Raw genomic sequence first — 46,214 nt, forward strand, 5'->3', positions numbered from 1 at the left:
AAACCTTAAAACCGGAGAAACCTACACGGAGAGTTATGATTACCTGATCCTGTCGCCCGGAGCGAAGCCGATTGTGCCGGATATTCCCGGCCTGTCGGAATCTCGCAACGTATTCACATTGCGCAATATCCCGGACACGGACCGAATCAAGCAATTTGTAGATGATGACAACCCGAAGGAAGCCGTTGTTGTTGGCGGCGGGTTTATCGGACTTGAGATGGCGGAGAATCTGGCCGATCGCGGCGTTCACGTTACGGTCATTGAAATGGCGAACCAAGTTATGGCACCACTCGACTATGAGATGGCCGCTATCGTGCACTCGCATCTTCAGCAAAAAGGCGTTCGTTTGATTCTGAAGGACGGTGTTCAAGCTTTTCATGACGGCGGCCAACGAATCGAACTCTCCAGTGGCGACCAAATATCAACTGATATGATTTTGCTATCGATTGGCGTCCGTCCCGAGAATTCGCTCGCGGTAGACGCAGGTCTTCCCGTCAATGATCGCGGGGGAATTCAGGTGAATGAGTATTTGCAGACCGCTGACCCGAACATCTATGCGATCGGCGATGCCATCGAAGTGAAGGATTTCGTTATGCAGAGCCAGGCCTTTATTCCGCTCGCGGGTCCTGCCAACCGGCAGGGACGACTTGTTGCAGATCATATCTATGGGAAAAACAATAGCTACAAAGGCACGCTCGGTTCGTCGATCGCCAAAGTCTTTGATCTGACGGTCGCGGCTACGGGTATCAATGAAAAACGTCTCAAGCAGATACGTGCACCTTATCAAGCTATCCATATTCACCCCTCGTCGCATGCCGGGTATTACCCCGGAGCGTATCCCATTTCCTTGAAGCTGTTATTCCATCCGGAAACAGGTCAAATCTATGGGGCGCAAGCTATTGGAGTAGATGGCGTGGATAAACGAATCGATGTCATGGCTACAGCGATCAAGGGAAATCTCACCGTATGGGACTTGACGGAACTGGAGCTCTCCTACGCGCCCCCTTATTCCTCTGCCAAGGACCCGGTAAACTATGCCGGATATGTTGCCACCAACATCTTGGATGGCTTGGTTGAAACGGTACAATGGCATGAAATCGACGATCTGGTTGAAAACGGCGCAACCTTGATCGACGTCCGCGAGCCTAAGGAACGGGAAGCAGGTTATATCCCAGGTTCCATCAACATTCCGCTCAACGATCTGCGCAGCCGACTGACGGAATTGCCAGAGAATGAGACGCTGTACGTGACTTGCCAGGTTGGGCTGCGCGGATATTTGGCGGCTCGTATTTTGGCCGAGCATGGATTCCGGGTGAAGAACCTGGACGGCGGCTGGAAAACATACGCCGCGGTTTATAAGCCATCATAATCGCTCCTAACTAAATCTGTCTGGAATCGATGGACATGCTGCTTGCAATAAAAAACAACATGCAAAAAGCCCCAAGGAAATCCGGGGCTTTTCTGCATTATATGAAATAAATAATGGCTTAAATCAGCTTGTGCGCATACCATTTCTTGCCGCGGAAGCGCCATAGGAAGACCGCTCCCCTTACGCCCCATTCACAGTTCATGGCCAGCCATACGCCGAGAATGCTCCAACCCAGAACAATCCCCATAATATAACCGAGAATCACCCGGAACAGCCACATGGTCAGCATCGAAGTGATCGAGGTAAAACGCGAGTCGCCTGCCGCACGCAGCGCAGAAGGCAGAATAAAGCTTAACGACCATAGCGGAACCTGTACGATGGTGTTGATCAACAGTACCACGAACAAATCATTCACGATTTCCGGAGGCGGGTTGAACAACCCGACCAGCGGCCGGTACAGCGGCATTAGAATCAAACCCATCAGGGCCAGCGAGAAAGCGCCCAGCCATAGAAAAGATTTGATGAACTTGCGCGCATCCGCTATATTACCGCGACCGATGCATTGACCGACCACAGTCACAATCGTTAAGGACAACGCGCTGGCTGGAATTTGGAAGACGGCCGCAAGTGAAGATCCGATCGCATTCGTTGCAATAGCGTACGTACCCAGGCTAACAATAAACACTTGAGTTAAGAGCTTTCCCCCGTTAAAAAACATCTGTTCGGCTGCAAACGGAAGCCCGATAAACATGATTTTGCGCAGCATGGATATCGGGAAGTGAAACAGATCCCGCAGGCGGATATGCAGCGTGGCATCCACTCTGAACAGATAGTAGAGTGCGCAGGCCGCACCGGCAAAGCGGGCGATGTTAACCGCCAGCGTCATGCCCATAACGCCCATATTCAGCAGGGTGATGAATACGATGTTGAGCAGAACGTAGAGCAGGTTCATAATTAACGACAATGCCAGTGAAGCCCGGGTCTTGCCGATTCCCCGCAGTGCGCCGCAAACGGCCTGCACGATTGCAATTCCGATAAAGGAAGTACTGCTTCCGATCAGATACACTCGCGCACTCTCCAGCACCTCGGGTGACGCTGAGCCAAATAACAGATTCAGCACCGGCTGGTGAAGCCCAATAATCAGCAGCGCGATCGCTAAAGCGATCATCGCCACCGATGTAACGGTGGCCGCAGAAGCGCGGGATACCATCAAGGCATTGCCGCTTCCCTTATACTGCGCGACAACGACGGTGCCCCCGGTTGCCACCGCCACAAACACATTGATCAGGAAGATGTTCAGGGAGTCCACCATGTTCACGGCGCTGACCGCCGATACGCCCGAAGAACTGATCATGGCCGTGTTGACCAGGTTCAACCCGATGATGAATGCCTGGTCGATCAATATCGGGAAAAATAAAGCGAAAATCTGCCGGTAGTCCATCGACTCCCCGGATAAATGCTGTTGAAGCAAGCCGTTCATTTGGGTTCGTAATCGAACCAACATCTGTCATCACATTCTTTTCGTTGTAATATAAAAGAAAAAACTCTTCATGCGAAGAGCTTCAGGCTTACGGTATTTGAGAAATGGCAGCCGTAACCGTTCCGCTTGGGAGAGCTTACTCCCTCGCCAAGGGGACAATACGGATTGATTCATTTGATCCCGGATAAACCCCGTCTTTGATTGGAGGATACCACCAGACCCATGTTCTGTCAACGAATGTACGCCACAGGAAAAGACCGTAAACCGCTGATAAATGGAGCAACATGTGAGCCTGCAGGTTGTAACCCTTTATATAGAAGCAGAAGAGGCTTCACCTTCTGTCAGAGCCTTTAGAAGGTGGCTTCTTTTTGTATAATGTTATGGATGTAATCAACTTGATCGTTCAGAGCACAAACGTGTCGGCATCCTTTTTCACTCACGCCAAATGCGAGAATTTATTTGCTGTTATCGATACTAGCGATAAGCCGTTTCTCCACATCCTGGGCAATGCCCCGCAGGGATTCAAAGGATTCATTCTCCACCATGCCCATAAGCGCCGTGGGCCTCGGGAGTCCGATCTTCGTTCCCTCTTCAAACTCATAAACGGCGATTTTACAAGGCAGGAAATACCCGGCCAAGTCATTCTCGCTCAACACTTTTTTCGCCTCAACCGGATTACATACCTCCAGTATTTCGTACTTCTGATCAAACTCGATGCCCTTCTCATTCAATTTGTCCTGAATGCTGAATCGCCACAGCAAACCGAACTTCTCTTCGGCCAACGCTTGTTCCAAAGCAGCAATGGCATCGTCTACTGACTTATCCGTTTCTACCGTATAGTGAAACATGTTTATCCCTCCAGAATGGTAGTCATTTTATAATACGGGTGCCGATCGCACTCGACTAGCCTTATGGTAGCCAATCCGGTATGGAAATACTTCCGTGACACTAAATAAATTAACCTGAAATAAAATCATGAATCATGGTTCTGCTGGATATACCGAAGGGGTCCACCTAGGAGGATGATTTGGACGCATGGAAGTCTATTCTCGGAGGATTTTCGCTCATTTCAGGGAAATAAACGTTTGACAAAACCAAAATCCTCCTGTATTTTCCACAAAAAAGTGAATCGGATTCTCTTCATCCTGGTCATGCTGAATGACGCGTCTTGCCGCCTCGTATTGCTGCCGGGTGACCTCGAGACGAAGCAGCGCACAGCGCGTGCCAAAAGTACCCTCCCAATTATCTGCTGGAGCAAGCTTCTTGATTATTCCAACTTGTTCCAGCGGTCATAGGCATCCTGATAAATCTTCAGCATTTCATCGAGACCCATCTTGTTAATCATCTTCACATAATCGTCCCACTTCGTGAGCGGCTCCTGACCAACAACAAACTTCGCTTCCATTTGATCGACATAGGTTTTAATGTCCGTCTTAATGATATTCAGCCTTTTTTGCTCATCATTGCTGAAATACACATCGGGGTATGGCTGCACCGCATGAGGGTTCAACTTCTCGTCCACCATTTTGTTATAATCCGGCCCTTTGCCGTTATCACGCATAGCGTCAAATTTTCTTTCCTTGATCAATGGCAGCTGTCCGCCACAGTCCGGGGTTAACTTCGCCCGATATTCCTCACTGTTCATTCCTTCAGGAAAATCGAACTCCCACTTCGTTTTGGCGTCATCCAGCCATTTGATGCTGTTTCCGTAAATCCCGAGCTTGCTGCCTTCGGAGGAGTACAAATAATCGACCCACCGCATCGTTGCCTCAGGATACTTATTCTGACTCGAAATCGCGAATGTACCGCGGCGAATTTTCGATGATTTCATCGCCAGCTTCTCGCTGTTGACCGGACTGGTCAGCGTCCCAAGCATGGGGTGCTTCAAATTGTCTTCCGGTTTATCCACCTTCAGGACGAGATCTGGAGATGAATGTGGGAAAGCACCGATTTGGTTCGAATTGCCTTTGGCCGTCATTTGCTGGGACGTCTGTACAAAGGTTTCCTCATCCATCAGCTTCTCTGTGAACAGTTTGTTTAAGTAAGCGAGATATTCCTTGTACTGATCCTGCACCGGATTAAAGCGGACCTTCCCGTCCTTTACCTCCACTTCACGGCCAAGCAAGCCGAATGCTGGCAGCAGCACACTCTGGAAGCCTCCCAGTTTCTCACTGGATATCGGAATTTCATCATTCTTGCCGTTCTTGTTGGGGTCTTCGTTCTTGAACCGCTTCAGCAGCTCATACAGTTCATCCGTAGTCGTTGGCTCCGTCATAATCCCCAAACTCTCCATCCAATCCCCGTTCAGCCACAGTCTGCTCGGAACAAACGCACGAGGCTCATCGATAATGAGCGGAAGGGAGTAGATATGCCCGTCCACGGTGGTGATCGACTTTTTGATATCCGGATTATCCTTCATGAGCTTATTGAAATTCGGCGCGTACTCCTCGATCAATCCTTCTAGCGGAACCAGATAACCTTGGCCGCCGTATGTAACTTCATCGTCAGGTGTAAGACCAGCATTGAAAAACACATCCGGCAATTGCTGGCTTGCGAACGCCAAATTCTTAGACTCTTGATAGTTAGCTGCTGGAGGCGTATTGAAATTAAAATGGATATTTGTCATTTCTTCCATTTCCTTAAATAATACCATGTCCTCCCAAGGCCCGTGAATGGCCGCTTTCGCTCCCATCATCGTCAACGTGATTTTTTCACCTACAATCGGGTAGCCGCTGGTATTGAAATTTTTCGGTTCTCCCCCACTCTCATTCCCAGCATGATTCACTTTATTGCCCGCGCTGCAGCCGGCTAACAGAATTGCGCTGCTTATAATGATACAGAAACTGCTTTTTAACCATTTTTTCATTTCTTTATTTCCCCTCTCTATGAGCTTATATTGTTCATCATTGTGAAATTCCAGATGTCCCGTTAACCCTTGACGGAGCCAATCAGCACACCTTTCATGAAAAAGCGCTGCATAAACGGATAGATGACGATAATCGGCAAGCTGGATACGATCATGACGGCATACTTGATGATGTCGGCAATCCGGGCCTGTTTGGCCATTGCTTCCATGTCGTCTCCGGTCATCAGCATCGTATCGTTCATCTGATTCTGTACAAGTATTTCACGCAATATTAATTGAAGCGGATACAAGCTGCGGTCCTTCAAGTAAATGATGGCACTAAAGTAACTGTTCCAGTGAGTCACCCCATAATAAAGGGCCATGACCGCGATGATCGGAGCAGAGAGCGGAAGCACGATTTTCAGAAACAGAACGGTATTGGAGCAGCCATCGATTTCGGCGGATTCCTGGAGCTCTTTCGGAATATTGGTTTGAAAAAATGTGCGGCAAATAATCAGGTTATAGACTGCAACTGCATTAGGAATCAGCAGCGCCCACACGGTGTTCAGCATTCCAAGCCAGCTGACGAGCAGGAAGGATGGAATCAGCCCGCCTCCGAAAAACATCGTGAACACGATCAAACCCATCATGATCCCGCGGCCTTTCAAATCTTTGCGGGAGAGCGCATAGGCCCCTGGAACCGTAAACAGCAGGTTGATGGCTGTTCCTGCAACCGTATACAAAATCGTGTTTCTGTAACCGGACCAAATCTCCGGATTTTGAAACACCCGCTGATACCCTTCAAACGTAATACCTCTGGGATAAAGCCACATCGTCCCCTGATTCACATAGACAGGATCACTGATAGAAGCACTGATAACGTATACGAGCGGGTATAAGACGATGATCAGGATGAAGAACAGAAATATGAAATTGATGATTTCGAACACTCTGTCCGATCTAAGTTTCCTTTTCATGGTTGTTATCCACCTTCCTCTACCATAGACTTGTCTCGTTTACTCTCTTGGCGATCCGGTTAACGGTAAGCAGCAGTATGAAATTAATGACCGAGTTAAACAAGCCAATCGCAGCCGAGAAGCTGAACTGGCCTTGCACAAGCCCGCTTCGGTATACGTATGTGGAGATAACGTCTGACGACTCCAAATTCAGTGGATTTTGCAGCAGGAATACTTTTTCAAACCCGACGGACATAAAGCTCCCTACGTTCAGAATGAGCAAGATCACCATCGTAGGCAGGATGCTCGGAAGATTGATATGCCATATGCGCTTCATCCGGGTGGCTCCGTCAATCATCGCCGCTTCATGCTGCTGGGGATCGACTCCAGCCAGCGCCGCCAGGTAAATAATCGTCCCCCAGCCCATACTTTGCCATACACCGGAGAGTACAAACACAGACTTGAACCAGCCCGGCTCGCCCAGAAATTGTACAGGTTCTCCACCCAAAGCCTTGATGGCCAAATTGACTAAACCGGTTCCCGGAGACAGAAAGGCGATAATCATGCCGCTCATGACGACGACGGATATAAAGTGGGGCGCATACGTTACGGTCTGCACCCACTTCTTGAACGCCCCGTTCTTCAGCTCATTAAGCGCTAACGCGATAATAATCGGGATCGGAAACCCAACGATCATTTCATACAAGCTGATGCCAATCGTGTTCCATATCAAATCCCAAAAATAATAAGAATCGAAAAAACGCCTTAAATGCTCAAGACCGACCCAAGGGCTGTTCCATATCCCCGAACTGGGGGCATAATCCCTGAAGGCAATCTGCAGGCCATACAGCGGGAAGTAATGAAATACAATAAAATAGGCCATCGTGGGCAGAACGAATATATACAATTCCCAATTTTTGAAAACCGACCTCCATCTGCTTTTCCTGAGCCCGCCCCCCGCACTTTTGGCAGCAAGCAGTGTCTTGGCTGTCATGAACTTATCCCCTTTCTCAAATTGAACTTGTGAACCACAGTTAATAAATCTCATGCTATCTGTTCGAAAATGTAATCGTAAATCTGTAGATATTGTTCTGTGGTTGTTACTTTTTACATTACCTGCCATGACAAGGCGGATTCGTGTAAATTTGTTATTCTTGCTGTGGCTTGTCGATTCTTTACAATTCTGTATCAGCCCTCCTTATTAAGGATTACCTCTTCCCCACCCCAAGCTAATGGACAAAAAAAGCGCGTTCTCTCGAATCGAAGATTTCGAGTAGAAACACGCGTTTTATCGAAAAATTATACGAAGATTTATAGCTCTGTACTCACGAATACAGTTTCCGGTATTGCCCAAGCGTTATACCTTCTGTATTTTTAAATTTGCGCATAAGATTGGAGACGTCCGAATAGCCAACGCTGGCAACAATATCTTTAATCGCCAGATCGCTGTGCTTTAACAGCCGTTTGACCTCCTCCATGCGAAGATGGGTAACATATTCGGTGAACGTATAACCCGTCTGGTCCTTCATGTAACGGCTGAAATAGGAAATGGACATCTGGAAGTGATCGGCGATTTTCTCCAAATTCAGGTCATATTCCTGGTAGTGCTGCTCAATATATTGGAAAATCTCTGCTCCCATGGCGGTGTTCTTGCTTTCTTTATTTGCCTGCACATAATCGCATATGAGGTCAATGAGTCCGGTCATCCCGGCATCCAGTTGTTTCAAGGTCGTAAATTCCGCCAAATGGCTCCGATACTCTTGAGGAATACTCAGTTTCAGTTCATTCATCGTTCTAAGGAACGTGTTGATCAGATCAAAACTCATACAGCGGAAGTAAAACAAGGATACTTCTTTTCCTTCTAAATCGTGCATGATGTTAACCAGCGCGGTTTTGGCTGCTTCATTGTTTCCCTGCTTCATGCTTTGCACAAGGCGGATTTGCTCTTCGATCGGGTACCACTCACTGCCTTCCTGCCATTCGGACATATCAGCGAAATATACGATCTCCCCTTTGCGAATCCGACCACTTTGCTCCATAGCAGCTGAAGCTTCAATGTAAGACCGATTCGCATGAATCAGCCCGGATACCGGGCTGCCCACGCCGACCGTTGGCCGAAATCCGCAGCAATGCTCGAACAGCCGAGCAATTTCGCCTGCAATTTCCTCTTGGACTTGGCGCAGACAGGATTCGTTGCAGCCCGTGCTAATCAGGATGGCGAGGGACTGATCTGGTATGAGTTCTACTCCATACCCAACCGCATCCGTCATGGATATCTCGGACAGCAGCCGCAGCAGCTCTTCCCGGTTCTGCCTGGATATGTACTCACTCCCGTCCATCGGGATAACAGTCACAAAGCAGCTCTCTTCGGGAAGCGACAAATTTTCCCGAGACAAAAAAGCTATCGTCTCCTCCTCATCCTTGATTAAACCTAATATCAGTCGGACGAAAAACTGCTCACGCACAATCGGACGCTGTTCATCGATTCTCTTCATCAGGTCGCGCGTCGCCTGAACCGAATCGCGGATCAAGTCGAGTTCATTATGGCGGCGATCATCGTTTCCATGCGTCCATACCTGTAAAGTCCGTACATAGTCTGCGATGTTCCGGATCGGACGGTATTGTCTAGTCGAGAGCAGTACGGCGATCAGAATCCCGAAGGCGACAACTGCACCACAAATGAGCAATACAAAGGTCCGCATTTCCAGTACCCTTCCCAAAAACTGGTCGGTTGGCATAACGATAACATAAGACCAACCCGTCCATTTTGATTTAGCCTGCATTAGAGAATAATGTTCGCCCCCTAGCTTGGCATCATGAATGCCATCCTGGGTCTCGGAGACAAGTAACTGTTTAGCATCCTGTTCTGTCAGGTCGTTCTCGTGGCTTCTTGAAGCCAGAATGCTGTCCTTGGAATCCAAGATGTAAACGCTACCATTAAAGTCCCCTAAAATAGGACCAACCAGGTCGGTCAGCATCGATTCACGAATGAAGAAGCTAACCGTGCCGTAAGGCGATTGGCTATTGCGTGGAATCGGGAACATATACATCAGCACGTTTTGCTGTTGGCTGCTGCCCGTGACCGTAGTCTGGATACGACGGATTTCAGGGATCTTAAGTCGGCTCATTTCCTCGTCCAGGCGAATCCCGTCCAGGTCATTAAATCCGTATACACGCTTTGCAAATGTATCGAACGAGTTGATTCCGGACGAAGTATACAGCCGCTCATCCCCATGAAAATAAAGCGCAACTTCATCGACTATTGTATTATTTGCCTTATATTTGCCCAGCTCATCCACCGCTTCAATTTCCTTGTATTTCCCGCTCTTCACTACGAATGGAGTCAATTCGGAGTCAATCGAAATCCTTGAAGCCGTGTTGTCCAGACCGCGTGCCAATAAGTCGAACGTATTCTTAACCTGGTTCAGCTTGTATACATTGGATGCCTCAATTTCACTTTTGAACCGTACGACCGCATTATAATACACGACACTGCTAAGTATGATGAACGGTATGGCAAAAATCAGTACATGCGACAGTAGAAATTGATAGAACAAGCGAGAATTGGTTCGTTTGCGCCTCATTGCTCTCCCCCAATATTTAGTTCTGGCAGCAAATTAGACTGGAATGCAGTTTTTCTTTAAATAATACAACTCCTTCCATTTATTATTCGTACAATATAGGCGTTAATCGTGAGTTAGTCAATACAGAAGTGGCAGCTAACCATGACGTATAAAAGGCTTGTAATCCAAAAATCCCGCTCTCTCCGTTGTTACAAGAGAGAGCGGGATTTGGATCACATATGTGCTTCTATGCGTTAGATTCGTCTGCTTCTTTTTCCGGTATAAGCCAATGTATAGATCATACTTCCAGCTACGATAACCAACGAAAACAGAAGTAGCAAGTTGCTGTACAAGTCTGCCTCAGCATTCCATAACATCGGAAGAAGCGGGAAATCCAGCCATCGTCTGGAAAGCAAGCCTCCTACAATTGCGACTCCGATCCCTTCCGATAAGAAACATGCAAAATTAAGCATTCCCATCCCTGCTCCTGCTTCTTTCTCTTCCAGAGAATCGGAAACGACCGTTGATATCACCGTCTTCACAAAAGAAAGGCCTCCAAATACAAAAATCAACATAGCTGTTACAATCCAAGGTGATTGATCCGCCAGCATAGCCATGGTTAAAAAACCACCGATAATCATCAAGGCTCCTATATAGAACACAAAATGATGACCATTCTTATCGACGAGTAACCCCCCTAACATGCCAAACAGCATGACGCTCATGGCACCAGGGAATATATATAATACCCGCGCCAATCATGCCCGTTGACAGATGATGGACGCTTCTCATCAGATAAGGCACCATGGACAGAAATCCGGCTGCAATGCCCAAAATGACGCAGCCCGTGATCGTTCCGGCGATGAACTTCTTCCTTACGAATAAATAGGGTTCGATAAATGGATTGGGGGCCCGCTTGATACGTGTGGCGAATAATACGAGCGCTGCTAAACAGCCAGCCAGATACATCCAATGTTCATGGGTCGTAAACAAGGTAAATAGCACTACGTCAACGGAGAGCAGAGCCGCCCCAATAACATCAATGTTCCCTTTCTGTTCGGCTTCATCCGGCAGCACTTTTAAAAAGAACGGAATCGTTGCAAGCGTCATAAGAGGAAAAACAAACAACACAGACCAGTGCACATAATGGGCAACGACGCCTCCGATGACAGGCCCGATTCCTTCGCCCGTTGCAACCAGTGATCCTATAAGACCAAAAGCTCTTCCGCGAGATTTTGCATCGAAATAACGCACAATCATGACCATGACCAGCGCAGGAATGGCAGAGGCTCCCGCCCCCTGAATAAATCTTGCCGCAATCACAGCAGGTAAATAGGCATGTGCCGCTAATCCCAGCATAGACCCACTGCCGTACGTTACGATGCCTATGATGAGCATTTTTTTGATCCCGTACAGATCCGATATTTTTCCGTACACAAACGAACCTATGGCAAATGACAGCATAAAGCCTGTATTGACCCAATTGGCTGTCGATGGCGCCACATGAAATTGTCTGGCGATATCCGGCAGTGCCACATTAAACACGGTTTCATTCAATACGCTGTAAAACACCAAAAATCCCAGCCAGGCAAACGTGCCTTTCAAATTTGTAATCCGTAATTTTTGATTTGGTTGAGTAATCTCTTCCACTTGGTAGTTGCCCCCGTAAATTTAGGGGAATACGCAGTTTATAGGGTCAATGATGCGATTTCCCTCAAATTTTGTACCCAAATCCATCTTTTTTGCCGCATGCAATAATCCTCCTTTGAATATTCTGATTTTAATATAACATACGGATGCGGAAGACGAAAAATACAATGATATAGAAGCAGAGGAGGATTCACATGTTGTTTGCACCTATAGAAGGCGCCTAAATACTCCCCTCCTCCCAACCGTTAAGCTTAAACAGTGGCTATGCTCTCCCACATCTTTCCTTGGTCACTACTCCATACCAACTCTATCAATTTGCATATGATATCTAATGATAGATTCAAGGAGGTCTGGTAGCATGACAACCCCTATGGAGTTTGATGCCATTTTCAGTCTGGGTTACAACTGTCAGGTTGCCGCCCAGCTAAGAAGAAACAAGCTGCGTCATGCAGCAGGTCCGTGGGACTGGTTCAACTTCGCTTCAACCCGTGAATTTTGCAAAGTCATTAAACATCAAATCAACGATTTCATGCTCCGGGATAACCTGGACATTTATGGTAAATCCGTGAACTGTTATTATGTACGCGACAAACGATCCTCCTGTTTATCCTTCCATGATTTCAAGAACAATCCGGAAGAGCAGCCGCTATATGACTACCCCGCTTTTCGTGAACGGCTGGATCGAAGAATCGAGCGCTTTAACCGCTGCTTGAATTCTGAACAAAAGACGCTGCTCGTGCGGATCATCCCGCATAAAAAAGATGCTGAGACGATTGATCAGGTTATTCACGAAACTTACTCCAATCCGAACGTAACCCTGTTATTTGTCATGCTTAGCAGCAGTCCAAGTATTGTTACTCTTCCTTCTTTCTCGAATCAGGTGCTCATCAAGCAAATACCGAAAGGGCCCACATGGGAGGGGGATTTGGAGGCTTGGAAGACCATTCTTGGAGGATTCTCACTCATTTCAGGGGAATAAGTGTTTGACAAAACCAAAATTCACCTGTATATTTACAAAAAGTGAATCGGAGCTCTTACGAAGGAAGCACCCGTAAGTCTGGCGTTGAATGCGCCTTTCTAACGGGTGCTTTTTGTCGTGAGTCCGGCCTTCCTGTCATGATGCAACTGCCGCTCATGATGATTATTCGTTATGTTAAGGAGCGATGTTTATGTTTAGAAGATTACTGACCTCATCCCTTGTTATGGCGCTATTTCTCACTTTAATCCCCATACCTTTCGCGAATGCAGCTGCGATCGAGTTCACCGATACGGTCCAAGCCCAATTGAATGCCACGGCGGACCGGGCCGGTGGAACCGTACGTACCAAACTCATCAATCAGTACGATAATTTTAAATCGGAACGAAAGCAAGCGATGGATTGGGATGATCGAATCTCTTCCCTTCGTTATGCCAATGAAGCCAAAGCCTCGGAAACCCGCAAAAGAATCAGCGAAATCGATAAGGACAAAATCCGCAAGCTGGAGGATCAGCTCCAAGCAGCCAAAACTAAGTACCAGCCGCTGTTTAATACCTATACCGCTCTCAATAAGCAAATCGCCGTTGCTAAGAAACTCAAAGACAAAACGCTCTCCAAGATGCTGCAGTCACAGGCCGGTGGCATGAAGATCCTGGTTACCCTGGGACGTGAGGATATCCGAAATAAGCAGGCGGCACTTACGGCAGCCAAGAAAGAGAAAACTTCCAAAGCGGCTAAGGTCCGCTCTATCCTGTCCGAGATTGAATCCTACAAAAGTAAGATCAAGGGCGATAAAAGCGCAATCTCAACTCCCAATAAACTGATGACAACCGAGTGGAAAAATTTCAAAGCAGCAGTAAAGGCGAATGAATCGGCCAGAACCAGCGATACCCTTTCCAGGCTGCTGACGCTCTCCGGTCAGATCCTGACGAAAAAGAAAAGCATTTACAATCACGAACAAAAAATCGAGTCGATCATTGCACGAGCAAATGCGCAATTAAAATGACGCTTTCAATAATCCCACCAAACAAAAACAACTTCTGCCGAGGGCAGAAGTTATGGTTCGATATGCAACAAATCAACTCAAAAGTCAACTCAACTTGAAGCCGTTTGTAACGGGTATTGGAATCCAGCCAACCTGGATTGATCAAGCAATGGATAGTCATATAACATGCCTTCATAAATAACCTCGAATGCCGGATGCTGAAAGAAATCATTCGGAGTTACTGCGGAGGAAGGGCGATTCCATAGATGGATTCTGCTTTGCTTCATCGCTTCCGCTACGAATTGTGAACAGAAGTAGGATCTTTCTCTCATAATATCAAGTCCCATCAGCACGCCAAACATACCGATGAGATTGTACCCGTAAGCATCCTCTTCATCCTTATAATTTTGAATCACGCTTCTTGCCTCCTCAAATTGATCCCTTGTGACCTCGAGTCGGAGCAGAGCACAGCGTGTACCTGGAAAGTGACGGAAGGTTCCTTCGTATACATCTTCCTCAACAAATCCCCCAACCCAGGGATTGTTGGCGCATTTGCGGCCAAAACTGAACACTTCATTCAAGTTCTCGTCCAGCGCCAGCGAAGCATGATTATAAGGCGCGGCAGTAATTCGTTTAATCAGTTTGGTAAACATCGTACCCGTATCGGTCAGTAGAACATATATATTTTGGTTATCGGACATTTGGCTTTCCCCCACATACATTGATTACATATTTCATTGAATCCGGATTTCGTCAAATCCTTCGTTAATTCCATTGTAGTAGAGGCAAGCCGTTTCCATAACCGACTATAGGTGTGAATAGAACCTGGACCTAAGTCGAGTTCTCACCTGACCTGGCGACGTGATATCCATAACTATACCCCATATAAGCGACGATAGGAAGATGGTGTCATGCCTTCATGCTCCATAAATCGCTTGTTAAAGTAACTGACGCTCGGATAGCCCGCTTCCACTGCAATTTGTCCGATGGTTTTTTCTTTATGGTCGAGCAGCCACTGCTTTGCCATCTGAAGACGGCAGCGCGTCACAAAATCCATCGGGGTCATCTCCATGACATTGCGGAATAATTTGCAGAAATAGTAGGTGGTTACGCCAAGTCTGTCCGCCCACTCCTCCAAAATAAACGGCTGTGCCGCTTCCTGCTGCATGATCGGCAGCAGTTCAAGAATCCGGTTGGCCGAGTTGTTCGATTTATTGTCCGATAATGCGGACGCCTGCTCCACGAATACGGCTAACAAGGAATACGTTAGCGTGGACAGCTGCGCTGGCTTGAGCATCCGGTGGGTCTCCGCCTCACATAACAGCGCTTCATGCGCTTCCTCAAAGGCTGACGGTTGCCGAATGCTCCACAGCTGGCTTTTATGAAATCCACGTTCGATGAAATAGTTCTGCAGACCGCTGCCATAAAAGTGGAACCACCGTACATCCCACGGATCGTCCTCGCTGGTGTAATAACGCTGAGCCTGCATAGGAAAATATAGCACGGCTTCACCTGGGCCAAGCGTATGAACTACATTTTCGATTTCAACATACCCTTTACCGGAAGCCACATAATGAATATTGAAATTGTTCAGAGACCCGGCTGCCCGCATAACGGTATGGTCCAGTTCATCCCGGTATATCCCTACTGATTCGGGCAGGCAGAAGAATGGCATTTGCGGAAGGGTTAACAGATGACTTTGTCGTTTCATCATAATACTCCTCAAATGACAATATTGTTGTATTAGACTACAAAATAATATTATATCAATTTTAATTCTTGTCTTTTATAATCGCAATATAATCTTAATAAGTTGTATAGGAGCTGATGAACATGACTCAAAAACTTCGTTGGGGAATCCTTGGCTGCGCCAGCATTGCCAAACGCTCGGTCATACCTGGTTTACAGCAATCCCGTCTCAATGATGTCGTTGCCATTGCGAGCCGCGACCAGGCAAAGGCAGCGCAATCGGCAGAGGAACTGAATATTCCGACTGCATACGGCAGTTACGAGTCCTTGCTCGAGGATTCTTCTATAGATGCTATCTATATTCCGCTCCCTAACCATCTACATAAAGAATGGAGCATCCGGGCGGCGGAAGCCGGTAAACACATTCTATGCGAAAAACCGCTTGCGCTGACGGAAGCAGAAGCAGCTGAAATGGCTGAAGCAGCAGCTAAAGCCGGCGTAGTGCTGGCTGAAGCCTTTATGTATCGCTATCACCCGCGGTATGACTTGATGAAGGAAATGATCGACTCCGGTGCCATCGGGGACATTCGGGGCATACGCAGCGCGTTTACCTTCAACAGCTCCGCCAATCACGGGAATGTCCGTTTCCGCAAGGATTGGGGCGGCGGCTCGATTTATGATGTCGGCTGTTATCCAATCAATGCCGCGCGCATCCTGCTGGATAAAGAGCCGGAAGCTGTTACCGTTCAAGCCTTCTTCTCCCCTGAGCATGACCATGTCGACATGATGGCATCCGGATTAGTCGAATTTGAAGGCAATGTAGCCCTGACATTTGATTGCGGAATGTGGGCGGCTTATCGCAACCCTCTTGAAATTGTGGGTACGGATGGTCTGATTGAAGTCCCTTACGCCTATAGCCTGCCTGAGGACGGAGCGAACTTCTTCTTAACGACCGACGAAGGACGTAAAGAAATCGAGGTTTCTCGTGCAAACGCATACAGCGAACAAGGCGACCACATGGCCGAAGCTATTTTGAACAACAAACCTCTCCGCTACTCCGCAGAGGATGCCATTCACAACATGAAAGTCATTGACGCCTGCCTGCAATCTGCCCATGAACGGAAGCGAATTGTATTGTAAATACACCCAAGGAGGATATGAATATGAAATATATATCAATCAAGGGATTAAACAAACCCGTCTCAGCGCTAATGAAAGGAACGGACTACTTCTATCATGATTCGTATGAGAAAGCAGCCGCGAATATGGATGCATACCTGGCTATTGGCGGCAATTCCGTTGATACCGCCCACATCTACTGTGGAGGTCAAAGCGAAGAAGTCATCGGCAGATACATGCAGGAAAGAGGAAACCGGGATCAGATCGTCATACTGACCAAGGGTGCCCATCATGATCAGAACGGCCCGCGCGTCAATAAAAAAGACATCAAGAGTGACATCACAATGAGCTTCGAAAGACTGCAAACGAATTTCATCGATCTGTACGCACTTCACCGTGACGACCCTGAGGTTCCGGCAGGTGAAGTTATTGAGGCTCTGAACGAATACATTGTCGATGGCAGTGTTGGCGCCATTGGGGTATCCAATTGGACATGGGAACGCATCCGGGATGCCAATGCCTATGCCGAAGCGAATGGATTGGTCGGTTTCTCCTTCAGCAGCCCGAATCTCAGTCTGGCCAAGCCAAACGAGCCGTTCTGGAAAGGCTGCGTGTCTGCCGATGCAGAGACAATTGCGTGGCATGAATCCGAGCAGTTCCCGCTGCTCTCCTGGTCTTCCCAAGCGAGAGGATTCTTCACCGGCCGATTCACGCCTGAAATTCGGGATAATGCGGATCTTGTGCGGGTGTTCTACAGCGATGAGAACTGGGAGCGATTAGAGCGTGCAAAGCAGCTGGCGGCATCTAAACATGTGACAGCCATTCAGATTGCGCTCGCTTACGTGCTGAACCAGCCCTTCCCAACCTGTGCGCTCATCGGTGCGCAATCAGCCGAAGAATTAAAATCCTGTGATGAGGGTTCAACCATTCAGCTGACAAGGGAAGAATTAGACTGGTTAGACCTAACGGTTGATCAGCTGTCTTCAATCTAAATGTTAAAAGCGCCTTGTCCCAGGATATTTTCATCCTGCTCAAGGTGCTTTTTTTATAGACTAATGAACCATCTGAAATCTTATACTAGGACGAAGACATCTCCTTGATGGGCAGAAAACTCCGCGCTGCATCCGCTGCATCGTTACTTCCTACTCCTGCAAACTCCGAAGATATGCTTCATATTCAACCGTAAATTCGAGTGCTTCCTTAAAATTCGTCGACTTGAGCGAAAGGGCAGCGACGAAGGGGTAAACCTTATCATATCCTTTAGTCTCTTACTCGAAAACCTTGTAACATGCCGGCAATCACATCCATCGTTTCCTCGATGCCCTTATCGGTTGCAGGCATTTGAGCGACCCAAAGCGAGCATTCATTTAATGCGCCAGACAAGGCATGGGTCATAGCATCAACGGGGATTCTCTTCATCATTCCCTGCTCCTGCATCAAGGTTAACTGCTCCCGCAGATGACTCATCGAATGCAACTCGTCCATCTCGCGCCAAGATTCCCAGCCTACGACACTTGGACCGTCAATGAGCATAATTCGCTTATTCTGCGGTTCTACCACGGCAGCAATGAAAGCCCGGCAGCCAAACAGGAGCTGCTCCCAGGGATCCTCGGAGGCACCCGCTTCCGTCTCCACGCGCTGTGCAATTTCCGATTGTACTAATTCAAGCACGGCCAGGAACAAACCTAGTTTATTCTTAAAGTGATGATACAGCGCGCCGCGAGTAACATTAGCTTCGTCGGCAATTTCCTCTAGTGCCGCATTGGCATAGCCTTTTTCCGTAAATTGTGTTCTGGCTACCTTCAGCAGCAGCTGTATTGTCTCGTGGGTTTCGCTTTTGCTTCTTCTCATAATTAGCGTTGTTCTCCCTTATGTATCATTCTCTGGAGTCAACCTGGTTTGGTGACCACACTTCTTCATTATACTGCTCCAGAAAGGTCGGGGAAGGCGGAATGATTTTGATCATGTCAATCAGTACTCCATTCGGGTCACTGGTAATAAAATGCCGCTGACCAAATTCCTCGTCCCGCATCTCCTGATGAAGCTGCAGCTTTTCGTGGATGATCAGCCTTTGATACTCGGCATCCACATCCTCCACCTCAAAATTAAGAATCAATCCCTGTACAGGTTTCTGAAAAGCGGACGGTACCGTGGGATGGTCTTTGGACAAAATGGCCATTTCATAAGTGCCTTGTTCCTGGTCTCCCTGCTTCAGGCTTACATACCAATCCGCTTCAAAAACAATCTCAAATCCAAACAACCGTGTGTAAAACTCTGCGCTTTCGGCGATCTCGTCTGTCATGATCACAGGATAAAATCCTTGCAGCTTCATATGGAAAACATCTCCTCTATTTGGGATGAATCCAATTTAACATACATACAGCATGTATGTAAATGTAATTTTAAAAAAATTTCCACAAAAAAAAGAACCTGCAGACCAGACTGCAGGTTCTTCGTTTGCTACCACAACAAACTGACAGCCAAAAGATTGAACAACGCTAGCGGCAATACTACATTAGGATTAGGCCCGTATGGCACAAAGGGAGCATATCCGGGGAAGAAACCTCTGTTGCCTTGTTCTACAAGAATGTAAACATTTTTTGCGTCTACGTTTATGACGATTCCTTCGATGGCTTCATCATCCATCGTATGCACTCTTACCTTGCGATTCACCACATTTTTCATAGCAGCATGGGCGCTTTCTCTATGCTTCTTCATGGAATGTACCAGATGGTGATCGCATTGAAACAGCATTTGCGGTTGCGTTGAATAATTGTTCATGATGCTCCTCCTTCGTTCTCTTCTATTCGCATTGTATGCAAATATCCCGTCAAGGGTGTTCGCCTATCTGAAATCCGTTTAATGAATAGCGGATACGGGTATAGTACAACCAGATGAAGGAGGGTTAAACAACATGGACAAACGAAATATACAGACAAAGCCCGGCAGCTTTTTTATTGAAGATGACAGAAAAACGGTAGCCGAAATCTCCTACTCGCCTCAAGGAAATGGAGTGATTAGTATCGATCATACCTATATCTCACCTGGCCTACGAGGGCAAGGAATCGCCGACGAGCTCATTCGAAAAGTAATAGGATACGCCCGGGAAGAAGATTTGAAAATCATCCCCGCTTGCTCCTATGCCGGGCATTATTTTGACAAAAACGTCGACGATCGTGTACTGCTGCACAAATAAAAAACGATGATAAAAATAACATATGGCATTAATAATCTGATGTACTTGTAAGGTTAAACCGCCAGCCATAAGAATGCTCCTCTTATCGGTTGGCTTTTACGCGCCTTAATTCCAAGTTCAAATTATACTTAGGTATTTTCGATTGCGATAGAGTGATCTTATCCTCTATGATCGAATGGTATAGCTTAAGTTAGGGAGGCAACTATAATCATGAGGCAAACAGCGGAACATTGGGTCTGGGAACAAATGTTTGATAAATTGCCTATTGGGGCGATCCTGATTTCTGCGGTTGACGAGCCTGTGGCGATGGTTAATGATCGTTTTTGCGAACTTACCGAAACCAAACGTTCAGAACTGCTTCAGCTCAAAGCTTCCGAAATCCAAGTTCTATCCAACCTACCGATTCAACAAATATCGCAATCATTGACATATGACGCAACGTCCACGCTCAAAAGAGACTCTTATTTTACCCGCCGTGACGGGTATCAAGTACATATCTCTGTGCGTATTTCCCTGCTTGAGCATCCCTCCCAAGGAGAAGCTCCATGGATATTATGCTGTCTTGAACCTGGGGCCATACAGGAGGAGTCGTCATTGCCGCCGATTATTAAGAATGATGAACTGCTTGCACTCATCTCCAAAAGCGGACAAGATCTTATATCCATCAGCAACGCTGACGGCATAATTGAATACATCTCTCCTTCCGCTACAGAAATACTGGGATACACCCAAGAGGAAATGACGGGCCAACACCGGATCGATTACTACCATCAAGTCGATTCCGAGCAAATGAAAGAACCGGGCAAACTATTTTCAGAGGAAAATAGCTTCGTTCGACGCATTCGCCATAAAGACGGACATTATTTATGGTTCGAAACGTCTTTTCAGCTGATTCGGGGAGCTCAAGGCGAGATTAATAAGGTTCTGGCCATTGGACGAAATATTACCAAGCGCAAAACGGATGAGGATACACTGGCCCATGCGCAGCGGATTGCCAAGATCGGCTCCTGGCGTTGGGACTTGATCACGCATACGCTAACCTACAGCGATGAAATGAGGCGAATTTACGGATATCAGATCAGTGCCACCGAGCCAAACCATAACACGCTGTTGTCATTGGTCGTTCCGGAGGACCGCGAGCGGCTGGAGGCGGCGGTGAGCAGAGCCATTCAAGGGAAGGCGAATGAAATCATCTACCGGATCCAGCTTCATGACAAGCAAATCCGAACCATTCGAGCTCAATGGGAAGTCTCCGTTACGAATGAAGGCAGACCCATGGAGATAGTTGGCATGGCGCAAGATATCACCGAGCAGGTGCTGATTGAACAGCAGTCGCTGGAGAATGAAAATAAGTACAAGCTCATAACCGAAAATTCCCTTGATTTCATATCGAGTAGCACCATAGGCTGTTCAACGTTTCTTTATTGTTCACCTTCCTGTTATTCACTGCTTGGATATCGTCCGGATGAGATGGTTGGCACCAGTATATTCGATTACGTATACGCTGAGGATATCATACCGCTTCAGGACTATTTCAAGAATTGCCTGGACTGCAAATTGCTCACACCGATCACCTTCCGTTATATACATAAGAATGGCAGGCACATCTGGTTTGAAGTCAATTGCAAGTACATTAGCACGCAGAACGGCCAAAAGAACGAAATCATTTCGATTGCCCGCGACATTTCCGAACGAAAGCTGATGGAATTTAAACTTAAAGAAAGCGAGCAGCGATATCGTTCTCTATTTGAATATAATCCGTCGGCGGTATACTCCATGAATTTGGATGGCGACTACTTAACGGCCAATCAAAATTTACAGGACCTGACGGGTTATTCCTTGGACGAGCTGATCGGAATGTATTTCGGACCGATTGTAGCGGAAAATGACATGGCTCGAACGTTGTATCATTTTAATCAGGCGACAGAAGGCATACCGCAGAGCTATGATCTGACGATAATTCATAAGGATGGACATCCTATCGACATCAATACCATCAACATACCGATTTTCGTGGATGACGAAGTGGTCGGCGTCTATGGCATTACCCGGGACATTACCGAGCGCATGCGAACCATGGAAGAGATTAAGAAACTTAGCCGCGAGCTCACTCTTTTGCTGAATACGGTATCCGAAGGCATTATCGGACTGGACATTCACGGACATGTCGCTTTTATCAATCCGGCAGGCGCAGCGATGCTGGATTATGAACCGGCTACCACCATCGGAAGACCTTGCGACCAGATTATCAAAGAAATTCGCCATGACGGCACTTTTTATCGGGGGGATGATTCTCCGCTAGTTCGAGCCGTCAAACAAGGAGTACCGCTGTCCAGAGCCGAAATTGTGCTTTGGCGAGGTGACGGAACCAGCTTTCTCGCAAATTATCAGGTCAACCCAATCTGGGATCAAGGAGAGCGCAAAGGCGCCGTTATGGTGTTTCGCGATATCACCGATGAGAAAGAGATCATCCGGGCGAAGGAGAATGCCGAACGGGCAGATCAAGCGAAAACGGAGTTTCTGACCATGATGAGCCACGAACTCCGCACCCCGATGAACGGCATCATCGGGATGATTGAGCTGTTAAGAACGACCGAGCTTGACGAGGACCAACAGAATTATACCGATATTTTGATGGAGAGCAGTAGCTCGCTGCTGCACATCCTGAACGAGATCCTCGATTTCAGCAAAATCGAGACCGGCAATATGACACTCATTCACGAACCGATCGATTTACGTTCCTTGCTTGAAGTCGTTATTGATTTATTCTCGGCCAAAGCCAAAGAAAAAGGGTTATCGTTATCCTGCAGCATTAACACCTCCACGGTACCCGATGTGATCATCGGCGATGCCCTGCGGCTGCGGCAAGTGCTTGTTAATCTCATCAGCAATGCCATCAAATTCACACATGAGGGCAGCATCATGATGAGTGTCGAGGGACTGCTCAGGACGGGCACCCAGGAAATCACGCTTGCTTTTCAAGTAAGGGATACAGGAATTGGCATCCCTGCTGAACAGCAGCATCAGCTGTTCACCTCCTTCTCGCAGCTTCACCCATCCTTGAATCGCAAATATGGGGGTACGGGACTGGGTCTGGCGATCAGCAAAAAACTGGTCGAGCTGATGGGAGGGGGCATCGGCGTCGAGAGTCGTGAAAATGTCGGTTCCTCCTTCTACTTTACGATCCCGACCCATACGCTGCAGGACGATATCACGGACAAATAAACTTCAGAGTCTCTCCTATATCCTCCACAAACAAAAGGGTAATCTTCAGCAAATGAGCTGTTGACCACCCTTCTCTCCTATATGCAAATGGTACTATTCCTCGTACAGGGACTCCAATTCGTCAATTAATGAGCCAACATAAGCTACCGCTTTGGAGATCGGTTCAGGAGTGGACATATCGACTCCCGCCATAGCCATTAATTCCAGCGGACTCTTGCTGCCTCCGGCTTTGAGGACTTGGAGCCAGCGGTCTACAGCCGGTTGTCCTTCCTCGCGAATCAATTGTGCTGCAGCTGTTGATGCGGTCAATCCTGCGGCATAAGTATATGGATAAAGACCCATATAATAATGCGGTTGCCGCATCCAGGTCAGCTTCGCTCCTTCATCGAGCTCGACCGCGTCACCCCAGAAATCGGATAGCACGGCACCTTTTAGCTCAGATAGCTTATCTGCGGTAATCGGCTCATCAGCCATCGCATGGCGGTATACCCGTCGCTGCATTTCCGCTTCCAGAAGGTGAGTCACGTAGTTATGGTAATACGTGCTCAGAAGCTGAAGAATAACAGAGCGCCGCATCCGCTTATCCTCGGATTGACTGAGCAAGTGATCCGCCAGCAGCAACTCGTTCATCGTTGAAGGCGCTTCGATAAAATACAAGGAAGGACGCGCATTGGTGATACGCTGATTCTTCGCTGCCAGCATCAAATGACCGGCATGCCCGACTTCATGCGCTAACGTGAAGGCATTGCGCATATTGTCCGCCCATGCCATCAGGATATATGAATGTACTCCGTATACGGAGGAACAGAACGCTCCAGTAGATTTACCAATATTATCGGCATAATCCACCCAGCGTTTGGAGAACGTGGATTTAACGATCTCGCCGTATTCAGGACCCAGAATCGACAAAGCACTGGAAATCGTGGAGCAAGCTTCTTCATAAGTGACGCTTGGATTGAAATCCGGATCCATCGGCGCTTTCAAATCGCAGAACAGCATTTGATCCAGCCCAAGCACACGCTTCTTTAGCTTCATAAGTCTCCGCATATGCGGAGCTAACTCCGTCAGAATGGTATCATGGATATTGTTGTACATCTCCATGGTCACTTGCTGCGGCTTCAGCAGCATATCCGTTACGGAATCATACCCGCGAAGCCGGGACATCACCACTTGCTTCTTCACTTCGGTGGCGTAAGCCTCTGCAAATGTATGGCGCGATCCCTGCAGTGACTTCGTGAAGGAAGTATAGGCTTCGCGTCGAAGCTGCGTATCCTCGGACATTTCGTAAGAATTCTCGTACAAACGGAACGAGACCGGTTTGGTTTCGTCATTTACTCGAATATCGTCAAAGGTCATATCCGACAGCTTGCTGCGCAAATAGATGCGGTAAGGGGACCCGAGCACCTCTCCCAGCGATGCTAGCACGCTCTCCGTCTCAGGGCTCAAGCGGTGAGGCTTGGTTTCCAGCAACAATTTCAAGCTTCGGGCATATGGAACAAGCCCTTCTTCCTTCGTTATGTAATGTTCGATGGCGCCATCTTCGAGGTCCAGCAGCTCCGATACAATAAACGTCAGCGAGGATTGGATGCGTGAGAGAACATCGCCCGTTTTGGCCGAATTCGCCAAGTTAGCCGGGTTGGTTCCGTCCTCCGATTGCCGTAATCTGGCATACGCTCCAACTTTGCTGATGCTTTCCATCAAAGCTTCCTGTTCATTCAAGCATTCCAGAAGAACAGATGCACCCTCTCCCAGCCTACCTTTGAATCGTGTTAATTGAGCAGCTTGCGATTCAAGCGCTTTTAACCCCGCTTCGAATTCTTCTTGCGAGACAAACAAATCATCCAGATTCCAGGTTGCCTCGATTGGAACCTCACTTCGTGTCAGCAATTTCCCCATGGATACAACTCCTCTCGTGTCTTTTCCTCTCCTGATTGACGACAGCATCTACTAATGATTAGCAACTGCATCACAATTCCATCATATCACAGTTTTTCAAGGGACCGTATCCGCTTTTCGGCCTTGACTTGGGACCATATTTATGGATATAGTTGTTCTATACTCTTATCTAAAGGAGAGATTTTGATGTCGGTGGTCGTTCTTAACTAACCAAATTTCATATGGATCGAAATGTAAAATTTTGGGCATTCTCTGTATGGGGATATGTTTATTTCTTGATGGATTTTCATTTCATCCGTTGAATTAGTTAAGAACTGCGGATATCAATTGAAGCCCCTTTAGGGTTTATTCAGATATGATATGGTCATCCGTGCTGAGTTCAGCACGGATTTTTTGGGTCTCCCCTCCTTTATGCAAAAGGGTTATTTGGAGCTGTCCCATAACGCCATGCCATCGGAATAACGGTCTATGGGCGGAAAGCGAACCTTAGTAGTTCGCTTTCCGCCTTTTTTGCATTGTATGCCATCCATTTTATAGTCAAAAGGAGATTGTCGCCCATGAAACCATTCGCATTAAACAAATTGGAGTACGAGAAAATACGCACCGAGCTTGAACGCTTTGCCGTATCGTATCTGGGAGTCGAGCATATTCGGAAGATGGCCCCCCTCACCCAGATGAAAGCCATCCGCAATAAACTGAATGAAACGGAAGAAGCCAAAACCCTGCTCCATACCGGAGCTAGCGTCCCTATTCCTTCACTGGAGGGAATTGAAATGATCCTGGATTTGCTCGGCACCGGCTATGTGCTATCTGAGCGTGATTTCGGGAATATGGTCCAATATCTGAGAAGCTGCCGCCAGCTCATTCAATATATGAATGCCAAGGACGACATTGCTCCATTGATCAGTTCCTACGCCTCTTCTATGCATGAACTGCGTCCGCTTCTGTCCGAAATCGAACGCAGCATTCACGGCGGTCGTGTTGTGGACAGCGCCAGCAAAGATCTGGCTAAAATCCGCAAAAAAATCATCGTAACCGAGGAACGGATCAAGCGTAAGCTCGACAGCCTGATGAGTCGTTACAAAGGAATCATGCAAGAGCATGTCATCAGCAAGCGCGGAGGACGTTACGTGCTGCCCATCAAGAAGGAGCACCGTAAATCCGTGAATGGCTCGATTCTGGATGAATCGGCCAGCGGACAGACGGTATTCATCGAGCCTTCCGACATGCATGGACTCCAGATGGAATTAACTCTCCTGCACGCCGATGAAGTTCGGGAAGAAACAAAGGTGTTGAGTGATTTGACTGAACTTGCCGAGCAATATCAATTCGAACTGAGAACCAATGCCGACATTGTTGGAGTCTACGATTACATCATAGCCAGAGGCAAGTACGCCATTTCCATCGGCGGGCGCAATGTGAGCCTGAACCAGGAAGGGTTCATCCATTTAAAATCCGCGGTGCATCCTTTAATCGGCTCCACAATGGTACCGCTGGACTTCACCATCGGAAAGCGGTATAAAACCTTGATCATTACAGGACCTAACACCGGCGGCAAAACTTCAGCGCTCAAGACGGTTGGACTCATTACGATTATGGTTCAATCCGGTCTGCTGGTTCCTGTAGCGGATGGCAGCCATTGCGCCATCTTTGATGAGGTTTCCGTCGATATCGGAGACGGACAGAGCTTGGAGCATGCCCTCAGCACATTCTCTGCACATATACGCAACATCCGCGACATTTTGCAGACGGCTAGCCGGTCCACGCTGGTACTGCTCGATGAGATGGCGTCCGGAACGGACCCTGGTGAAGGCGTTGGATTGTCGATCGCCATTTTGGAAGAGTTGAGTCAACGTCAAGCAACGGTTGTGGTCACCACCCATTTTACCGAAATCAAAAATTTTGCCGAGCGTACAGCCGGCTTTGAGAATGCCCGCATGGAATTTGACGCTGACACACTTGAGCCCCTCTATCGTCTGCGGATTGGTGAAGCCGGTCACAGTTATGCCTTTGTCATTGCCGCGAAGCTGGGTATTCCGGAGTCGATTATAACCAGATCGCGAGAAATCACGGAAGCGGGAGCTGCAAGAGGCGACATGGTCCATAGAGATGATGTTCGCCCAGACCCCGAAGCATGGGCAGAAGAAGCGAGTCCGGCAGAACACGTTACCTTACCGACAGGCGAACAGGATGAGCTAATGAATGTTCAAGATCATGTAGATGAAGATGAAGATTCTCCTTCTTCCCTCTATCAACTTGGCGATCGTGTCTATGTGGCTTATTTGAAACGAAGCGGAACTGTGTATGAAACCATGGACGGCAGAGGAAATATCGGTGTTATGATTCAGAAGGATCGACTGAAGATTAACCATAAACGACTGAAGCCTTATATTGCCGCCAAGGATCTTTACCCGGATGATTATAATCTCGATATCGTTTTGGAGAGTAAAGAGAACCTGAAGAAGCGTAAACTGATGAACCGCAAGCACGTCGAAGGACTACAGATTGAAACGAAGCCGGAGTAACGATGCTCATGGGATGAGTCGCAGGATATCCATAAAGAATCCACAGGATTTGCGAGGAGAGATCACGATGAACATACGTACAGAAAACCAAACACGATGATGAGAAGGTCCAGGACCTTCTCACTCAGGCTTCCCGGACAGGAAGAAGCGCTTCTGGTACAACGGCTGCGGGAAGACAAAACCTTTCAACGGGAATTGTCATGGCGAATTCCGTTTCCAATCCGCATTCGAAGATTTGGGGTAAGTCGAGCTTCAAAGTCCATATCATCCGAATAGGTTTGGTCAAGCCGGGCAATCCTTGGTGGCATTCAGCTTCTGATATGTTGTACAATAAAGTCTAAATGACTATTTGAAGGATGGTTTTCAACATGTATGTAGCTCAGGATTGGCAAGATTACGAGGTCATCGATACCGGAGGCGGGGAGAAGCTGGAACGCTGGGGCTATGTGATTCTCAGACGTCCGGATCCGCAGATCATATGGCCGATTGAACGTGAAGATGGACAATGGCGCAGTGTTCACGGACACTATCACCGCAGTTCGTCCGGCGGCGGGCAATGGGACATGAAAAAGCAGCTTCCGGATCGGTGGACCATCTCATACGACCAATTGAAATTTCATATTCGACCAACCAATTTTAAACATACCGGTTTGTTTCCGGAGCAGGCAGCCAACTGGCGCTGGATGATGGATAAGATCGCTTCAGCCGGACGTCCGGTCAGCGTGCTGAACCTGTTCGCTTATACCGGAGGAGCAACCGTTGCGGCCGCCTCGGCCGGAGCCCAGGTTGTCCATGTGGATGCTGCCAAGGGGATGGTTCAATGGGCCAAGGAAAATGCGGCATTGTCCGGCCTCGCCGACCGTCCTATCCGTTATATCACGGATGACGTATTTAAATTCGTGCAACGAGAGCAGCGTCGGGGAAACAAATACGATGCAATCATTATGGACCCTCCATCTTATGGCCGCGGACCGAGTGGAGAAACGTGGAAGCTTGAACAAAGCTTGTACCCATTTCTTGAAAGCTGTATGAGCATCGTATCGGATAATCCGCTGTTTATGCTGATTAACTCCTATACGACCGGCATCTCCCCTACCGTTCTGAATAACATGCTGACCATGACCATGAAGCCGAAATACGGCGGCATTATCAGTGCGGGTGAAATCGGATTGCCGATAACCCGCTCCGGTATGAACCTGCCATGCGGCATCCTGGGTCGATGGGAGTCCTGATTCGATGAGCAAGCGGGAACCAGCAGCATTTCCGGTAGTGCCGATTCTCTTCGAGGATAATCATGTGTTAGGTGTAACCAAGCCAGTAAACATCCCCTCCCAGGAGGATGCAACCGGCGATCCCGACATGCTGACCATTCTGAAACAGGACATCAAGGAGCGCTACAATAAACCGGGCAATGTATTTTTGGGGTTGGTGCACCGTCTGGACCGTCCGGTTGGCGGAGCGATGGTCTTTGCCAAGACCTCCAAAGCCGCATCCCGATTATCGGAAGCCGTCCGCAGTCGCAGCTTCCGCAAGCAGTATGTAGCGGTCGTTCACGGGATTCCTTCGAAAACTTCAGGTCGGCTCGTAAATATGCTGTATAAAGATGTGAAAACCAACACCGTCCATGTCACCTCTAAAGGTACGGACGGGGCCAAGGAGGCCATTCTGGATTACACCGTGCTCCAAACGGCGGAAGGCTTCAGCCTCGTCCTGATCGAGCTGCACACGGGCAGGCCGCACCAAATCCGTGTACAGCTGAGCCATGCGGGACATCCGCTGTTCGGAGATCAGAAGTATGGAAGCAAGGTGAACAAAGCCGGGCAGCAAATTGCCTTATGGTCCGTATTGGTCGGATTTTCGCACCCCGTTACCAAAGAGGAAATCGCCATCCGTTCCATGCCGCCATCCGTCTATCCTTGGAGTCTCTTCTCGATGGACAAGCTGGAGGCCACATTACGGTCCTATCAATAGAACTCAAAAAAACGAAATCCATCCTTGGATTTCGTTTTTTATATGCCTCTGTTTCATTGTGGGAAATTTTGTAATATTTTATTCCTCTATGAGATGATGTTGGCAAACGTCCGCCGAACTCCGTATTCCATACTTGTAACGTATCACTAGCCTGGAACAATGCCACGGATAACGTCGGGGTAAGCGGCTATGAAGTTTATCGTGGCACAACGCTGGTGACCACGGCGGACGGCTCCACACCGGAAACTCCGGCCTGGGCACCTAATACTTCATACCAGCAGGGAACTTTAGTCACATATGGAGGCAATACCTATGAGTGCCGCCGCCAAGCCCACACATCCCTGCCTGGTTAGGAACCCTCCAACGTCCCGGCTTTGTGGCTGCTTAAGAAATTCCATTACGTCTTGTGAACATTCGAAATCGGAGTGTGACCATGATCTTGATGTTCAATAGTATGAAGATATGTAACAGCCCCCAAGGTAGCTGCCGTATGCAGCAGCCCAGGGGGCTTCTCTACGTTTGCAACGTCAACATGAGCTTCAGAACTTACGCTTCAACCAGAACTTCCTTTGGAGCTGTATTAATCTTTCCTAACAGATAGATAAGCAGCTGTTGATTATGCGAGGATATACGATTCAGAATTTGGGAAAGGTACTCATCCCTAACCTGTAATCCACGCGTATATTCCTCTCGCCCTTTATAGGATATCGTCACCCAGACGATCCGTCTGTCATTTTCGTCCCGTTCCCGTTTGATCAATCCATTCTTCTCCATCCGGTCCAATAGCATCGTCACGGCTGCCGGACTTGTGGCCAGGTAAGGAATGAAATCGGAAGGTTTCATTCGCTTCTGCTCAGCAAGCACCTCCAGCACCATCAATTGCGATTCCGTCAATGTCGGTGCTAATCCGGCTTCCATATGGAGCTTATAATCCTTAGCCAGCTTGGACCACACCTTGGCGAATTCGGCAGTATGCATGTTTATCCCGTCCCTTCAATTATGTCTGTCATGATCAAACATCGGATACCATCCGTGGATACTGCACTGTACTTCGATGAATGGATTTCGTTTGAACCCAAGTCATGATTCCATAATAGTTTATAGGATTAACTTTTCGCGGGGGACCTCCTAATATCCTTCTTTTTTCGTTAAAAAATATAATTTCCAACCAAGCGACAAAACCCGCCAACCCTTATATGACGGCATTTTTCAAGGTTCACCTTACTTCGACATGGACGAGCATATGTCAAATAGTATAAATAACAGCTCTCATGTTATGCAACGCAAAATATAGCAAAAGCACCTCGACAAATATCATCGAAGGTGCTTTTCATCCATCTATCTTACCCAAACTTGAAACTACCTAAACGAAGAATGTTCCTTCATTCTTGTTTAACTTTCTTTGCCTAACTCCGCATGCGGAAGACTTACCACATCGACAATCTGTCCTTGCTTGCCAACATCGGCAAGCAGCTTGCCTATCGATTTACGTTCCGCGATCGGAACTTTCTCCGTCTGAATCAGATAAGCTTGCCCGTCTTCGCTATACGCCATAATCTGCAGCGGTTCGCGGCAATAGAAAGCACCGACAATGGCGCTGCCATTAGGCTTCACCCGCTTGCCTTCCTTAAACTCAAACGTAGCCATTCCTTTTCCGCCGCGGCTTTGCGTCTGGTAATCCAACACCAAGCTGCGCTTACCATAGCCAAGATCCGTGATGGTCAAAATCTCACCCTCATCGTTCTCCACCCATAACGCTGCAACGACTTCATCCCCGTCACGGAGCTGGATCCCCCGGACCCCGCCGGAAACGCGTCCCATGGCGTTGACTTCCTGCTCATTAAACCGGATACTCATCCCTTCTTTCGAGATCAGCACAATATCTTTATTGCTATCACTCACGACGACCTGGATAATGCTGTCTTCCGTTGCAACCTTGGCTGCCGCAACAGCGCCGGCCCGCTTGGTGACATACTCCTTGAGCTCTGTGCGCTTCACCTGACCTTTGCGGCTGACAAACACAAGTGATTTGCCCTCTTCTTCAAAGTTCGACACCGGAATGACCGATACGATGTGATCCTCTTTCGGCACCTGAATCACGTTCACGATGGCCGTACCGGCATCTTTCCATTTGTATTCCGGAATCTGGTGAACCGGCAATAAGAAATACTGTCCACGGCTCGTGAATATGAGCAGATTCTCCAGAGTATTGACTTCAAACAGTCGGGTGATGTAATCCCCTTCCTTAACGCCTGAGCTTTCCAGCTCACCGCCGCTTCGGGTGAAGGATAACATGCTCGTACGCTTGATATAACCTTCATTAGACAGAGTTACGAGCACGTCCTCGGCGTTAACCAGCACTTCCAGATTAACCTTGATCTCTTCCACTTCTTCCTGAATGACAGAACGCCGGTCGATACCGTACTTCTCGCGAATTTCAAGCAGCTCTTTGCGAATGACGGCAATCAGTTTCTTATCGCTGTCCAGTATCGCACGCAAGCCCTCGATTTTCTTCGTCAACTCGTCCAGCTCTTTTTGCAGGGAATGAATTTCAAGGTTCGTAAGGCGGTATAATTGCAAAGTCAATATGGAATCGGCTTGTCGCTCCGTGAAACCAAACATCCATTGCAGATTGTTCTGGGCATCCTGGCGATTCTTGGACGCTTTGATCGCCGCAATGACCTCATCCAGGATATTTAAAGCCTTCACCAGGCCTTCCAATACATGCGCCCGATCCTCTGCTTTCTCCAGCTCGTACTGCGTCCGGTGCGTGACGACTTCACGCTGATGCTCGATATAGGCGGATAACATGTCTTTAAGCCCCAACTGTTGAGGGGTTTTATTCACGATCGCAACCATATTGAAGTTGTACGTAACCTGCAGATCGGTTTTCTTGAACAAATAAGCAAGAATCCCGTTTGCGTCGGCATCCTTCTTCAGCTCAACGACGATGCGAAGTCCTTCCCGTCCGCTCTCATCGCGAACCTCGGCGATGCCCTCAACTTTTTTCTCCAGTCGTATGTTCTCCATAGCGGTAACAAGCCGGGACTTAACAACCTGATAAGGAATTTCCGTGATGACAATCTGCTGCTTGCCGCCGCGAAGCGATTCAATATCCGTCTTCGACCGCAGATAAACGCGGCCTTTGCCTGTCCGATAGGCATCCAAAATGCCTTCGCCGCCCATAATGATTCCACTGGTCGGGAAGTCCGGACCTTTGATAAAGGTCATAATCTCAGCCAGCTCAATCTCCGGCTTCTGCATGACAGCAATACAAGCATCGATCACTTCCCGCAAATTGTGAGGCGGGATTTCAGTAGCGAAGCCTGCGGAAATCCCGCTAGCTCCGTTCACAAGCAGGTTTGGGTACCGTGAAGGCAGCACAACCGGTTCCTTGGCCGTGTTATCAAAATTATCCTTAAACAGCACGGTCCGCTTCTCGATATCCCGAAGCAGCTCCATGGCAATCCGCGATAATCTGGCCTCGGTATAACGCATCGCTGCTGCAGGATCATCGTCCTGGGAACCCCAGTTTCCATGACCGTCTACAAGCACATGCCCCATCTTCCAAGGCTGAGCCATCCGAACCATACCTTCATAAATCGAAGAATCCCCGTGCGGATGGTAATTACCCATGACATCCCCGACCGTTTTCGCCGATTTACGATATGGTTTATCCGGTGTGTTACCCGAATCGTACATGGCATAAAGAATCCGGCGCTGAACGGGCTTCAGACCGTCACGGACGTCCGGGATCGCCCGGTCCTGAATAATATACTTGGAATACCGGCCAAATCGGTCACCTACGACCTCTTCCAGATAAGCCGGTAAAAATTGCTCCGATAAACTCATTCCTTCACCTTCTATTCCTCAAACTCCGCGAAGTTGACATTTTCTACAATCCACCGCTTGCGAGGGTCTACTTTATCCCCCATCAGCGTAGACACTCGACGCTCCGCTTTGGCAGCATCATCGATTTGTACCTGCAGCAATGTCCGTGTTTCCGGGTTCATCGTCGTTTCCCATAATTGCTCCGGGTTCATCTCGCCCAATCCTTTGTATCGCTGGAGCTCATAGTTCTTGAATTCCTTCAGGTAATTAGCCAGCTGCCCTTCTGTCCAAGCATACCGTACGGTCTCCAGCTTTCCGGATTTGCTTGCGATTTTATATAGTGGAGGCTGCGCAAGATAGACGCGGCCTTCATCGATCAGCGGTTTCATGTACCTGTAGAAGAACGTAAGCAGCAGCACCTGGATGTGAGCGCCATCCGTATCCGCATCGGTCATGATGATAATTTTCGAATAATTGCTGTCCCCGGCGGTGAACTCCGTACCGATTCCTGCTCCGATCGCCGCTACAATTGCACGATATTCATCATTCTTCAGGATGTCGGCCAGCTTCGATTTTTCCGGATTCATCGGTTTCCCTTTAAGAGGCAGTATAGCCTGGATTTTCGAATCCCGTCCCTGCTTCGCAGAGCCGCCAGCGGAGTCCCCTTCAACAATAAACAATTCGGTTCTTGTAAAATCCTTGGACTGCGCCGGCGTCAGCTTGCCGCCCAGATTGGAGCTTTCGCTGCGCTTCTTGCCGGTGCGCATCTCGTCTCTTGCTTTGCGGGCCGCTTCACGCGCTTTGGAAGCCTGAATGGCCTTCTTCAACAGCGTTTGTGCGATCTGCGGATTCTCCTCGAGGAAGATTTGCATCTTCTCCGTGACAATGCTGTCAACCGCACTGCGCGCAGAGGCGCTTCCCAGCTGGTCCTTGGTCTGGCCGACAAATTCGACCTCAGCCATCTTAACGCTGATGACGGTCATCATGCCTTCCCGAAGATCATTCCCCTCCAGGTTCTTGTCCTTTTCCTTCAAAAGATTGTTCTTGCGGGCATAATCATTCATGACACGGGTATAAGCTGTCTTAAAACCCGTCTCATGCGTACCGCCCCCGCGCGTCGGGATGGAGTTAACGAATGAAGCCAGCGTTTCGGTATAGCCTGCATTATATTGAAGGGCAATTTCAACTTCGATATCATCCTTCTCCGCATAAAAATGGATCACATCATGCAGCACATCCTTGCCTTCATTCAGGAACTGCACGAACTGGCTTGCGCCGCCTTCATAGAAAAACTCTTCCCCATTACCGCTGCGCTCGTCTTTCAATACAATCCGAAGCCCGGAGTTCAGGAAGGCAATTTCCTGTAAGCGCTCTGCAAGCGTGTCGTAGCTCAGGTGCGTTCCCGTGGTAAACACGCGTGCATCCGGTTTAAACGTAATCTTCGTCCCGGTTTTGTTCGTATTACCAAGCACTTCAAGGCCCGTTACCGGTTCCCCGACATGCTCTTTTCCTTTTTTGTCCTGCCAGTATTCAAACCGTTGGCGGTGAATTTTACCGTCACGGTAAATTTCCACCTCCAGCCACTCCGACAGCGCATTGGTTACGGATGCGCCAACGCCGTGAAGACCGCCGGACTTCTTATATCCGGAACCACCGAATTTACCGCCGGCATGCAAAATCGTAAAGACAACCTGCGGGGTGGGGATGCCTGTTTTGTGCATTCCGGTTGGAATACCGCGTCCGTTATCGTATACCGTCGCGGACCCGTCTTTATGCAATGTAATTTCAATTCTCGAGCAGTACTTGGCCAAATGCTCGTCTACGGCGTTGTCCACAATTTCCCATACCAGATGGTGCAAGCCTGACGAGCTTGTGCTCCCTATGTACATGCCTGGCCGTTTGCGCACCGCAACGAGGCCTTCGAGCACTTGAATGTCGTCAGCATCGTATCCTGAACGGTTGTTACCGCCGCTCTTCGATGACTCTGCAAACATATCGATCTGTTCGACCATTCATGCTCCTCCTTCAATTTCACGTATCTAGTGTATTTCTATTTCTACATTTCAATATTTTAGAAGAACGCTGTTCTCTAAAAAATGCAAACAAATGTTTCATGCTTTGTCCATTTTAATTCAAGATATCCCTTCTCGTAAAGACACTGAATGAAACAATAACCGCACAAATTGCCCAGAGGGCCAATACGGCAAGGGAAAAATTCAAAGTCATCCCCTCAATTGGCGGCAAATTGCCGGCTAAATAATTGGTCAAATTCAGGTTTACCATGAACAAATATTTCGCGCTGCTCCACGCCGATGCCATATTCGTCAGAATGTTTCCGGCAATTAATGCGGCCATCATAATCACAATGCTTGCCGCTGTACTTCGAACCAGCACGGATACCATAAAAGCCAGCATACCGACACATACGCCGACAAACCATACCAATCCGCCCTGCATCAGCAAATACTTCCACTGAGGGACAGCATGAACGCCGGACATATCCACATCAGACCCAACAATTTGGAATCCCGTGAATATCGGTATGTCAAACCCCTTGTATCCGAAGGCAAGACCGGAGATCAGATAGGCTATGACAAAGGTGGAAACGACAATAAGAGACGTAAACATGATCAAGGCGATCAGTTTACTCAGCAGCACCTTCCATCGCTTCACAGGCCTTGTCAGCAGCATCTTGATGGTACCGGTCGTCCGCTCGCCGGAGACAATATCCGAAGCGATGGCCATTATGAGCAGCGGGATAAACAGAGATATCGCATTATTCAAAAATTCCCGTGTGAACGTAACCCCGTTTGGTTGATTAGGATTCACATCATGCTGCAAATAATACTGCATTTGCTGAATAAAGATTTGCCTGTATCGTTTCCATTCATCCGGTACCCGGTCACTGCTAAGTGAATTCTCATTATCCGTGATTCGCTGCTGAAGCTCAAGCCGCCAGTCACTGTTGAACTTGTCCCGGCTCCGTTCAGCCGACTTCATCTGGGCATAGGTAAACATGGGAACCAGAACAAGAAGAACGAGCAGGACAACATAGAACCGCTTCCGTTTGATAATTTTGATACACTCGTTCTTGATCAGAGGCAACAGGTTACTCAATGCTCTCACCCTCCGTCATCTGCAGGAACAGCTGCTCCAGTGTAGGATTGATCCGATGAACCTCCCGGACCTGTACTCCCGCGGCTACCAGCCGTTCCACAGCTCTAGACGTGTATGTAGTGCTCATACGAGTCACAATAGCGTCCGAAGACATGCCTGCAAGCAAATTATCGTCGAGCACCTCCTCAGGGCGGTCGACAATTTGGCAATAATCCAGCTTTTGCAATATTCGTTTCCCTTGCACGGCAGGATTCAGATCCCAGATGACATGATCACTGTTGCCAGCAATCAATTCATCGACCTCGCCAACCGCAAGCACTCTTCCGCTGCTGATGATCGCCACGCGATTGCATAGCAGCTGGATTTCGCTCAGTAGATGGCTGGAGACAAAAACAGCCAGTCCTTCTTCGGCTAATTGGTGTATGAACTGCCGCATCTCTTTGATCCCTTTCGGATCAAGACCGTTCGTTGGCTCGTCCAGAATGAGCAGCCTCGGTCTGCCAAGCAGAGCCTGGGCTATCCCGAGCCGCTGCCGCATTCCCAGTGAATACGTGCTCACCTTGTCATGAATTCTTCGATCCAATCTCACCGTATCCACAACTTCCTGTATTCGCTGCTGGTCAATACCGGGCTGCATTCGTGCAAAATGCTCAAGATTTTCCCATCCCGTCATATACGAATACATTTCCGGATTCTCCACAATGGACCCAATATAACGCAGCGCCTGCTCCTGCTGGCGATTCACATCATAACCGCAGACCTTGATCCTGCCGGAGGATGGTTTAATCAGGTCCACAAGCATGCGGATTGTGGTCGTCTTTCCTGCCCCGTTGGGCCCCAGGAACCCGAAAATTTCGCCTGCGCGCACGTCGAACGACACATCATGTATAATCCATTTTCGACCGATTTTCTTTTTTACATGCTGGACAGATAGTACAATTTCTTGAGCTTGTTCATTCATCGAGTTCCAACTCCCCATATGACATCCTCATCATGCCTACAGCATACCCTCTACAATTCGATCTGCTATCGCCTGATATCCTGCCCCGTTCGGATGAAAATGGTCCGAGGACAGATACTCGCCCAGCTTGTGCTGAAACAGATCGAACGTGGGGACCAATGTCATATTGGGATCCCGGTTCACGATCTCCATGACCGCATGATTCCATGCAGAGACCACAATATTGCCGGGTATCAACAAGTCTTCCAAATCGGAAAAAGGATGATACAGACCGATATAAACGATTCGCGCATCCGGATTAATGAGGCGAATTTTCTCCAGAATCGCCTGCAGGCGTTCAGATGCCTGCGGCAATGCAGCCATCAGCTTAGCAGGTTCGAGCTCCAATTCACCGGAATCCGCCGCCCCTTCCATCAGCCCGCTGCCTTGAAAGATATCATTGCCTCCAATCGAAAGCATAATGACATTGGCTTGCTTCAAGGCATACTGTATCCCCTTGTCGTCCAGCTTGGGAAGGAGTCCTTCGGTAGTCATTCCGTTTATGGCAAGATTCGCCAGCAGGCTCGCTGTTCGTCCATCGCCATTTAATTGATCCACGCTTCGGCGGACAAAACCGCTTCCGGTATTGTCCCCCGTTCCCTTGGCCAGTGAATCTCCAATCGCAGCTACCTTTAAATCATTCGCCAAAACCGATTGTAACGGAGCGCTCTCCGGCTTCTCCGGCGCTGTCTTCTCTTCGGACGCCTCGGATCCCCCACCAGTCAGCAAGGGCTGTCCTTGCGGATCATTAATATCCTTAAACGCATACACAAAACCAAGAATAAGCACAATCGTTACAATAACCGACACGGAGGCAGTGATTCGCCATATCCATGCAGATGATTTCATGACATTCCCCCTACAAAATTCCTCATGTACATTACCATAAGACTTCTATTAAAAATTTGCAAATCAAAACACGCAAAGAAGACTGCCCCGGACGCAGTCTTTCGATGCGTGACCGGGGCAGCCCTTTTCATATGAAACAAGATAAGTGCTTATTCACTGATGAATTCTTGAACCCAATATCCGTTGTAATATCCAACACCGATTTTGGTGAAGTTCGGGGACAGAATATTTTCACGGTGACCCTGGCTATTCATCCAGGAGTTCATAACTTCTTGAGGTGTACGTTGCCCTTTAGCAATATTCTCACCGGCATAGCCGTAAGAAATACCGTAAGCTTTCATCATATCAAATGGAGAACCATGCGTCGGCGAAGTGTGGCTGAAATAATTGTTATCACTCATATCCTTCGCTTTATCCAGCGCCACGGTTGTCAGCTTAGCATGGACCGTTAGCGGCTTCAGACCTGCATTCGCACGTTCTTTGTTCACCAATGTGACAACCTCGGAAGCAAAATTCGATTTCTCCGTTGTACCCGCAGATTCGGAAGGCTGGGACGGAGTTGTAGATGGAGTGCTGGTCTCAGGCATACTTGTTTCCGGTTTGCTGGTTTCAGGTTGAGTCGTTTCTGGTTTTGTGGTTTCTGGTTTTGTGGTTTCTGGTTTTGTGGTTTCTGGTTTAGTCGTTTCTGGCTTGCTGGTTTGCGGAGTCTCAACAGGTTTGTCTGCCTGAGGTTTTTCGGTTTGCGGCTGCTGAACCACCCATTTAAACTGTGATTCCAAACCTTGGCTCTCCAGGAATTCTTGGATCTTTTGTTGCCAGTTTACATAATTATTGCTCTCAGCAGGTGCAGCAGACGCCGTCGTTGGCAGCATGATACCGACAGCCAGTACAGCAGCGATGCTACCGCCTGCGATTTTCTTTATCCAATGGTTGTTCATGAATGCTCATCTCCTATGCTCATAGTTGTGAGTTTGCTTGACCGCCCGTTCTAAGATGAATTTCTAGGGTGCTGGACGATCAAACAATAGTTACATTTTTGTAATCTCGTACGAACACATTGTAACACATTTGATATCTTCGGCAATCCTACAATTGTTGGAAAGGCGTCCTTGAATTCCTAACTGCCTATATAAAAGAACTCCAGTCGGCTCAAGTCCCAGACCCTATGTAATGATAGATGTGGTTATTAAAAGCAATAAATCTTTTCTTGTGACGGTGGACCTCTAATCGAGTTTCAGGACAAGCAAGAAAAAACCCATCCCAAAAAAATGGGATGGGTTAATGAAAAGACCAAGACTACAGCTTTTTACTAAACTGATATCCAGCCTTTTCAAATCCAATATGCTCATAAAATGCATGTGCGGGAGCAAGTTCTTCCCGGTTGCCGCTTGTGAGAAACAAGAGGTGGCTACCATGCTGTCTTCCCCATGTCTCTGCACCGCGAATCAATCTTTTGCCAATCCCTTGGCCGCGGCAGCTTGAGGTTACAATAACCGAAGTAATTTGAGTGACCGGTTCGGTCATAGTGAAGGATTTGACTTGACGAAGCATGATCATACCTACAACAACACCATCAACCTCAGCAATCAGATTGCCGTATAATGGATTGTCGTTCATGGCTTCCATCCGTTCCCGCATGACATTCAGCGTGGTCGGATAATTCAGTTCGCGCATCAAGGATGTGACAGCTTCCAAATCATTCTTCTCAAAGTTTCGAATCAGCAGTGCAGGCGCAGATAATACGCTTTCGATGCTCATTATACCCTCATGCTTCCCTTCTTCTATGAATTCTGAGTAAACTCTACTTCTATTTTGTAAGTTTATGAAGAAGATTGCAAGTATCAAGCGACATTTTTTTTACATTTGTGTCGGTTTTGTTAAACCTTTGTTAAGCCGTTTTTACAAAAATCGGTATTGTGCTTCAATCAGCCCATGGTACGTACCCTGCTTCTGCATAAGCTGGCTGTGATTTCCTTCTTCGATAATCTTGCCATGATCCAACACGACGATATGATCGGCATGGCGGATCGTTGACAAACGATGGGCCACGATGAAGGAGGTTCGGCCCTGAAGCAGCACTTTAAGAGCTTCCTGAATTTTCAACTCCGTCTCGGTATCGATACTCGCCGTTGCTTCATCCAGAATCAGAATCCGCGGATCAGCAAGGAGCGCTCTGGCAAAGGACAACAGCTGCCGCTGGCCCATGGACAGCATATTCCCGCGTTCCTCAACCTCCGTATCGTAACCGCCCGGCATCTGGACAATAAATTCATGTGCGCCGACTGCCTTGGCTACATCCTCTATCTCCTCATTGGTCGCATCCAGACGGCCAAACCGGATATTATCCCGAATCGTTCCGGAGAATATAAAGGTATCCTGCAGCACGATGCCAATCTGATTTCGAAGACTTTCAACCGTTACCGATTGGATATCGTATCCGTCGATGGTTAATTTACCTTCGGTAATATCATAGAATCGGCTGAGCAGATTAATGATGGTGCTCTTGCCTGATCCGGTATGACCGACCAGCGCAATCGATTGGCCTGCCTTCACGTCCAGATTGATGCCTTTGAGAGCCTGGCGTCCTTTTTCATATTCAAACACCACATTCTCCAGCTTGATATCCCCTTTTATCGTCGGCAATTTCTTCGCCCCAGGCTGATCATCAATGCTCGGCTTCTCGTCAATAAATTCAAAAATACGTTCAGAGGAAGCCATGGCGACAAGCAATTGGTTATACATTTGGCCAAGCCGATTGATCGGCTCCCAGAAGTTCCCTACATATTGGGTAAAGGCAATTAACAGACCGATGGTAAGCTCGCCTTGTTGGATCAACACGGCACCAAGCCAGAACAAGATCAGTGAACCAAAACCACCGGTAATTTCGATAAGAGGTCCAAACCCTTGGTTCATGGCAGACGCCTTATCCCAGGATTTTTTGCTGTCCAAATTCATGTTGTCAAAGAACTTCATATTCTCTTGTTCTTGGGTGTAAGCTTGGGTCACGCGGATCCCCTGAATCGATTCATTCAAGTGGGAGTTAATCCGCGAGTTCCGAATCCGCACATCCTGCCATGCACGCCGGATGCGTACACGGAGTTTGGTCGAGATGAAGAACATGATCGGTACCGTGACAATAACAGCAAGACCGAGCTTCCAGTTTATTAACAGAAGAATGACCACAATACCTACTAACTGCACGCAGTCGATGATCAGGTTGACAACCCCGTTCGTAAACAAATCCTGCAGGGAGTTAACATCATTCGTAACCCGGACCAGCACAGATCCAGCCGGACGCTTGTCGAAGAAATTAAAGGACAGGCGCTGAATGTGCTGGAACAGATCCGCTCGCAGGTCATAAATGACCCGCTGACCGATGATATTCGTAAACTTGATACGGAATATCCCGGCAACCCATTGAATGATATACATCGCCAGAACCGCGATTGTAATCTGATACAACAAGGTCAGACTTGGATTCCCACTCTTCGGTTCGATGGCCCGGTCAATGGCCAAACTGGTCAAGAACGGAATGGCCAGCTTCGTAATGGTACCGATGACCATCATAAGCCCGATCAAAGGGAGAATCTGTTTCGCGTATGGTTTCATATACGAGATCAGACGTGTCAGCTGCATCCAGTTAAACGGTTTCTCAATTGCATCGTCGTCCTTGTATACAAAACGTTCGTTGGTTTCTTCCGAGGGCTTCCGCGGCCTCGGAATCTTTTGCTTCTGATGCGGTTCAGTATTTACATTGGCGTTCATGCTTGCACCTGCCCTTGCGTACCTCCTGCTTGAGCTTGCTTCGCAATAAGGTCCGCATATTGTATTTTGTATACATCCTGGTAAGGCCCCGGCACCGCAATCAAATCGTTATGCTTGCCGCGCTGCACGACTTTTCCTTCATCCAGAACGAGAATTTCATCCGCATGACGCAAGGAAGAGATCCGGTGAGCGATAATAAAAGTCGTTCTGCCGTTCATGACTTCCTGGAAGCCGGACTGAATTTCATGCTCGGTTTCCATATCCACTGCACTGGTGGCATCATCCAGGATCAGGATTTTCGGATCTTTCAGAAGGGCACGTGCAATCGCAATCCGTTGCTTCTGTCCGCCAGAGAGTCCCATCCCCCGTTCACCGACAATGGTATCGTAACCATCCTTCATTTCCATAATAAACTCATGGGCTTTGGCCAGCTTGGCAACACGGATGATTTCTTCCATGCTAACGTCCTTCATGCCGTAAGAAATATTGTTGCGGATACTGGACGAGAACAAGAAGGTCTCCTGGAAGACCGTGGCAATCTGACTGCGCAGACTCCGGATCTTAATATCATTAATGTTCATGCCGTCTAGTTTGATGCTGCCCTGATTCACATTATAGGCATGCATCAAGAGTTGAATAATGGTCGACTTACCGGACCCGGTTCCCCCAAGCAAACCAATCACGGAGCCGGGACGAGCATCCAAATTAATATCTTTGACTGCTGCCATCTTGTTACCGTAAGCAAAGGTGACATTATCAAATACGACATGGCCCTTCACCTCGTTTGGCACCAAATCTACCGCACGCTCACGGTCTTCGACATCAATCGGCTGATTCAGCAGCTCCAGCACCCGTTCACCCGATGCCTTGGACTGCGTGTAGTTATTAATGTGAAACCCAATCCCCCAAAGCGGGCCGATTATGTACCAGATCAAAGTAAAGAAAGCTGCCAGTTCCCCTACCGTCATAGAGCCTTGGATAACCATCCCTCCGCCGATGGCAAGCAAAATGACGACACTGATATTCGCAAAGAGCTCCATCATTGGGAAGTACCGTGCCCATAGTGAAGAGGCAAAAATCTGGTTGGTTTTGTAACGCTCATTCCGTTCAGAGAATTTCTCCACTTCGTGCGGCTCGCGAGCAAAAGACTTAACGGTACGAACTCCCGTAATATTCTCCTGAACCGCGGTCGTCAGCGAGCTTAGTGCCAGACGCATTTCCTGGAATGCCGGGTGGATCTTGGATTCGAACTTTAGAGCTGCCACAACCAAAAATGGCATCGCTACCAAAGTTACCAGCGTCAATTGCCAGCTGATGGTAAACATCATGATGGAACCGAAAGTCACCATCAATACCAGATTGAGCAGCTGAGCGAAACCGAAGCCGATAAACATTCGGATGGCTTCCAAATCGCCTGTCAGCCTTGACATCAAATCCCCGGTCCGAGCCGTGTCATAGTAACGGAACGATAGAAATTGCAATTTTTCATAGCAGGCGTTTCGCAACGCGTAAGCCAGGTAGTTACCCAGCCTCCCCCCAAAAAATCCGTGCAAAAACTGCATGAAAGCTTTAAGGATGACCACACCCAGCACAGTGAGCGCCAGCTGCGGTACGATGCCGTAATTCTCCAGCTTGATTGCATCGTCAATCAGCACCTTCAACAGCTGCGGATAGACAAGTCCTAAAGCGGTTGCAATCGCCAGACACAGCATGGAAAGAAAAAGATAACTTCGTTTCTCCCAAAAGAAGCCCCGCAGTTGCCTGAGAACATTCATGTTTATCCTCCTTTGGATTATTTTCGTTCAGGTTATGTAGCATTTATGAAGTTTATCATCGAGCTGAACCCGCGGCAAAGAGGGAAAACCGTCATAAATGAGCCAAAAGGACCTAGAGGGGGCAAATAGTAGAACTTATCTTTGTTTCATAATGAAATCATCGGGAATTCTCATTAATACTAGGGGATATAATCACATTGTCAGTCCCTTCAACCATCAGGCTTCATCCACTCTTTTCGACTTTTTTGAACATGCTTACAAAAGGGTAATATCCTAAGCTGATTTCATCCTAGTCACGAACGTTGTAGCGGATTAAAATACGTCATACCATCCTCTTGACCTTCATCAGCCCGGATAAGCATAGGAAAAAAGGCGCCCCCGCCATGATGGCATAGGGAACGCCTTGGGATTGATGAGTATATGATTGGAGTTCACCTGCATAAAATCGCTATGCATCTAGGAGCTCCTAACTCGTTGTGCATACATGCTCTTGACGGCATAAAATCCGCCATTACCGAGCTGCCTGAATCATAACCTCCAGCTCATCTGCCAGCTTACTCCACATCAACGGAGATTGACCGTCCTCCAGCGAACCGAGGATGGCAGCCATGGATTCCTTCAGCTGTTCCTCCAACACAGATCCATGATGCTGCAATGAACGCTCACTCATCCGAACATAGTGGTCCGTCAGTTGCTCTTCCCGAATGATCACCACACTCGCCACAGCTTCCTTCACCTTCGGCTCTGCCGATTCACGAAGCTTGGAGCTTCCGCTGCCCTCAAAGAAATGTTTCGGGTTCTTAAAGGTCGACCAGAAGGACAACCAATCCCCCTGTATTTGCAATTCCGTTTCTTCCAGTTCCGGCGGTGACCAGTCCTTATCCCGCCGGATAGCAAGAGACAAGCCCTCGCCCATACCGTTGATATCCGCTGCTGCTTTAAGCGCTGCTTCTTCGGTTAATTTGCGACCGGCCATCTCTAATCGAAGCGTTGTTGCCCATAGCTCCTGATCCAGCTCCAAGGATATCGTCCGCATCAAATCACGTCCGCAAGCCGCAAAGGCCGATTTCAGGTGACCTGCATCCTCCCGGAGCACGGAAGGATTAAACGACTCCTGAAAGAAACGGTTCATGGCATAATCCAGCCGCTGCCGTACATGAAATAACAGTTCGCTGCTTTCCTGCGCGATATCGCGGGACATGTTAATCTCCGTTAAAGCCGCAAGGCGGGATAAGGCTTGTTGATAAACCTCTTCCATCTCTATGATTTTACGCTCACGCGTGGTCTCATCCTGGGCTGCCATATCGGCCCATGCCCTGATCCGATCCCTCACCGAAGCCAGTTCATCATAACCCGCGCGCTCTGAAAGCCTAGGCAGCTCTTCAACCGCAAATCGACTAAGCGCTCCTTCGAATACAGGGAACCCCGATTCCTTCAATTTTGCTTCATCCCCATAGAGCTTACTATCCAGCGCTGCCAGACTGGAAACAGGGAAGATATGCGGGCTGCCTACCCCGCTGGATGTCAGGTTGGTACGAACATGCTTCACCACCTCATCCAGCTCCTCTTCGGATTGTGCAAGGTCGGCGGCATTGACGATAAAAAACATTTTATCTAGCGCAAAACTGTCTTTAACCCTGCCCAGCTGGGACAGGAATTGCCGATCTGCTTTGGAGAAGGCATGGTTGTAATACGTTACGTATACGATCGCATCCGCATTCTTAATATAATTAAACGTTACGCCGGTATGCCGGGCATGCAGGGAATCGGCTCCAGGCGTATCCACCAGCACGATCCCTTGCTCTGTCATCGGACAGCTGTAATACAGATCAATCCCGTCGACAAAACAGGATTTGGTTTCGTCCGCCACATAGCCTCGATATTCCGCCAATTCTACTGTTTCTGTCGTACCCAGTTTAGACTCCATCACATCAAAGCCGGCGGCGGCAGCCCTCAGAAACCCGTAATGCGGCAAGCCTGCCGGGTGAATACCGGCCGGATTCAATTCTTCAGCCGCGCTTCGCCAATTCCCCGGATTCGGTTCCTGCAGACCCAGCACGCTGAAGGAGTACTTCAGATCGTCCCACCACATATCGCGGCTCTTCATGCGCACGGCTGCGGTACCATGGGATTTCCCTTCGGCCGGTGCCAATATCCGGTTCACCGCCGCCGTTGTCGGGTGCGGTGACACCGGCAGGACCGACTCGCCAAGCAGTGCATTGGCGAAGGAGGACTTCCCGGCGCTGAACGCGCCGAACAGCGCCAACGTGAACGAGCCGCCCGCAAGCGCATCCGCGCGGGCGGTCAGATCCCGCGCGGCCGAGACAAGCGCGGGATGCGGCGCCAGCAGCGCCGCCGCTGCGCGCAGCTCAGCTGCCGCGGCATCCAGCCGCTGGCGCCGCTGCGGTGCCGCCGCCTGCGCAGCGGCGGGG

The 46,214-nt window shown here is 48.4% G+C and carries 34 protein-coding genes and 1 pseudogene (1 of these 35 only partly in view); 11 read left to right on the forward strand and 24 right to left on the reverse strand.

The genetic code is table 11. The features are described from left to right. Positions 1 to 1,369 carry the 3' portion of a CoA-disulfide reductase gene (locus J7E85_RS18025; RefSeq protein WP_215160087.1) on the forward strand. The gene continues 284 nt to the left of window position 1, outside the view, so only the last 1,369 of its 1,653 coding nucleotides appear in the window; the start codon falls outside the window, past its left edge; it ends in the stop codon at positions 1,367 to 1,369. A 118-nt stretch (positions 1,370 to 1,487) separates the two neighbouring features. Here J7E85_RS18025 and J7E85_RS18030 read toward each other — a convergent pair whose 3' ends face one another. From J7E85_RS18030 to J7E85_RS18060, 7 genes and pseudogenes are all read right to left on the reverse strand, one after another. Then, positions 1,488 to 2,873 (reverse strand): MATE family efflux transporter, encoded by a 1,386-nt coding sequence (locus J7E85_RS18030; protein WP_215160089.1) that lies wholly within the window; start codon positions 2,871 to 2,873, stop codon positions 1,488 to 1,490. A 431-nt stretch (positions 2,874 to 3,304) separates the two neighbouring features. Continuing rightward, positions 3,305 to 3,697: a DUF302 domain-containing protein gene (locus J7E85_RS18035; RefSeq protein ID WP_215160091.1), complete on the reverse strand. Its 393-nt coding sequence runs from the start codon at positions 3,695 to 3,697 to the stop codon at positions 3,305 to 3,307. A gap of 419 nt (positions 3,698 to 4,116) precedes the next feature. After that, complete coding sequence (locus tag J7E85_RS18040; RefSeq protein ID WP_215160093.1) at positions 4,117 to 5,715, reverse strand: extracellular solute-binding protein; 1,599 nt, start codon at positions 5,713 to 5,715, stop codon at positions 4,117 to 4,119. A gap of 62 nt (positions 5,716 to 5,777) precedes the next feature. Next, complete coding sequence (locus tag J7E85_RS18045; protein ID WP_076321084.1) at positions 5,778 to 6,680, reverse strand: carbohydrate ABC transporter permease; 903 nt, start codon at positions 6,678 to 6,680, stop codon at positions 5,778 to 5,780. Positions 6,681 to 6,690: 10 nt separating this feature from the next. Further along, the gene (locus tag J7E85_RS18050) at positions 6,691 to 7,644 is read right to left on the reverse strand and encodes an ABC transporter permease (protein ID WP_215160095.1); all 954 of its coding nucleotides are present in this window, start codon (positions 7,642 to 7,644) and stop codon (positions 6,691 to 6,693) included. A gap of 331 nt (positions 7,645 to 7,975) precedes the next feature. Beyond that, complete coding sequence (locus J7E85_RS18055) at positions 7,976 to 10,234, reverse strand: helix-turn-helix domain-containing protein (protein ID WP_215160097.1); 2,259 nt, start codon at positions 10,232 to 10,234, stop codon at positions 7,976 to 7,978. A 233-nt stretch (positions 10,235 to 10,467) separates the two neighbouring features. Beyond that, positions 10,468 to 11,827 (reverse strand): annotated as a pseudogene (locus tag J7E85_RS18060) (MFS transporter). A gap of 394 nt (positions 11,828 to 12,221) precedes the next feature. Here J7E85_RS18060 and J7E85_RS18065 point away from each other — a divergent pair. Beyond that, positions 12,222 to 12,842, forward strand: coding sequence for a DUF1796 family putative cysteine peptidase (locus J7E85_RS18065; protein ID WP_215160099.1), 621 nt, complete (start codon positions 12,222 to 12,224; stop codon positions 12,840 to 12,842). Positions 12,843 to 13,032: 190 nt separating this feature from the next. Beyond that, entirely contained in the window at positions 13,033 to 13,845 is an 813-nt protein-coding gene (locus J7E85_RS18070; protein ID WP_215160100.1) for a hypothetical protein, read from the forward strand. Between the two features lie 89 nt (positions 13,846 to 13,934). Here J7E85_RS18070 and J7E85_RS18075 read toward each other — a convergent pair whose 3' ends face one another. Both J7E85_RS18075 and J7E85_RS18080 read right to left on the reverse strand, forming a co-directional pair. Beyond that, the gene (locus tag J7E85_RS18075) at positions 13,935 to 14,525 is read right to left on the reverse strand and encodes a hypothetical protein (RefSeq protein ID WP_215160102.1); all 591 of its coding nucleotides are present in this window, start codon (positions 14,523 to 14,525) and stop codon (positions 13,935 to 13,937) included. A gap of 173 nt (positions 14,526 to 14,698) precedes the next feature. Next, positions 14,699 to 15,535 (reverse strand): helix-turn-helix transcriptional regulator, encoded by an 837-nt coding sequence (locus J7E85_RS18080; RefSeq protein WP_215160104.1) that lies wholly within the window; start codon positions 15,533 to 15,535, stop codon positions 14,699 to 14,701. Between the two features lie 122 nt (positions 15,536 to 15,657). Here J7E85_RS18080 and J7E85_RS18085 point away from each other — a divergent pair, with 122 nt between their 5' ends. Beyond that, positions 15,658 to 16,653 (forward strand): Gfo/Idh/MocA family protein, encoded by a 996-nt coding sequence (locus tag J7E85_RS18085; RefSeq protein ID WP_215160106.1) that lies wholly within the window; start codon positions 15,658 to 15,660, stop codon positions 16,651 to 16,653. Positions 16,654 to 16,676: 23 nt separating this feature from the next. Then, positions 16,677 to 17,624: an aldo/keto reductase gene (locus J7E85_RS18090; RefSeq protein ID WP_215160108.1), complete on the forward strand. Its 948-nt coding sequence runs from the start codon at positions 16,677 to 16,679 to the stop codon at positions 17,622 to 17,624. Between the two features lie 268 nt (positions 17,625 to 17,892). Here J7E85_RS18090 and J7E85_RS18095 read toward each other — a convergent pair whose 3' ends face one another. The 3 genes from J7E85_RS18095 to J7E85_RS18105 form a co-directional block, all read right to left on the reverse strand. Further along, positions 17,893 to 18,483 carry a TetR/AcrR family transcriptional regulator gene (locus tag J7E85_RS18095; RefSeq protein ID WP_215160110.1) on the reverse strand — a complete coding sequence of 197 codons (591 nt, stop codon included), beginning with the start codon at positions 18,481 to 18,483 and terminating at the stop codon, positions 17,893 to 17,895. A 25-nt stretch (positions 18,484 to 18,508) separates the two neighbouring features. Beyond that, the gene (locus J7E85_RS18100; RefSeq protein ID WP_215160112.1) at positions 18,509 to 18,964 is read right to left on the reverse strand and encodes a VOC family protein; all 456 of its coding nucleotides are present in this window, start codon (positions 18,962 to 18,964) and stop codon (positions 18,509 to 18,511) included. Between the two features lie 128 nt (positions 18,965 to 19,092). Continuing rightward, positions 19,093 to 19,413, reverse strand: a complete 321-nt coding sequence (locus tag J7E85_RS18105; RefSeq protein WP_215160114.1) for a hypothetical protein — start codon at positions 19,411 to 19,413, stop codon at positions 19,093 to 19,095. Between the two features lie 133 nt (positions 19,414 to 19,546). Here J7E85_RS18105 and J7E85_RS18110 point away from each other — a divergent pair, with 133 nt between their 5' ends. Together J7E85_RS18110 and J7E85_RS18115 are read left to right on the forward strand one after the other, a co-directional pair. Beyond that, positions 19,547 to 19,828, forward strand: a complete 282-nt coding sequence (locus tag J7E85_RS18110; protein WP_215160116.1) for a GNAT family N-acetyltransferase — start codon at positions 19,547 to 19,549, stop codon at positions 19,826 to 19,828. A gap of 210 nt (positions 19,829 to 20,038) precedes the next feature. Then, positions 20,039 to 23,053 (forward strand): PAS domain S-box protein, encoded by a 3,015-nt coding sequence (locus tag J7E85_RS18115; RefSeq protein ID WP_215160118.1) that lies wholly within the window; start codon positions 20,039 to 20,041, stop codon positions 23,051 to 23,053. Between the two features lie 93 nt (positions 23,054 to 23,146). On the opposite strand, the gene pepF is transcribed toward J7E85_RS18115, so the two are convergent. Next, complete coding sequence (pepF, locus tag J7E85_RS18120; RefSeq protein ID WP_215160120.1) at positions 23,147 to 24,949, reverse strand: oligoendopeptidase F; 1,803 nt, start codon at positions 24,947 to 24,949, stop codon at positions 23,147 to 23,149. A 557-nt stretch (positions 24,950 to 25,506) separates the two neighbouring features. Here pepF and J7E85_RS18125 point away from each other — a divergent pair. From J7E85_RS18125 to J7E85_RS35150, 4 genes are all read left to right on the forward strand, one after another. Further along, positions 25,507 to 27,474 (forward strand): endonuclease MutS2, encoded by a 1,968-nt coding sequence (locus J7E85_RS18125; protein ID WP_215160122.1) that lies wholly within the window; start codon positions 25,507 to 25,509, stop codon positions 27,472 to 27,474. A 368-nt stretch (positions 27,475 to 27,842) separates the two neighbouring features. Continuing rightward, entirely contained in the window at positions 27,843 to 28,706 is an 864-nt protein-coding gene (locus tag J7E85_RS18130; protein ID WP_215160124.1) for a class I SAM-dependent methyltransferase, read from the forward strand. Between the two features lie 4 nt (positions 28,707 to 28,710). Continuing rightward, complete coding sequence (locus tag J7E85_RS18135; RefSeq protein ID WP_215160126.1) at positions 28,711 to 29,445, forward strand: RluA family pseudouridine synthase; 735 nt, start codon at positions 28,711 to 28,713, stop codon at positions 29,443 to 29,445. Positions 29,446 to 29,660: 215 nt separating this feature from the next. Beyond that, positions 29,661 to 29,798 (forward strand): carbohydrate-binding protein, encoded by a 138-nt coding sequence (locus J7E85_RS35150; RefSeq protein WP_483311325.1) that lies wholly within the window; start codon positions 29,661 to 29,663, stop codon positions 29,796 to 29,798. A gap of 193 nt (positions 29,799 to 29,991) precedes the next feature. On the opposite strand, the gene J7E85_RS18140 is transcribed toward J7E85_RS35150, so the two are convergent. The 11 genes from J7E85_RS18140 to J7E85_RS18190 form a co-directional block, all read right to left on the reverse strand. Next, positions 29,992 to 30,423: a MarR family transcriptional regulator gene (locus J7E85_RS18140; RefSeq protein WP_098743123.1), complete on the reverse strand. Its 432-nt coding sequence runs from the start codon at positions 30,421 to 30,423 to the stop codon at positions 29,992 to 29,994. A gap of 414 nt (positions 30,424 to 30,837) precedes the next feature. After that, complete coding sequence (gene gyrA, locus J7E85_RS18145; protein WP_215160128.1) at positions 30,838 to 33,297, reverse strand: DNA gyrase subunit A; 2,460 nt, start codon at positions 33,295 to 33,297, stop codon at positions 30,838 to 30,840. A gap of 11 nt (positions 33,298 to 33,308) precedes the next feature. Continuing rightward, positions 33,309 to 35,288 carry a DNA topoisomerase IV subunit B gene (gene parE / locus J7E85_RS18150; protein ID WP_215160130.1) on the reverse strand — a complete coding sequence of 660 codons (1,980 nt, stop codon included), beginning with the start codon at positions 35,286 to 35,288 and terminating at the stop codon, positions 33,309 to 33,311. 115 nt (positions 35,289 to 35,403) lie between these two features. Continuing rightward, positions 35,404 to 36,393, reverse strand: coding sequence for an ABC transporter permease (locus J7E85_RS18155; protein ID WP_215160133.1), 990 nt, complete (start codon positions 36,391 to 36,393; stop codon positions 35,404 to 35,406). Next, a complete protein-coding gene (locus J7E85_RS18160; protein ID WP_215160135.1) occupies positions 36,386 to 37,354 on the reverse strand; it encodes an ABC transporter ATP-binding protein in 969 nt (322 codons plus the stop codon). Before J7E85_RS18160 ends, J7E85_RS18155 begins: the two co-directional genes overlap by 8 nt. Before the next feature lie 36 nt (positions 37,355 to 37,390). After that, positions 37,391 to 38,242, reverse strand: coding sequence for a GDSL-type esterase/lipase family protein (locus J7E85_RS18165; RefSeq protein ID WP_215160137.1), 852 nt, complete (start codon positions 38,240 to 38,242; stop codon positions 37,391 to 37,393). A 149-nt stretch (positions 38,243 to 38,391) separates the two neighbouring features. Beyond that, positions 38,392 to 39,180: a CAP domain-containing protein gene (locus tag J7E85_RS18170; protein WP_215160139.1), complete on the reverse strand. Its 789-nt coding sequence runs from the start codon at positions 39,178 to 39,180 to the stop codon at positions 38,392 to 38,394. A 358-nt stretch (positions 39,181 to 39,538) separates the two neighbouring features. Then, entirely contained in the window at positions 39,539 to 40,000 is a 462-nt protein-coding gene (locus J7E85_RS18175; RefSeq protein WP_053493894.1) for a GNAT family N-acetyltransferase, read from the reverse strand. A gap of 141 nt (positions 40,001 to 40,141) precedes the next feature. After that, a complete protein-coding gene (locus J7E85_RS18180) occupies positions 40,142 to 42,007 on the reverse strand; it encodes an ABC transporter ATP-binding protein (RefSeq protein WP_251035818.1) in 1,866 nt (621 codons plus the stop codon). After that, the gene (locus J7E85_RS18185; protein WP_215160141.1) at positions 42,004 to 43,782 is read right to left on the reverse strand and encodes an ABC transporter ATP-binding protein; all 1,779 of its coding nucleotides are present in this window, start codon (positions 43,780 to 43,782) and stop codon (positions 42,004 to 42,006) included. The genes J7E85_RS18180 and J7E85_RS18185 overlap by 4 nt, the downstream gene beginning before the upstream one ends. Before the next feature lie 511 nt (positions 43,783 to 44,293). Then, positions 44,294 to 46,214, reverse strand: a 1,921-nt coding sequence (locus J7E85_RS18190) for a dynamin family protein (RefSeq protein ID WP_215160143.1), incomplete at its 5' end; no start/stop codon positions are given.

It is taken from the genome of Paenibacillus sp. ISL-20 (assembly GCF_018613005.1).
GTDB lineage: Bacteria > Bacillota > Bacilli > Paenibacillales > Paenibacillaceae > Paenibacillus_AQ.

What these genes read in the sequence shown, in the direction of transcription:
- J7E85_RS18030 (WP_215160089.1), bottom strand. Translation starts at nt 2,873, where the DNA reads ATGTTGGTTCGATTACGAACCCAAATGAACGGCTTGCTTCAACAGCAT.
- J7E85_RS18035 (WP_215160091.1), bottom strand. Translation starts at nt 3,697, where the DNA reads ATGTTTCACTATACGGTAGAAACGGATAAGTCAGTAGACGATGCCATT.
- J7E85_RS18040 (WP_215160093.1), bottom strand. Translation starts at nt 5,715, where the DNA reads ATGAAAAAATGGTTAAAAAGCAGTTTCTGTATCATTATAAGCAGCGCA.
- J7E85_RS18050 (WP_215160095.1), bottom strand. Translation starts at nt 7,644, where the DNA reads ATGACAGCCAAGACACTGCTTGCTGCCAAAAGTGCGGGGGGCGGGCTC.
- J7E85_RS18055 (WP_215160097.1), bottom strand. Translation starts at nt 10,234, where the DNA reads ATGAGGCGCAAACGAACCAATTCTCGCTTGTTCTATCAATTTCTACTG.
- J7E85_RS18065 (WP_215160099.1), top strand. Translation starts at nt 12,222, where the DNA reads ATGACAACCCCTATGGAGTTTGATGCCATTTTCAGTCTGGGTTACAAC.
- J7E85_RS18070 (WP_215160100.1), top strand. Translation starts at nt 13,033, where the DNA reads ATGTTTAGAAGATTACTGACCTCATCCCTTGTTATGGCGCTATTTCTC.
- J7E85_RS18075 (WP_215160102.1), bottom strand. Translation starts at nt 14,525, where the DNA reads ATGTCCGATAACCAAAATATATATGTTCTACTGACCGATACGGGTACG.
- J7E85_RS18080 (WP_215160104.1), bottom strand. Translation starts at nt 15,535, where the DNA reads ATGAAACGACAAAGTCATCTGTTAACCCTTCCGCAAATGCCATTCTTC.
- J7E85_RS18085 (WP_215160106.1), top strand. Translation starts at nt 15,658, where the DNA reads ATGACTCAAAAACTTCGTTGGGGAATCCTTGGCTGCGCCAGCATTGCC.
- J7E85_RS18090 (WP_215160108.1), top strand. Translation starts at nt 16,677, where the DNA reads ATGAAATATATATCAATCAAGGGATTAAACAAACCCGTCTCAGCGCTA.
- J7E85_RS18095 (WP_215160110.1), bottom strand. Translation starts at nt 18,483, where the DNA reads ATGAGAAGAAGCAAAAGCGAAACCCACGAGACAATACAGCTGCTGCTG.
- J7E85_RS18100 (WP_215160112.1), bottom strand. Translation starts at nt 18,964, where the DNA reads ATGAAGCTGCAAGGATTTTATCCTGTGATCATGACAGACGAGATCGCC.
- J7E85_RS18105 (WP_215160114.1), bottom strand. Translation starts at nt 19,413, where the DNA reads ATGAACAATTATTCAACGCAACCGCAAATGCTGTTTCAATGCGATCAC.
- J7E85_RS18110 (WP_215160116.1), top strand. Translation starts at nt 19,547, where the DNA reads ATGGACAAACGAAATATACAGACAAAGCCCGGCAGCTTTTTTATTGAA.
- J7E85_RS18115 (WP_215160118.1), top strand. Translation starts at nt 20,039, where the DNA reads ATGAGGCAAACAGCGGAACATTGGGTCTGGGAACAAATGTTTGATAAA.
- pepF (WP_215160120.1), bottom strand. Translation starts at nt 24,949, where the DNA reads ATGGGGAAATTGCTGACACGAAGTGAGGTTCCAATCGAGGCAACCTGG.
- J7E85_RS18125 (WP_215160122.1), top strand. Translation starts at nt 25,507, where the DNA reads ATGAAACCATTCGCATTAAACAAATTGGAGTACGAGAAAATACGCACC.
- J7E85_RS18130 (WP_215160124.1), top strand. Translation starts at nt 27,843, where the DNA reads ATGTATGTAGCTCAGGATTGGCAAGATTACGAGGTCATCGATACCGGA.
- J7E85_RS18135 (WP_215160126.1), top strand. Translation starts at nt 28,711, where the DNA reads ATGAGCAAGCGGGAACCAGCAGCATTTCCGGTAGTGCCGATTCTCTTC.
- J7E85_RS18140 (WP_098743123.1), bottom strand. Translation starts at nt 30,423, where the DNA reads ATGCATACTGCCGAATTCGCCAAGGTGTGGTCCAAGCTGGCTAAGGAT.
- gyrA (WP_215160128.1), bottom strand. Translation starts at nt 33,297, where the DNA reads ATGAGTTTATCGGAGCAATTTTTACCGGCTTATCTGGAAGAGGTCGTA.
- parE (WP_215160130.1), bottom strand. Translation starts at nt 35,288, where the DNA reads ATGGTCGAACAGATCGATATGTTTGCAGAGTCATCGAAGAGCGGCGGT.
- J7E85_RS18160 (WP_215160135.1), bottom strand. Translation starts at nt 37,354, where the DNA reads ATGAATGAACAAGCTCAAGAAATTGTACTATCTGTCCAGCATGTAAAA.
- J7E85_RS18165 (WP_215160137.1), bottom strand. Translation starts at nt 38,242, where the DNA reads ATGAAATCATCTGCATGGATATGGCGAATCACTGCCTCCGTGTCGGTT.
- J7E85_RS18170 (WP_215160139.1), bottom strand. Translation starts at nt 39,180, where the DNA reads ATGAACAACCATTGGATAAAGAAAATCGCAGGCGGTAGCATCGCTGCT.
- J7E85_RS18175 (WP_053493894.1), bottom strand. Translation starts at nt 40,000, where the DNA reads ATGAGCATCGAAAGCGTATTATCTGCGCCTGCACTGCTGATTCGAAAC.
- J7E85_RS18180 (WP_251035818.1), bottom strand. Translation starts at nt 42,007, where the DNA reads ATGAACGCCAATGTAAATACTGAACCGCATCAGAAGCAAAAGATTCCG.
- J7E85_RS18185 (WP_215160141.1), bottom strand. Translation starts at nt 43,782, where the DNA reads ATGAATGTTCTCAGGCAACTGCGGGGCTTCTTTTGGGAGAAACGAAGT.